At 62.7% G+C, this 56,519-nt stretch carries 53 protein-coding genes and 1 pseudogene (1 of these 54 running past the window's edge); 22 read left to right on the plus strand and 32 right to left on the minus strand.

Annotated elements, in window-relative coordinates:
• Positions 1-541 precede the first annotated feature (541 nt).
• From JQ611_RS08700 to JQ611_RS08710, 3 genes are all read right to left on the minus strand, one after another.
• Complete coding sequence (locus JQ611_RS08700) at positions 542-1,246, minus strand: GNAT family N-acetyltransferase (RefSeq protein WP_212465233.1); 705 nt, start codon at positions 1,244-1,246, stop codon at positions 542-544.
• Positions 1,247-1,309: 63 nt separating this feature from the next.
• The gene (locus tag JQ611_RS08705) at positions 1,310-1,633 is read right to left on the minus strand and encodes a sigma factor-like helix-turn-helix DNA-binding protein (protein ID WP_212262318.1); all 324 of its coding nucleotides are present in this window, start codon (positions 1,631-1,633) and stop codon (positions 1,310-1,312) included.
• A gap of 200 nt (positions 1,634-1,833) precedes the next feature.
• Positions 1,834-3,774: a cyclic nucleotide-binding and patatin-like phospholipase domain-containing protein gene (locus tag JQ611_RS08710; RefSeq protein ID WP_212465234.1), complete on the minus strand. Its 1,941-nt coding sequence runs from the start codon at positions 3,772-3,774 to the stop codon at positions 1,834-1,836.
• A 307-nt stretch (positions 3,775-4,081) separates the two neighbouring features.
• Here JQ611_RS08710 and JQ611_RS08715 point away from each other — a divergent pair, with 307 nt between their 5' ends.
• Complete coding sequence (locus tag JQ611_RS08715) at positions 4,082-4,561, plus strand: GNAT family N-acetyltransferase (protein ID WP_212388840.1); 480 nt, start codon at positions 4,082-4,084, stop codon at positions 4,559-4,561.
• Positions 4,562-4,660: 99 nt separating this feature from the next.
• Here the strand turns inward: JQ611_RS08715 and JQ611_RS08720 are convergent, their stop codons facing one another.
• Positions 4,661-5,833 (minus strand): NADH:flavin oxidoreductase/NADH oxidase, encoded by a 1,173-nt coding sequence (locus JQ611_RS08720; protein WP_212388842.1) that lies wholly within the window; start codon positions 5,831-5,833, stop codon positions 4,661-4,663.
• Between the two features lie 69 nt (positions 5,834-5,902).
• Complete coding sequence (locus JQ611_RS08725) at positions 5,903-6,205, minus strand: hypothetical protein (protein WP_212465235.1); 303 nt, start codon at positions 6,203-6,205, stop codon at positions 5,903-5,905.
• 153 nt (positions 6,206-6,358) lie between these two features.
• Between JQ611_RS08725 and JQ611_RS08730 the strand changes: the two genes are divergently transcribed.
• From JQ611_RS08730 to JQ611_RS08750, 5 genes are all read left to right on the plus strand, one after another.
• Positions 6,359-6,985, plus strand: a complete 627-nt coding sequence (locus JQ611_RS08730) for an HAD-IA family hydrolase (RefSeq protein ID WP_212465236.1) — start codon at positions 6,359-6,361, stop codon at positions 6,983-6,985.
• 12 nt (positions 6,986-6,997) lie between these two features.
• Positions 6,998-8,209 carry a gephyrin-like molybdotransferase Glp gene (glp, locus tag JQ611_RS08735; RefSeq protein ID WP_212262336.1) on the plus strand — a complete coding sequence of 404 codons (1,212 nt, stop codon included), beginning with the start codon at positions 6,998-7,000 and terminating at the stop codon, positions 8,207-8,209.
• A 214-nt stretch (positions 8,210-8,423) separates the two neighbouring features.
• On the plus strand, positions 8,424-9,131 hold the full coding sequence (gene lexA / locus JQ611_RS08740) for a transcriptional repressor LexA (RefSeq protein WP_192733386.1): 708 nt from the start codon (positions 8,424-8,426) through the stop codon (positions 9,129-9,131).
• A 250-nt stretch (positions 9,132-9,381) separates the two neighbouring features.
• A complete protein-coding gene (locus JQ611_RS08745; RefSeq protein WP_212389021.1) occupies positions 9,382-9,621 on the plus strand; it encodes a hypothetical protein in 240 nt (79 codons plus the stop codon).
• Positions 9,622-9,760: 139 nt separating this feature from the next.
• Positions 9,761-10,177: a hypothetical protein gene (locus JQ611_RS08750; RefSeq protein WP_212262341.1), complete on the plus strand. Its 417-nt coding sequence runs from the start codon at positions 9,761-9,763 to the stop codon at positions 10,175-10,177.
• Positions 10,178-10,219: 42 nt separating this feature from the next.
• Here JQ611_RS08750 and JQ611_RS08755 read toward each other — a convergent pair whose 3' ends face one another.
• Both JQ611_RS08755 and JQ611_RS08760 read right to left on the minus strand, forming a co-directional pair.
• Entirely contained in the window at positions 10,220-12,517 is a 2,298-nt protein-coding gene (locus JQ611_RS08755; protein ID WP_212465237.1) for a ComEC/Rec2 family competence protein, read from the minus strand.
• Positions 12,518-14,085: 1,568 nt separating this feature from the next.
• Positions 14,086-14,507: pseudogene (locus JQ611_RS08760) on the minus strand (GFA family protein).
• 277 nt (positions 14,508-14,784) lie between these two features.
• Here JQ611_RS08760 and JQ611_RS08765 point away from each other — a divergent pair.
• The 5 genes from JQ611_RS08765 (at position 14,785) to JQ611_RS08785 (ending at position 19,658) form a co-directional block, all read left to right on the plus strand.
• Positions 14,785-15,099: a hypothetical protein gene (locus JQ611_RS08765; protein ID WP_212262347.1), complete on the plus strand. Its 315-nt coding sequence runs from the start codon at positions 14,785-14,787 to the stop codon at positions 15,097-15,099.
• A gap of 54 nt (positions 15,100-15,153) precedes the next feature.
• Positions 15,154-15,546: a hypothetical protein gene (locus JQ611_RS08770; protein WP_212388848.1), complete on the plus strand. Its 393-nt coding sequence runs from the start codon at positions 15,154-15,156 to the stop codon at positions 15,544-15,546.
• A 707-nt stretch (positions 15,547-16,253) separates the two neighbouring features.
• The gene (locus JQ611_RS08775) at positions 16,254-17,252 is read left to right on the plus strand and encodes a tripartite tricarboxylate transporter substrate binding protein (RefSeq protein ID WP_212388850.1); all 999 of its coding nucleotides are present in this window, start codon (positions 16,254-16,256) and stop codon (positions 17,250-17,252) included.
• 432 nt (positions 17,253-17,684) lie between these two features.
• Positions 17,685-17,987, plus strand: a complete 303-nt coding sequence (locus tag JQ611_RS08780) for a hypothetical protein (RefSeq protein WP_212465331.1) — start codon at positions 17,685-17,687, stop codon at positions 17,985-17,987.
• A 600-nt stretch (positions 17,988-18,587) separates the two neighbouring features.
• Complete coding sequence (locus JQ611_RS08785) at positions 18,588-19,658, plus strand: dienelactone hydrolase family protein (RefSeq protein WP_212465238.1); 1,071 nt, start codon at positions 18,588-18,590, stop codon at positions 19,656-19,658.
• Between the two features lie 92 nt (positions 19,659-19,750).
• On the opposite strand, the gene JQ611_RS08790 is transcribed toward JQ611_RS08785, so the two are convergent.
• The 3 genes from JQ611_RS08790 to JQ611_RS08800 all read right to left on the minus strand — a co-directional run bounded on the left by JQ611_RS08790 (position 19,751) and on the right by JQ611_RS08800 (position 22,669).
• A complete protein-coding gene (locus JQ611_RS08790) occupies positions 19,751-20,446 on the minus strand; it encodes a DUF4336 domain-containing protein (protein ID WP_212262353.1) in 696 nt (231 codons plus the stop codon).
• A 123-nt stretch (positions 20,447-20,569) separates the two neighbouring features.
• Positions 20,570-20,950 (minus strand): nuclear transport factor 2 family protein, encoded by a 381-nt coding sequence (locus JQ611_RS08795; RefSeq protein ID WP_212262355.1) that lies wholly within the window; start codon positions 20,948-20,950, stop codon positions 20,570-20,572.
• A 39-nt stretch (positions 20,951-20,989) separates the two neighbouring features.
• On the minus strand, positions 20,990-22,669 hold the full coding sequence (locus tag JQ611_RS08800; protein ID WP_212465239.1) for a glutamine--tRNA ligase/YqeY domain fusion protein: 1,680 nt from the start codon (positions 22,667-22,669) through the stop codon (positions 20,990-20,992).
• A gap of 152 nt (positions 22,670-22,821) precedes the next feature.
• Between JQ611_RS08800 and gltX the strand changes: the two genes are divergently transcribed.
• The 3 genes from gltX to JQ611_RS08815 all read left to right on the plus strand — a co-directional run bounded on the left by gltX (position 22,822) and on the right by JQ611_RS08815 (position 26,370).
• The gene (gltX, locus tag JQ611_RS08805; protein ID WP_212262359.1) at positions 22,822-24,246 is read left to right on the plus strand and encodes a glutamate--tRNA ligase; all 1,425 of its coding nucleotides are present in this window, start codon (positions 22,822-22,824) and stop codon (positions 24,244-24,246) included.
• 223 nt (positions 24,247-24,469) lie between these two features.
• Entirely contained in the window at positions 24,470-25,774 is a 1,305-nt protein-coding gene (gene gltA / locus JQ611_RS08810; RefSeq protein WP_212262361.1) for a citrate synthase, read from the plus strand.
• A 209-nt stretch (positions 25,775-25,983) separates the two neighbouring features.
• Complete coding sequence (locus JQ611_RS08815) at positions 25,984-26,370, plus strand: GFA family protein (RefSeq protein ID WP_249133041.1); 387 nt, start codon at positions 25,984-25,986, stop codon at positions 26,368-26,370.
• Between the two features lie 104 nt (positions 26,371-26,474).
• Here JQ611_RS08815 and lpxB read toward each other — a convergent pair whose 3' ends face one another.
• From lpxB to JQ611_RS41650, 4 genes are all read right to left on the minus strand, one after another.
• The gene (gene lpxB / locus JQ611_RS08820) at positions 26,475-27,659 is read right to left on the minus strand and encodes a lipid-A-disaccharide synthase (protein ID WP_212465332.1); all 1,185 of its coding nucleotides are present in this window, start codon (positions 27,657-27,659) and stop codon (positions 26,475-26,477) included.
• Positions 27,659-28,516, minus strand: a complete 858-nt coding sequence (locus JQ611_RS08825) for an LpxI family protein (RefSeq protein ID WP_212465240.1) — start codon at positions 28,514-28,516, stop codon at positions 27,659-27,661. The genes lpxB and JQ611_RS08825 overlap by 1 nt, the downstream gene beginning before the upstream one ends.
• Positions 28,517-28,536: 20 nt before the next feature.
• A complete protein-coding gene (lpxA, locus tag JQ611_RS08830) occupies positions 28,537-29,340 on the minus strand; it encodes an acyl-ACP--UDP-N-acetylglucosamine O-acyltransferase (RefSeq protein ID WP_212465241.1) in 804 nt (267 codons plus the stop codon).
• 246 nt (positions 29,341-29,586) lie between these two features.
• Positions 29,587-29,949: a hypothetical protein gene (locus JQ611_RS41650; RefSeq protein ID WP_249133042.1), complete on the minus strand. Its 363-nt coding sequence runs from the start codon at positions 29,947-29,949 to the stop codon at positions 29,587-29,589.
• Positions 29,950-30,190: 241 nt separating this feature from the next.
• On the opposite strand from JQ611_RS41650, the gene JQ611_RS08835 reads away from it, so the two are divergent.
• Positions 30,191-30,508 carry a KTSC domain-containing protein gene (locus tag JQ611_RS08835; protein ID WP_212414006.1) on the plus strand — a complete coding sequence of 106 codons (318 nt, stop codon included), beginning with the start codon at positions 30,191-30,193 and terminating at the stop codon, positions 30,506-30,508.
• Here JQ611_RS08835 and fabZ read toward each other — a convergent pair.
• The 11 genes from fabZ to JQ611_RS08890 all read right to left on the minus strand — a co-directional run bounded on the left by fabZ (position 30,505) and on the right by JQ611_RS08890 (position 42,342).
• Complete coding sequence (gene fabZ / locus JQ611_RS08840; RefSeq protein WP_192733399.1) at positions 30,505-30,963, minus strand: 3-hydroxyacyl-ACP dehydratase FabZ; 459 nt, start codon at positions 30,961-30,963, stop codon at positions 30,505-30,507. The two genes, JQ611_RS08835 and fabZ, sit on opposite strands and share 4 nt — an antisense overlap.
• On the minus strand, positions 30,963-32,027 hold the full coding sequence (gene lpxD / locus JQ611_RS08845) for a UDP-3-O-(3-hydroxymyristoyl)glucosamine N-acyltransferase (protein WP_212262369.1): 1,065 nt from the start codon (positions 32,025-32,027) through the stop codon (positions 30,963-30,965). The genes fabZ and lpxD overlap by 1 nt, the downstream gene beginning before the upstream one ends.
• A 32-nt stretch (positions 32,028-32,059) precedes the next feature.
• Positions 32,060-34,612 carry an outer membrane protein assembly factor BamA gene (bamA, locus tag JQ611_RS08850; protein WP_212465242.1) on the minus strand — a complete coding sequence of 851 codons (2,553 nt, stop codon included), beginning with the start codon at positions 34,610-34,612 and terminating at the stop codon, positions 32,060-32,062.
• 173 nt (positions 34,613-34,785) lie between these two features.
• Positions 34,786-35,937: an RIP metalloprotease RseP gene (gene rseP / locus JQ611_RS08855; RefSeq protein ID WP_212262373.1), complete on the minus strand. Its 1,152-nt coding sequence runs from the start codon at positions 35,935-35,937 to the stop codon at positions 34,786-34,788.
• Between the two features lie 43 nt (positions 35,938-35,980).
• A complete protein-coding gene (gene dxr, locus JQ611_RS08860) occupies positions 35,981-37,204 on the minus strand; it encodes a 1-deoxy-D-xylulose-5-phosphate reductoisomerase (RefSeq protein WP_212262375.1) in 1,224 nt (407 codons plus the stop codon).
• Positions 37,205-37,208: 4 nt separating this feature from the next.
• Positions 37,209-38,057, minus strand: a complete 849-nt coding sequence (locus JQ611_RS08865; protein ID WP_212465243.1) for a phosphatidate cytidylyltransferase — start codon at positions 38,055-38,057, stop codon at positions 37,209-37,211.
• A complete protein-coding gene (locus JQ611_RS08870) occupies positions 38,054-38,809 on the minus strand; it encodes an isoprenyl transferase (RefSeq protein WP_192733405.1) in 756 nt (251 codons plus the stop codon). Before JQ611_RS08870 ends, JQ611_RS08865 begins: the two co-directional genes overlap by 4 nt.
• 57 nt (positions 38,810-38,866) lie before the next feature.
• A complete protein-coding gene (gene frr, locus JQ611_RS08875; RefSeq protein WP_212001459.1) occupies positions 38,867-39,430 on the minus strand; it encodes a ribosome recycling factor in 564 nt (187 codons plus the stop codon).
• A gap of 71 nt (positions 39,431-39,501) precedes the next feature.
• Positions 39,502-40,218: a UMP kinase gene (gene pyrH, locus JQ611_RS08880; RefSeq protein WP_212262379.1), complete on the minus strand. Its 717-nt coding sequence runs from the start codon at positions 40,216-40,218 to the stop codon at positions 39,502-39,504.
• Positions 40,219-40,288: 70 nt separating this feature from the next.
• Entirely contained in the window at positions 40,289-41,215 is a 927-nt protein-coding gene (gene tsf / locus JQ611_RS08885) for a translation elongation factor Ts (protein ID WP_212465244.1), read from the minus strand.
• Between the two features lie 128 nt (positions 41,216-41,343).
• Positions 41,344-42,342, minus strand: coding sequence for a 30S ribosomal protein S2 (locus JQ611_RS08890; protein ID WP_192733409.1), 999 nt, complete (start codon positions 42,340-42,342; stop codon positions 41,344-41,346).
• Between the two features lie 387 nt (positions 42,343-42,729).
• On the opposite strand from JQ611_RS08890, the gene JQ611_RS08895 reads away from it, so the two are divergent.
• Entirely contained in the window at positions 42,730-43,197 is a 468-nt protein-coding gene (locus JQ611_RS08895) for an aminoacyl-tRNA deacylase (RefSeq protein ID WP_212388880.1), read from the plus strand.
• Positions 43,198-43,286: 89 nt separating this feature from the next.
• Here JQ611_RS08895 and JQ611_RS08900 read toward each other — a convergent pair whose 3' ends face one another.
• The 3 genes from JQ611_RS08900 to JQ611_RS08910 form a co-directional block, all read right to left on the minus strand.
• Entirely contained in the window at positions 43,287-43,706 is a 420-nt protein-coding gene (locus JQ611_RS08900) for a CBS domain-containing protein (RefSeq protein ID WP_192733411.1), read from the minus strand.
• 207 nt (positions 43,707-43,913) lie between these two features.
• On the minus strand, positions 43,914-45,470 hold the full coding sequence (locus JQ611_RS08905; RefSeq protein WP_212465245.1) for a long-chain fatty acid--CoA ligase: 1,557 nt from the start codon (positions 45,468-45,470) through the stop codon (positions 43,914-43,916).
• On the minus strand, positions 45,467-46,162 hold the full coding sequence (locus JQ611_RS08910; protein WP_249133043.1) for a TetR/AcrR family transcriptional regulator: 696 nt from the start codon (positions 46,160-46,162) through the stop codon (positions 45,467-45,469). The genes JQ611_RS08905 and JQ611_RS08910 overlap by 4 nt, the downstream gene beginning before the upstream one ends.
• Before the next feature lie 95 nt (positions 46,163-46,257).
• Between JQ611_RS08910 and JQ611_RS08915 the strand changes: the two genes are divergently transcribed.
• Genes JQ611_RS08915 through JQ611_RS08935 form a run of 5 tightly spaced genes read left to right on the plus strand, consistent with a single transcriptional unit; the run spans position 46,258 to position 50,319 of the window.
• On the plus strand, positions 46,258-47,442 hold the full coding sequence (locus JQ611_RS08915) for a lipid-transfer protein (protein ID WP_212465246.1): 1,185 nt from the start codon (positions 46,258-46,260) through the stop codon (positions 47,440-47,442).
• A gap of 9 nt (positions 47,443-47,451) precedes the next feature.
• Entirely contained in the window at positions 47,452-47,907 is a 456-nt protein-coding gene (locus JQ611_RS08920; RefSeq protein ID WP_212465247.1) for a MaoC family dehydratase N-terminal domain-containing protein, read from the plus strand.
• Positions 47,908-47,915: 8 nt separating this feature from the next.
• A complete protein-coding gene (locus tag JQ611_RS08925) occupies positions 47,916-48,320 on the plus strand; it encodes a MaoC family dehydratase (RefSeq protein WP_409411262.1) in 405 nt (134 codons plus the stop codon).
• 13 nt (positions 48,321-48,333) lie between these two features.
• On the plus strand, positions 48,334-49,161 hold the full coding sequence (locus JQ611_RS08930; protein ID WP_212465249.1) for an SDR family NAD(P)-dependent oxidoreductase: 828 nt from the start codon (positions 48,334-48,336) through the stop codon (positions 49,159-49,161).
• Between the two features lie 12 nt (positions 49,162-49,173).
• On the plus strand, positions 49,174-50,319 hold the full coding sequence (locus tag JQ611_RS08935; protein WP_212465250.1) for an acyl-CoA dehydrogenase family protein: 1,146 nt from the start codon (positions 49,174-49,176) through the stop codon (positions 50,317-50,319).
• An 84-nt stretch (positions 50,320-50,403) separates the two neighbouring features.
• Here the strand turns inward: JQ611_RS08935 and JQ611_RS08940 are convergent, their stop codons facing one another.
• Complete coding sequence (locus tag JQ611_RS08940; protein WP_249133044.1) at positions 50,404-50,877, minus strand: DUF2846 domain-containing protein; 474 nt, start codon at positions 50,875-50,877, stop codon at positions 50,404-50,406.
• 199 nt (positions 50,878-51,076) lie between these two features.
• On the opposite strand from JQ611_RS08940, the gene JQ611_RS08945 reads away from it, so the two are divergent.
• Complete coding sequence (locus tag JQ611_RS08945) at positions 51,077-51,232, plus strand: hypothetical protein (RefSeq protein ID WP_212465251.1); 156 nt, start codon at positions 51,077-51,079, stop codon at positions 51,230-51,232.
• A 10-nt stretch (positions 51,233-51,242) separates the two neighbouring features.
• Here JQ611_RS08945 and dnaE read toward each other — a convergent pair whose 3' ends face one another.
• The 3 genes from dnaE to JQ611_RS08960 form a co-directional block, all read right to left on the minus strand.
• Positions 51,243-54,749: a DNA polymerase III subunit alpha gene (dnaE, locus tag JQ611_RS08950; RefSeq protein WP_212465252.1), complete on the minus strand. Its 3,507-nt coding sequence runs from the start codon at positions 54,747-54,749 to the stop codon at positions 51,243-51,245.
• Positions 54,750-55,571: 822 nt separating this feature from the next.
• Positions 55,572-55,826, minus strand: coding sequence for a hypothetical protein (locus JQ611_RS08955; protein WP_212388892.1), 255 nt, complete (start codon positions 55,824-55,826; stop codon positions 55,572-55,574).
• Positions 55,827-56,498: 672 nt separating this feature from the next.
• Positions 56,499-56,519, minus strand: partial view of an outer membrane protein gene (locus JQ611_RS08960; protein WP_212465253.1) — the final stretch only. Its footprint extends 726 nt past the window's final position; the window shows 21 of its 747 coding nt (coding positions 727-747); its start codon lies off the right edge, out of view; its stop codon occupies positions 56,499-56,501.

A 56,519-nucleotide genomic window follows, 5' to 3' on the forward strand; every position in this document is an offset into this window, starting at 1 on the left:
AGAGGGCGCAGGGAAGACCGGGTGCGCGCTGCACCCGCGGTCTCGCGTGCGGTTTGCACAAAACAAGGTGCACACGAGCATACAGGGCAGCGGAGAACACCCGGCCTTCCCTGCGCAATGGCTTTACGGCTTATGCCGTGATCTCCCCGGAGACGAGTTCTTGGTTGACTCCGTCGCTGCCGTTCCCGCTTGCGCTTCTCCGACAGCTTGACGCCTGCAACGGGCGCCAGGACCACACGGTTTTGCCGTACGCCCGTCCGCGCCGTCGTCTCAGCGCAAACCAGCGTCCACCGCAACCCGCCCAACGTCCGTGACGACGGCCGACGCCCTTCTGAGTAGGACGGGATGGGCAAAGATATGCACCTGATTTCCCTTCTGGTAAACAGAAATATTTTTATTTTGGGGCTTGACACGATTTCCGTAAATCAGAACTGATTTGCCGTCGGGTCGTTTTGTCGCGCCCAGGCGTCATTGCACGCAGGCCCGAACGGCCTTCGCGACCATCGCGGCGGCTGGCCTGCTTCAAGCCGATCGCATCGGATCAGGCGACAGACAGCTTTCCGGCCGCCCCGAACCCCGGCATGACGCCGCCAAGCATCGTGCCCAACGCCGCCAAACACGGCTTCACCATGCGGCGCTCGCACCAATTGCCCGGCGTATTGGAGAAGGAAAAGCCTGCCTTGCGCGCAAGCGCCTGCATCTCATTGTTGGTCCGCAGCGTATCACCAAAGATATGGCGGGCGCCGAATGCCGCCGCGAGGCGCTCGAGATTTGAAAGCAATGCAGAACCGATGCTGCAGCCCCGATGCTCATCGTGGACGGAAACGCCGAACTCCAGGCCGCCGGTTGCCCGATCGAACGCATAGCAGGCCTCGGCGACGATCGTTTCGACGCCATTCACCGTCATGACGGCGACCACAGCGAAGCGACTATCCGCGCTGGACCGAAACAACAAATCGAGATCCCGATCCGTGGGGCCATGGCTTGCGCCGGTGAACCGGTTACGCCGCGCGGCCGGCGACAGCGCCTCGAAGTAGGCCTGCAGCGCTTCGCGGTCATCTGGTTCAAGCAAGCGGATCACGACCGACTTACCGGTCCGCAACCGCACAATCTCGAAAACCGCCGCGCCTGCCGTGGCTACGAAGGCCGCGGCGACGTCGAGCGCTTCGCCCTGGAGCATTGGTGCGAGCGCGGGAGAGTCGCAATCCACAACCATCACTTCATGCCGCCATTCGATCGAATTCATGACCGGCTCCTCTGAACATACTGGTGAAGGGGTCGAGGAGGTCATGCCCTCCCCGGGAGCGCACTAGGCGGCAACGGGCTCGATATTCTGATATTTGACCACGTCGACCAACGCCTTGCGAGCGTAGAACAAGCGCGTCTTGATCGTCGCCTGTGGGAGGCCGATGATCTCGCTTGCTTCCTCGAGGGACTTGAGCGCGAAGTCGACGAGTTCAATCACCTCGCGATGAGCCGGCAGCAACCTCCTGAGATAGTGGTCGAGTTCCACGCTCGTCCTGGCGCATCCAAGCCGCAGCATCATCTGAGACAGATCGATGCCGGCCTCGTTCAGCCAGGAGATTCCGTTCTCTCGGGCCGATGCGCTGGTCTCGGCAGAAGTCGTTTGCATGATCGTCTCCTTATTGCGCTTCCATTCACGCGATGGAACGGACGAATAAGGAGGCCGCGTTTCTGCACGACTTCGTGAATTGCAGAGAATAGTTCTGTGGAACGGAAAATGGTTTCAGGTTCGCTTTCGCGGTGAAACCCTAAAACAGGATAAATTTTATTCAAATGATAGATATGCACGCGTCAAAGCGACGCCTGAACTCAGCTTGCGGCCAGCTCGGCGAACGTCCGGCCGGCAGCGGCGCGCAATGGCGAGCCCTTTGAGAGAATCGCGAGCAGTGCTGCGTGCTGATCGCCTTCCGCGCTTTCAAGCGTTGATTTTGCCCACAGATAGGACGCTTCGAAAACACGCTTGTGATTGTCGAACTCCATGACCTTGGCGCCAGGAATGGTCGGCGGACGCATCACAAAATCGGCGGGGCCCACCGGAATCGAATCCACGCGCTGATGCACGAGCAGGCTGCGCCAGAGCACGCTGACCGCTGATGGCGCCCTTGGCAGGCGCTTTTTGCCAAACGGCAGCAGCAGACTGGAAATCAGCTTGAGGCGTCCCGGAAGCGCATCGTAATCCACCTCGAAGCGTTCGATTTCCTGCTTGCCAAAATGGACCACCAGGTTGGGCCCGCGCTTCAGATTGTGCATCGGCGCAAGCGGGATGTTGTCGATCAGACAGCCGTCAACCAGCATCGAGCCATCCTTGGTGTAGAACGGCGGCAAGATGCCTGGAATCGAGGCTGACGCCCGCACGGCCTGCCACAGCGAACCGGTACGAATGACTTCGCCGGCCTGGGTGGAGAGATTGGTTGCCACGGCGGCAAACGGCTTCCAGCAATCCTCGATGTTGCAATCCGCCCCGAGCGCCTCCGCAAGCGCGCGGTCGAGGGCCTTGTGGTCAAGCAGGGAGTATCGCGGCCAGGTGGGGCGCTTGAAACTCCGGCTCTTGACGAAGATATCGTCCGTGCCTCGATCAAGATCTTCAGCTTCGAGGTTCTTGGCGAAGCCGGCGACCATGGCAGCCCCGACGCTGGTTCCGACGAAGATATCGAAGTCAACGCCGCGTTCGCGAAACGCCTTGTAGATTCCAAGGTGCGCCGGCCCCAATCCTCCCCCGCCAGCCGCCACAAACCCGATCGCCCGGCCGAGCAGGAAGCGCGCCAGGCTCCGTACATCGATGTCGTCCTGGAGCGATATGTGGTGATGCATGAAGACGGGCATGCGCCTCAACCAGGCGCCCGTGCCACGCACTTCACCGCTTCGCTCATCATGAACGAGCACGAGCCGCCGCTCGTTGGTTCGATGATAGGTCGACGCCGCAGCCTCTACTTCGGTCAGGGAATCGTCCGGCGCCCTGCCCCTGCATACGAACAGGACCTGATCGGATTGCCGGATGCATTTCTGGGTCCAGCGCGTCAGCTCCCGGTCGCCAAAATAGGCGACGAGATCGGATGCCTGCTCCAGTCGATGCAGCCAGCCGGTTATTTCTTCATCGTCCGGATCCCGTCCGGGGAACATTTGATTGATACGCTGGGAGGTTACGATCTCAACCACCGCGTTGCCGAGCGCCTGTGTCAGCAACGCGTAAAACTGCGGCGGCACCGGCTCCCTTCCCCCTTCCAGAACCACGATTGTTCGCGTGCGCGCAAGTTGTCGATTGGGAACGACGCGCGACGTCGTCTCGGCCACCCGAAGCGCCATCGCCTCAAGCAAGAAACCAACGATGCTGGGCGCTTCAGTTGCAATTTTGTTGTAAGCGGCACGCGACAATGAGAGAACACAGGAATCCCTGATCGCCGTTACGGTGGCCGTCCGCCGGATCTTCCCAAAAAAGCCGATTTCACCAATGAGATCGCCCGGCCCCAGTTCGGCAATCAGCCCTTCGTCGCCCGCGCGCTGCACCGTGAATGCGCCGCGCACGACTTCAAAGAAAGCGTCCGACGCATCGCCCTCGGCGACAAGCTCTTCGCCGCGCAGAATGACCAGCTCGCGCATGAAACCCCGGATCTCCTGACGCTGCTCTGCGGTCAGCATCCTGAAGATCGAGACGTCGGAGGGAACGAAGGCCTCGGGAGGCGTTGCGGTATCGGCGAGAAGGGGAGCGTCGGGGACGAAGGGTGGCTCAGATGCGGTGGCACCATCTACCATTATGTTTTCCTCGATCGAGACTGCGCTGCGCAAGTGACCTTGTTGCCGCCAACGTATTTCATAGCCGCGCCGACACATAGCAGCTCACGCGTTCAAATTGCCTTGCCATACGTCAGGACAACGGGATTAGTTGAGCCATGGTGGATGGGCGGTAATGTCAATTACTCGACATTTGATCGATCGCGTTAAGCCGCCTGCAATCTTCGGCATCTCGTTGCAATTATCCGGACGAATCTGAAAAAATCCTGATATCGCTTCGCTCGCCCGGGCCAAGCTCGCTAACGTACGGGTCCAAGAAGGAGCACCGATGAGCAACGGCGATGACGTGCAGATCGAAGTTGCGCTGGCCGCGACCGATGAGGTGCGCCTGCTGATCGGCGAGCTCGAGGCCGTGCTCGCGGTGGAGTATCCGCCGGAGCAGCGGCATGGCTTTTCCATCGATGCGATCTTCCAACCGCATGTCCGCTTCTTCCTCGCGCGACGTCACGGCGCGGCGGTGGGCTGCGGCGGCGTCGCCCTCTTCCCTGAATATGCCGAGGTCAAGCGGATGTATGTGCGCGGCACCGCGCGGGGCCAGGGCGTCGCCGACGCCATTCTCGCACGCATCGAAGACGAGGTGCGTGGCGCCGGACTTCCCATGTTGCGCCTGGAGACAGGAACGCGCCAGATCGCGGCGATGCGGCTCTATATACGGACGGGATTCCGGGAATGTTCCGCGTTTGGGGATTACGCGCTGAAAGCGCCGCAATCCATTGCGGCGAGTGTGTTCTTCGAGAAGCGGATGTGAAGCGGATTGTTATGTAGCCCGGATGAGCAAAGCGACATCCGGGACTCCGGCATCCCTCCGATACCCGCATATCGCTAGCGCTCATGCGGGCTACCAGCTTCAGGTCAGCTTCCCCGCCTCGTTCAGCCCGCTCTGCCAGGTCGACGGCTGCGTGCCAAAGCCGCGCTTGGCGCGCGTGCCCAGCCAATAGCCGAATTGCGGGGGCACGTTGCGGAACGGGCCTTCGACGCCGAGTTTGAGGGCGGCGTCCATCGGCCAGTTCGGGTTGTTGAGGATTTCGCGGCCCACCGCGATCAGATCGGCTTGCTTGTCCTGCAGGATCTGCTCGGCCTGGTCGCCATGGATGATGAGGCCGACCGCCATGGTCATGATATCGGCGTGGCGTTTGACATAGTCCGACAGCGGCACCTGGTAGCTGTATTTGATTTCCTTGCCCAGGATCGGCGCCATCTCGGTGATGCCGCCGGACGAACAGTCGATGACGTCGACGCCCTTGCTCTTGAGGATTTTCGCCAGCCGTGCGCTCTGCTCCGGTCCCCATCCGGCGTTGTCGTCCACCGACAGGCGGACGAACAGCGGCTTGTGGTCGGGCCAGTGCGTGCGCACCGCTTCGGTGATCTCGGTGATGAAGCGCATCCGGTTGGCCTCGGAGCCGCCATATTCGTCGGTGCGCTGGTTGGATCGCTCGGACAAAAATTGATGCACGAGATAGCCGTGCGCACCATGCAGCTCCAGCACGTCGAAGCCGGCCTCATGGGCGCGCCGCGCGGCCTGGCCCCAGGCCTGCACGAGGTCTTTCACTTCGCTCCGCTCCAGGGCCTTCGGCACCGGCCATTTCTCGCTATGGGCAATCGCGCTCGGCGCCACCGGCGACCAGGCGTCCCAATCCTCGATCTCGGGCGTCCGTTGCAGCGGCCGGTCGCCTTCCCACGGCCGGGTCGCGCGCGCCTTGCGCCCGGAATGGCCGAGCTGAATGCCCGCGACCGCATTCTGCTGATGGATGAATCTAACGAGGCGGCCAAGCGGCTCGACAAAGGCATCGTCCCAGATGCCGAGATCGCCGACCGTGCCGCAACCGCGGCGCTCGACCTTGGTCGACTCGACGACGACAAGCCCGGCCCCGCCGGCGGCGAATTTGCCTGAGTTCATCAGGTGCCAGTCGGTCGGAAACCCCTTCACGGCGGAATATTGGTGCATCGGCGGCACCACGATGCGGTTCTTCAGCTCGACGCCGCGGATCGTCACCGGCGAAAACAGCAGCGTGTTCGACATTCTAGCGTCCTCGCCGGTTTCCTGGAATCCTGGGCACCCCAGTCCCGGCAAGCTGCCGGCGGGCGGCTGTTATTGTTTTGCGGTGGTCTCGGTCTTGATATCCGTTTTGGCTGCCTTCGGCTTCGCGGGCGGCTTGGCTGCGGCTTTCGGGGCGGCATTGTCGCTGCGCACGGTTCCCCAGGGATCGGTGCTCTTTTGCTCCGGAATATTGCCCAGCGACCGCTTGTAGGCGCGCTCGGCCTCCTTCGCCGCCGCGATCTCCGACGGCGACTTTTCCTTGTCCGGCTCCCCGTATTGTTGAACGGGTGCCTGCTGGGCCAACGCCGGCCCGGCCAGCAAGACCATCACAGCCACGATGCCAATCATTCTCATGCGATCACTCCCGAAACGTTCCGGCCAAACGAATAGCACAGCTCCCGCGCCAGCCTAAATGCTGGATTGGGCGGAAATTGTTCGCGAAAACACGCATTTCGCCGGCTGCAGCCAGTCGTTGCCCAGAGCGGTCCAGTTTTGTAAACGTCTGGCATGAACGCCCCGCTTCTCCCCAACTCCGCCGACGCGCTGCTGTTCGATCTCGGACGCGTCGTACTCGATATCGACTTCGGCAAGGTGGTGGCCAATTGGGCCGGCCATGCCGGCTGCGAGCCGGCACAGCTGGTCGAGCGGTTCTTGCCCAATGACGCCTGGCATCGCCACGAGCGGGGCGAGATCAGCGACGCCGAATTCTTCGCAGGCCTGCGTGGCTCACTCGGCATCGGGATATCGGACGCCCAGTTCCTGGAAGGCTGGAACGCGATCTTCGCCGGCGAAATGCCCGACATATCAGCATCGCTGGCGCGCGCCGGACAACGCCTGCCGCTTTATGCCTTCTCCAACACCAATAACGCGCATGTCGTGCATTTCAGCCAGGCCTATGCCGGCGTGCTCGGCCATTTCCGTGAAATCTACCTGTCATCGACGATCGGGCTTCGAAAGCCTGATGCCGCGGCCTATGATCATGTCGTCAAGGCGATCGGTGTTCCCGCCTCCCGCATCGTGTTCTTCGACGATTCCGCCGCAAACATCGACGGCGCGCGGGCGCGCGGCCTGGCCGCGGTACATGTGACAGGGCCGGATGACGTCGCAAAGGCGCTTGCCGCGCTGGGAATTTGAGAGGGTGTTGCCGTGGCCCTGATGCCGGTCGTTGATGCGCTGGCCGCGATCCTTGCGGGCGCCGATCCCTTGGCGGAAGAAATGGCCGCACTCGACACCGCCTGGCATCGCGTGCTCGCGCGCGACCTTGCGGCAAAGCGCACCCAGCCGCCGCAGGCGATGTCCGCGATGGACGGCTATGCGGTGCGATCGGCCGACGCCGCCGACCTCTCCGCGCGGCTGAAGGTGATCGGCGAAGTCGCGGCAGGCCGCCCGTTCGAGCGCATGGTGGGCCCGGGCGAAGCGGTCCGGATTTTCACCGGCGGCGTGATCCCTGATGGCGCCGATGCCGTCATCATCCAGGAAGACACGGCTGCCAGCGGCGACCACGTCACGATCACGGAAACCGCCAAACCGGGACGGCATATCCGCGCCGCCGGCGCCGATTTCCGCGAGGGCGATGTGCTGCTCACCAGGGGCAGCCGCCTCACCGAACGCGACCTGTCGCTCGCCGCCGGCATGAACTATCCGGAACTCGCCGTGATCAGCCGCCCCAAGGTGGCGGTGCTCGCCACCGGCGACGAGCTGGTGATGCCGGGCTCGATCCCGGGCCCCGGCCAGATCGTCTACTCCAACGGCTATGCGCTGCGCGCGCTGGCGCGGGCCGAGGGCGCCGAGACCATCGATTTCGGCATCGCCGCCGACACGGTCGAGGCGACCACCGACGGCATCCGCCGCGCCCGCGCATCGGGCGCCGACATCCTGATCACGATGGGCGGCGCCTCGGTCGGCGACCACGACCTCGTCAAGCGCTCGCTGGAGGCCGAGGGCGTCGCCATGGCGTTCTGGCGCATCGCGATGCGGCCGGGCAAGCCGATGATGCACGGGCGCCTCGGGGCGATGCGGGTGATCGGCCTGCCCGGCAATCCGGTCTCGTCCTATGTCTGTGGTTTCCTGTTTCTGGTGCCGCTGATTCGCGCGCTGTCGGGCCGAAAAACCATCCATCACGCGCGTGAGACCGCCCTGCTCGGCCGCGATCTCCCCGCCAACGATCAGCGCGAAGACTATCTTCGCGCACGACTTGAAGAGCGCGAGGACGGTGCGTTGATCGCGGTGCCGGTGAGCCACCAGGACTCGTCGCTGCTTGGAAATCTCGCTGCGGCACGGGCGCTTTTGATACGTCCGCCGTTTGCGCCGGCGCTGCCGAAAGGCACGCCATGCGAGTTCCTGCGCCTGCCGGAATGACGCATCGCGGCGGCCTGTTCGGGCGAAGTCGGCGCGCGTTCACCTGAAATTAAGTGGTTGCGGAACATGTATCGAACATATAGTGTCCGTTCATGATTTGTTTCGAGAGCTAGTGTCTACAAATGGGAGTTTTGGACTTCCGAATTTGAGACCGCACTCGCAACTGAACTGAACGACCACGAATTACGACGCGCCAACCGGGGGATTGCTCGAGATGCTTACGCGCAAACAGTATGAACTTCTGCGTTTCATCAACGAACGGCTCAAGGAAGCCGGCGTGCCGCCCTCCTTCGACGAAATGAAGGATGCGCTCGACCTCCGCTCCAAGTCCGGCATCCACCGCCTCATCACCGCCCTGGAAGAGCGCGGCTTCATCCGCCGCCTGCCCAACCGTGCCCGCGCCATCGAAGTCATCAAGCTGCCCGAGCTTGCGGGCGCCGGTAACGGCAACGGCCGCCGCGGCTTCACTCCCAGCGTCATCGAAGGCACGCTCGGCAAGGTCCGCGCCGCCAGCGCGCCCGCCGAGGACGATGGCAACCGTCCGGTCGCCGTTCCCGTAATGGGCCGGATCGCCGCCGGCACCCCGATCGAGGCGCTGCAGACCCGCAGCCACACCATCAGCGTACCGCCTGACATGCTCGGCTCCGGCGAACATTACGCGCTCGAAGTCCGCGGCGATTCCATGGTGGACGCCGGCATTCTCGACGGCGACATGGCGCTGATCCAGCGCAACGAGACCGCCGACACCGGCGATATCGTGGTGGCGCTGATCGACGAGGAGGAAGCCACCCTGAAACGCTTCCGCCGCCGCGGCGCCTCGATCGCGCTGGAGCCTGCCAACACCTCCTATGAAGTCCGCATCCTGCCGCCGAACCGGGTCCGGATTCAGGGCAAGCTGATCGGGCTGTACCGGAAGTACTGAGGGCGGCCCGCTTTCGCGGGCGCTTCTGTTCGGTAACGACATCCGTAAGCTCGTCATGCCCGGCCTTGTGCCGGGCATCCACGTTGTTGGCTGCAAGATCAAGACCCGGCCCTGACGGAGAACGGTGGGGCCGCGCGTCGCACAATTGCCCAGAATGCGGCAAAAACTGTGCGGGCAAGGATGGTTGGTTTGACGCGTTTTCTTCGACTCGAAGACGCAAAAACCGGGGGGACGAGACGTGGTCAGCAGTATGATCACCAAGATCACCTGGCAGAGGGCTGGACTCGTGACCGAGCCGGGCCGCTACATGCTCCGGTTCGGCTGGCTGATGGTGACGGCGGAAGATCTCGCGATCTGGCAGCAATATCCGGAGGCTGCGTTCACGCTGGTCGCGCTGCCCGGGATTGCCGACGACGGAAGGGAGCAATTCCATCTCGGCGCCTTCGAACTGCCGCTGCCGCCGATGCCCGAAGATCCGCAGCCGCCGTAGCGCGTTTGTGATCGGGCACGCCGGCCTTTCCGTCGCACTATTGCCCAGAACAGGAATAGACTTTGCTCAAGTCCACTCTGATAGAGGCCAGCGCCTCGAGGGAGGCACGGGTCTCTATCTCTTACGAGGGAGCGATCCGATGTGTGACTATAGTTTGCACGCGATGGCAACGCGTCCTGCTGAGGTCGGCGAGACATTGATATCGACCACCTTCCGCGGCACCTCGACCCGCGGCTTTGCCAGCGAACGCGACCCCGCAGTCGCGGTCTGCATGCTGCCCGGGACCGAACTGGCCTTCGCGCAAGACGTCAAATACGACAATCGCTGGATCTGGACGCGGACGATCGGTTTTCGCGTCGGCAAGTTCAACACCATCGATCCGCATATCAAGGAACGTCACCACGACGCGATCGAATTTCCCGACGGCAGCCATGTGCTGGTGACGCAGCTTTGCGAGGGGCAGCGCGTCACCGTGCTGCAATTGCCGGTGGTGCATCCGATTCCCGAGCGCACAACAACGAAGGCGGACACGGCGACACCGCTTTCCACCGGTTGAATTCCGCGCCGCCGGTCGCGCCCCGCCGGGGAACGTGAATCCTTATTCCTCGGCCTGGAGATCCGCTTCCGACGGGGTCGCATCGACCGCACGCGGCGCCGTACGGCGCGGCGCGAGGATGGTTGTTTCCGCGTCCCCCTCGCCCGCGATCGCCGGCGACCATGGACGATCGACGCCCCGGAGCTTGACGGCATCGATGGTAAATCCGCTGCCGCTTCGCCGCAGCACCATGGCGCCCTGCCGCCGCAGACGCTCCGCAGAGATCACCGAGGCGCCGCACCCCGCAGGCGCCTGCCTTGCGGTGACCACCAGCGCCGCGCGCTCACAATCATCCGCCAGCGCTTCCGGCCGCAGCGCCAATGCCACGAACCCGCCACCGGCGCCTTGCATCACGCAGCCGCTCTCGTCGCATGAGACGCCCTCGGTGAGCGAGGCATCGGCAGGCTTTCGGGCGTCGGCATCCGCCGCCAGCCATTCCTTGACGAGGAAGCCATCCCTCGCGGCGCCCTTGGCCGCGCGCATCAAATGCAGTTTGCCGTCCTGGCCGCGGACACCGACATTGCGCCCGTCGGCGGAGATCAGGATGTCCGGCTGCGGCACCCTCGCCGCCCACACCGCCGCCACCAGCACCACGGCCGCGCCGGTATAGCGCAGCGGCGTCCGCAACAGGCCGAGCAGGATGATGCCAAGACTCGCCGCAATCAGCGGGCCGATGCCGAACGCCGGCACACGACCAACCGCGCCCGGCAAGGCCGCGACCCATTGCGTGACAACGATCATCCAGTCGATGCCGACGCCCATGATGGCCCAGAACACACCGTCAAAACCAAACGGCATCGCAACCAGGCCGAGCAGGCCCGCCGGCATCACCAGCGCCGAGACCACCGGCATCGCCGCGAGATTGGCGAGCACGCCATAGGGCGTCACCCGGTGGAAATGAAACGCCGCGTAAGGCGTGGTGGCAAGGCCCGCCACCAGCGAGGCCAGGAGCAGCATCGTGATCTCGCGGCCGCCCCACAGCGCCACCTGCGCCGTCGCGGAATGATCCGGCTGCGCGAACAGGCGCGGCATGCCGAGTTGCACCAGCGCCACCAGTCCGAGGGTCGCCGCAAACGACATCTGGAAGCTCGGATGCACCAGCGCCTCCGGTGCGATGGTCAAGACAATGAGGGCCGCGACCGCGAGCGTTCGAAACGTGATGGCGCGGCGGTCGACCATGACCGCGATCAGCACCACGGCCGTCATGAAGAACGAACGCTGGGTCGCGACTTCAGCGCCGGAGAGCAACAGATAAAACGCCGACGCGGCGAGTGCCGCCACCGCCGACCATTTCTTGATCGCAAAACCAACCGTGAGCGTCGGGAACAGCGCCAGCAGTGCCCGTACCGCAAAGAACACGACGCCCGCGACGACAGCCATGTGATAGCCTGATATCGACAGCACATGGCCAAGGCCGGAGATGAACATCGCGTCATTGACGGGCTCGGAGATCGCATCGCGCCGGCCGGTCAGAAGCGCGGTCGCGATCGCGCGCTTGTCGCCTTCCAGCGTGGTCCTGATCCGCGCATCGATCGCGTCCCGCATGCCTTGCATGAACGCCGAATAGCGCAGCTTCCACCCGCCGCCATCAGGCGCTTCCGCGGTCCTGATCGCGCCCATCACGAAGCCGGAGGCGCCGATGCCGGAGAAGAACATGTCGCGGCCGAAATCGTAGCTGCCGGGCCGCAGCGGCGACATCGGCGGCAACAGCCGCGCTTTCAATTCGACAAAGCTGCCCACGTCAGGCGCGGTACCCTTCTTGACCGACAGCCGCACCCGTTCGATTTTTGTCGCGTCGCGCGCGCTCTCCATGGTCACGACGCGCAGCACAAAACGATCGGTGCGCTCGCGGATGTCGCGGGTTTCGACAAATCCCGTCAGCGCCACCGAAAACATCGGCCGCGCCAGCACACCATGCGCGATCCGAGCCGTCTTCCAGGTCGCAATCGCAAAGCCGGCGGCGACGGCGGCGATCATCACGGCGACCGGAAACATTTTGTGCCGCCGCAGCAAGAACGCCGCCGCGCACAGCACGATGGCGGTGACAGCCGCGACCGACAGCACCGGCTCATGGTCGGCGGCAAAGTAGAAGGCGATGCCGGTGCCGAAGGCGACGGGCACCCAGGGCAGCAAACGCCCCGCCCCCGCCTCCGCGCGCGCCCATTGCCGCAAGGTCTCGATCAGCGGCGGCCACAGCGCAAGACGCTGGGGCGCGAGACCGCCGACCGGCGCCGCCCCACGCGGCGGCCACGTGCCGGCGTAGCCTCGCCTTTGGCCCGACGTGTTGCCCTGCTCCGACATCAAGCTACCCACACGATACGCTCGCGGGGACAAAGCTACCGGAAGGTGTGAGGTTCCGGCTAGCAGAACGGAAGTGGAATATAGGGGAAAGGCGCCGCGCGCGCGGGAGCGAAGCCCCGCGCTCTCAAGACTGCTGTGGGAAGAAAAACCCGCCGGTAACTACCCCGGCGGGTTTCCTTTACGCATCACTCTCGCGGGGGCTTTGGGGTCCGTTCCGCGATTGCCTTCAGGATGACTGGTGACCGTTAAAAGTTGATTTTCTGACGACATCGGCAGTCAATATGACTCTCGTCACAGCACGTCAGATCGCCACCCGGCATACTCGCTCCAGATCAACGGCGCACAGCGCCACAACATGGAGCGGGACAATGACCAACCAGACCTCGATTTACGAATTGACCGCCTCCGAACTCGATGCAGTCGCCGGTGGCTGGGCGGGACTAGTCCTTGCAGCTACGAAGTCCGCCCCAACTAGCGGCCGCACCCCAGTAGACCTAAACAGCAAATCGTCTTCGGGCGCAGTCTTCTCTGCCGTCGGCAGCCAGACTTGGTGAAGGCCGAGTCTGTTGCGATAGTCGCCTCAATTTGGCGGCCTCTTTCATTCCGAAATTTCAAACCGAGACACTACCGGCGCTAGGGCTGAAGGCGAAGACGGTGCCGATACGCCTGGTGTGAGCCGTGGGGACGTTCCAGCGCAAGAAACCGGCGGCATCGGCGTCAAGGCGCCCTCTCTAGACGAAAAACCCCGCCGGTTAGGGCGGGGCTAAGTCGGGTATCATTGCTTCTTTAGCCCGCGTGAGGGCTGCTGACAGCGTAACAAACCAGCCGGCATAGTCGATTCGCTTTTCTTGCATGCTTGCCTGCTTATCCCGCATGCGCGTACGCAGTGCGGTTCCGCAACAGAGCCGCACTCCCACTCTGGCTGCGCTGGTAGCGTCGCTAAGTGCCACGGGACCGCGGGTTCAATGAACTGTCGCCGCCTTGCAACATGCAGGTGACCTTGGCATGACCGCTGACCCAAACGGGTGATGGAAAGATGATGGGTTAAGGTGTTTAATCTTTGCCAACTTGGTGGCACGCATTAAGTGTCCGCTGGTACCTATTATTTTATTCCGCTTTAGCGAAATTTATTTTTGAAGATTTGCAATGGTTCGGGAAATCGACAGGATAGTTGTCGGGACTCGCTTCAAGACGAGTAAGCTAGGCGCTGCTCGATGCCCGGAACTGGCTAATCTGAATGGCATCGTTGTCGAGGTGAGTCATACCAACACGGGCATTACCGTGTTGTTCGATGGCGCCAAAAGACCAACTTGCCTGCACAGGCAGTTTATATCCCCCGTCTCGGGTATTGGATCGGGAAGCTATTTGGCTGGCTCTGAAAAAACGCGTCCCTGACCTCGACTTGTTTTGATCATCGGTTCGGTATTACGGCGCGGCATGATGTTCCCATCACCGCCCCGACTCGGCAGCTACCGGTGACTGAGAAGCTTTGCGCTCCCGCCTGATCAAGGCGTGCATCATTCGTAACTTCTGCCGGTGGCGAAAGAAGCACTATTCGCGGCGCGCGCCTACTCTGAAATTACCTCTCCGGAGCCACCAAACTCTTTCGGAACATCCTTCAACTTGGTCACACCGTCGCGCATGGGCAGAGCTGTTTCTGAGTAATTTATATGTACGCCCGGCGTAAACTTCAGCGTTGGCAATGTTGCTGCAAAGACGTCTACCAGTCCCAAGGGCGGGTGATTGGTCATTAGGTGCCCGCCACATTTTTTACGGTACTGCGGCTTACTGACCTCGGTCTTTTGGAACATTCCTACATGCCCGATGTTATTCGGACCGCCTCGGGCTTCCAGAGACTAAAAGCGTTGACGGGTCCGCCTGACCATGAACGGCACGAACTGCAATGGCAGTAGCCCATTGCTTCCGGCTCGCCTGATACCTCCACATGAACCGTGCCGCAGCAGCACTCGCCTTTATGTGTAGTTGCCATTGCACACTGCTATCTCCCAACCCTTCAACCATAAGCCGGAATGCGCGCAGGCCAGATTTAGTTCCAGACTCCCGACCGCCTGGAACGAATCCGCCGGGGCTAGCTTGAATCCCGGTCCTGTAAGCCGGATTCATGAATGTCCGGGATTACCCCCAAAGGCCCACGCACGGGATCGAATGTTTTTGTTAACGAATAGACCGATGGGTTTGCTTTCGACTGACGGCTTCGGTTCGTCCTTCTGGAGGCTGGCATTGTATTCTGGACCGGGAGTTCCGTTATGCGTCGCTCACCGTCGATCGTGCCGCGAGAAGCGGACCGGGACGTTTATCTGGTGCTGGACGATTTCGGCGCCCGTTTAGGCCGAGCATGGCGCGAGACCGACGAAGCGGGTACCGATCGCGAGACGCTGATCCAAGACCTTATGAACGACGAATGTGGGCATCCGGCGCGCATCGTAGCCTTCAATACCGTCGACGGCTGGTCGCGGGACGTGACCATGGATATCGCCGACGAACTGCGCCGACGATTTGTCGAATACGATCAAGTGCCGCGCTCTGTGCAGGAGTTCTTGGAGACGGCTGTCCGGCGCTAATTTGGATCTGCAATCGCGACAAATTCGGCTTGTCCGGGGGTTGAAGGCCAAAAAATGAGTACGGATAAACTTCAGGAGATGGACAAGGTTCTTGCGGAGATATTCCGCGAGCCTCCACTAATTTCGACCCAGATTGAGCCCGCGCCGGCAACATCCTTTGACCCACCAAACGAAGAGGAGCCTTCTGTTCAAGCCCCTGCAGTTGACGCTGCACCCGATGCCGAAGATGCGTTGAGACGGGCGGAGCAAGCAAAGTCATTGCTGTCCGGACTAAACCTTGACACCGCGATCCGCCTCCGCTGGGCGATGCGTGATATCAGAAGTAAGCGAACGAAATTGACGCCCGTCAGCGAAAATGACCTAGCGGCGCTCGTGGATCTGGGCTTCGTCGAGATGCAAGAAGGAATACCGAGGCTCACCGGTTTGGGCGTCCTCGCGCTCGATTGACCCGTCGAGATCGAGATGAAGGCGATGGGTAAGTGAATGCCTGAAGATGCGGCCCGCGGAACGTTTCCAATGAATCGACGTCAGAGCGACGACCCTCTACCAGAATTTCACGTGGGAGATCGCGTCCGGTTGAGTGAGCTAGGGAAATCGCGCACGCCCCGAACTAAGTCTCGTGGCACGGTAGTGCGTATTCCTGGGTGGACGGCCGCACAAGGTTCTGTTCAAGTCTTGTTTGATGGCAACAAAGAACCGACAAAAATGCACCGGTCCTACCTCGAGATCGACCTGTAATCTGTAATATTCACCAAAATGGAAACGGCCCCAGCGCGGGAGCGAGTACCGCTGGCCTGCCGTTGCCGACGCAATCAACCAGTGCACGGGCACGCTGTTTCTGTGGCGCCACGATCGACATAGCGACGGCCGACCGTCACATATACGAAGCACATATGATGGATTTGCATCCCGCATGAAACACGTCACCGCCCGCCCCTACGCCGATCCCGCCAAGGCCGCACAGCGCTGACACCGCCGCTGCCCCGCTTTACGTCCTACGCTTCTCCCACCCATCGTGGCGTTCCGCCGCGCCACGTGCCGGCACTTCCCCTTGACATGCCGGCGCTCCGCCGCCCGAATGGCGGGTAGCGCAAAAAGCGCGCGCCGCGGTGCAATGCCCGGCGCATCAAAAACAAAATCGGGAGGGTTTGCGAATGCTTCGCCAAGTAATCCGCGATGCCAAACGTCTGGCCAGAAATGTTGCCCTTGCTTCGCTTGCAGCGTTAAGCCTGCTCGGCGCCCGCAACGCGCAAGCGGCCTTCCCGGAGCGACCCATCACGCTGATCGTGCCATGGGCCGCCGGCGGCGGCACCGACGCGGTCGCGCGCCAGATCGCCAACATCATGGAGCGCGATCTCAAGCAGCCGGTGAACGTCGTGAACCGCACCGGCGGATCGGGCGTGGTCGGCCACCAGGCGATCGCGACTGCAGCGCCTGACGGTTACACGTTCGGCCTCATCACGCTGGAGATCACCCTGATGCACTGGGCGGGGCTTACCGATCTTACGTTCGAGAAGTTCACGCCGCTCGGGCTGGTCAACCAGGACTTCGCCGCGATCCACGTCAAGGCGGACTCGCCCTACAAGAACGTCAAGGAGCTGTTCGCGCATATCAAGGCGAACCCGAACAAGGTGGTGGCCTCGGGCACCGGCCAGGGCGGAAGCTGGCATGTCGCGCTCGCCGGCCTGATGCAGGCCGACGGCGTTTCGCCGACCTCGATCCGCTGGGTGCCGTCCACGGGCGCTGCGACCGCGCTGACGGATCTGGCCGCCGGCGGCGTCGACTTCGTCGCGTGCTCGATGCCGGAAGCCGAGGCGCTGATCAAGGCGGGGCGTATCCGCAGCCTCGCGTTCTTCTCGCCCAAGCGCGCGCCGAACTTCCCTGACGTGCCGACCACCGAGGAGGCGACCGGTCACAAGTTTCACAAGGGCGTGTGGCGCGGCTTTGCGGCGCCCAAGGGCCTGCCGCCGGAGATCGCCAAGACGTATGAGGCCGCGATCAAGAAGGCCTGGGACAGCGACGAGTTCAAGGATTTCATGACCCGGCGCGGCTTCGACATGATCTATCTGGATGCGGCAAGGTACGGCGAGTTCATGAAGGCCGACGACGAGGACAACGGCAAGGCGCTGAAGTCGCTCGGGCTGGCGAAGTGAAGCGCCCCGCAAGCCTCGTCGTCCTCCCGTTTCGCCATTGTGGCGTTGCCTTTCCCTTCTGCCGCTGACACGACTTCCTGAAGATCACCCCGGCCGGCGCCGAAATGTTCGCCTGCTGGCTCGGAGCAGGGGTAGAGGGGAATTGCTTTTGCCGCTATTGGCCCCGCCGATTAATGGCCGGAGCATTTTCTACCGCCATGTCCAGTAAGTAGCAGGCGAGAACGCCCAGCTTAGCACCACCGATCAGTGCAAGGAGCGCCATTGCCCATCGGAGGCTCATCTCCGCAAACATGTCGGACGTGAAAACGAACAAGAGCCCGACGCTGGCTCCCACCGCTGCACTGAAAAAATACCTGACGGGCATGCTGTTCAACAGCAAATGACGTCATATAGTTCCGGGGAACCTTTGGCCGGCGCGGAGATGTTTGCGTGATGCTTAAAGGATGGCTCCGCAAATTCGACGAGGCGATCGAGGCGCCGGACGGCACACAGCTCAACACGCTGCGCGAGGCGGTCGCCTACCTCGCCGAGACCGTTCCCAAATCAGAACGCGATATGCCGGCAGTCACGACCGCGGCGGAAATCCTTACCTACGCCGCGGAGCGCGGTATTGCCTGGATGTTCTTGGCGCGCATGGCTGTGCTCAAGGCACTGCACCGCCACGAAGTCCTGCAGTTCAATCCCGATGCCAAAGAGCATCATTGGGGAAAGCGGAAGCTCAAAAGAGATCAGTAAGGCGCGCGCTCCCGCAACCGTGAACCGCACGGCCCCAAGCCGCACTATTTCCACGACCTGTAAGCGTCCAGCGCGTGAGCGACAAGGATGCCGACGCTGAGAATTATCAGAAATGCTGCAACGGCCTCGAACATTGGCGATCCTCGCAGGGTCGCTCAAGTAAGCAACTCGCCGCGCTGCACAGTCAAAATGATTCGCCTTGTCGCCACAGATCGCGGTGCGACTGGTGACTTTGAGCAACGGTTGACCTGGTTTTCACCCGAATCTCTAAGCTTGACTGCCCATTTTTTGCCTGTTTTTGGGCGGAAACAGCGATCCTAGCCTTAACCTAGCGGCCAACGCAGGCGGTGGCTGAAATGGCGGACCTATCCCACGAAGTTGCGCAAGACCACGACCTCCGTATCCTTGTCCGCGTGGTCTCATTTTGTACTCTGGGCCTCTGGTCATTTGCAGCCGGTTTGCTGATAGGCACCTTTCTGTTTTCGTGATCGATGCCCGCTGCTGCGTAAAGGCCTCTCGGCCATCAAGTTGGTCGCGGGTGAGTAAACTCTGCCTTCTAACATTCAGCGCCGTTCACCCCTGACTTCGGCGAGGTGCTTGATGCAACGGGCGATCATCGGACTCTTGCGCAAGATTTTGGCCACCGGGCTCTTCGCTTCACGCGCGCAGCGATATCGGCGCCCTATGATCGGCGCTTCAAGACGCATGTCGTCCGTGCTGGTTGGCATGGCAGCGTTCGCACTCCTGGCCCCGCAAGCCGCTGTTTCTCAAGGCCGCATCGAAATAGTGAACTTCCAAAGCCTGACCTTCCCCGGCAGCCTGTTTACGCCCCCCTTCATGGCTGCCCCACAGGAGGGGTCGCCGGCAACTATCTTTGGTATTCTGAGGCTTCCGGAGACCACGGACCGGGTTCCTGCCGTCGTCATAACGCATGGTTGTTCGGGCATCACAGGGGCGGAGACGTATTGGGCGGAAAGTCTCATTCAACTCGGCGTCGCTACGTTCGTCGTCAACAGTTTTGTCGGGAGGAATATTCCGCGTGTCTGCTCAGGTCCTCACACAATAAGCACAGCCAGTGTGCTCACGGATGTCTATCGCGCACGGGATCTTCTGGCAGTCCATCCGCGCATCGACCCTTCACGAATTGCAGTATTGGGATTTTCCTTCGGTGGCCGCAACGCGCTCTGGGCTGCGTCCCCGCGGTTCCAGCAACGCTACGGTCCCGGGCTGTCACCCTTTGCAGCCTATCTCGCGTTTTACCCCACAGGCTGTCATATCAAGCTCATCGATGAAGATCGCGTGGCGAATGTCCCGATACGAATCTTTCATGGCGCAGCGGATGACGCGACGATCATCGGCCGCTGCAGGGAGTACGTCGCAAGGCTCCGCAACGCCGGCAATGACGCCGCCTTATTCGAATACGTTGGCGCCAAGCACTGGTTTGACAACGCCGATCTCGCCAACCGTCAAACGCCGACCGGCTTCCTGAATTACAACAACTGTACGTTCCTCGAGCAAGACGACAAGATCATCGACGTGATGACCGGCGGCCTGGCAGGAACGGGGGCGCCATGCGTCGTGTCGGAGGGGTCGTTTGGTTATAATCCCGCGGCACGCGAGCAAGCGACAGCGGATGTGCAGAATTTTCTGCGATCGTTGTTCAAGCTTTGACCGCTGCACCTTGCGCGCGCCCATGTGCGCAGAGTCTTGATGAACGGCGGCCAGATCGCAAGACGCGAAGCGAAATCTCGGGGAAAGCGCCGTCAGGAATGCGTGGCCAGCCATCCAAACGCGCGGCGCAGGAATACCCGGGCATCCGTCTCTACCGGCGGTCCGTGGGCCATCAGCACCTTCTCGGCCGGCCATGCGAAAATGCGTTCCAGAGAGAGCCGCGCGGCGCGGCGGTTGGTAAAGGCGAGTCGAAACTTGCGCGGCACCGACGGCTCGGGGCCTACCATGAGGTCCAGTTTCGCCACGACAGCCCGCCAGCCGGAGAACGAACTGGCAGGAAGCTGCTGAATCAAATCGGTGAAGAGCACGGTGCCGCTGCTGGCGTGGAAGAATACCACCTCTGTCGTGATGACATTGCCCTGCATCAAGACCTGGTCGATCTCCTGATCCCATTCCGGACTCGGCGCGTCACCGAGATCGGCGTCAAAGACAATGTCCTCACGCTTCTTGCGCAACCCCGGAGGGGCGTAGACCTTGGCTCCGGGATAGGCCTGCTTCCACGCTAGAAGAAACAAGTGGTGAAGTGAATTGGGCGCAACGATGTGCCGCACTGGACCGAGGGCATCGACCTCTGCCCGCAAGCCATCCGTGAGCTGGATCGGCGACCAGATGAAGAGGCCGCCGCCGGACAGTTTTATGACAGCCATCCGAGTGGGATAATGAAATCCGACGATGACGATTTCGGTTCCATCCGCGGTCCAGATATCGTGAGCGAAGTGCTTCAACATTCCCGATCCAATGCAACTGGCATCGGCCGATCGTTAGCCATTGCAGGCTGCCCTCGCAAGCGCCGACAAAATCGTATCGCGCGAGCGTCAAGTCGAACACCGAACGATCCTGTGAGACGTCGCCTAAATCAGCGGCGCCTTCGACGACACGTGATGGCTGACGATTTTCCAGTCGCCGTCTTCGCGGACAATGACCCAGGTGATCTTCACGGTCAGTGTTGCATCGTCGAAGGCGAAGTTAGCCGTGCCTGCCGTGTTGACCACCTCAGTGCCGGCGGCTTCGGTCGACACGTCGGTGAAGCGGACGGATTGCGCCTTCCAGCGCGGCAGGCCTGCGAAATAAGACCTCACGCCTTCCCGTCCGCGATAGAGCGTCGGATTCGAGCCGAAGAACAGCGCGTGCCTTGAATAGAGCGAGGCGAGCGCATCGGCGTCCAGCCTGCTGAACGCCGCGGCCCATTTCGCCATGGTGCCGGATGCGATGTCGTCGGCCGCGCTTGGCATCGGAATATCCAATCGTTGTGAGGCCGACGTCAGCCGTTCTCAGCCCTTGGCGACTTCCTTGGCAAAGGTATCGCGCAGGCCGATGGTGCGGTTGAAGACCAGTCTGTCCGGCGTCGAGTCCTGGTCGCGCACGAAATAGCCCTGCCGCTCGAACTGCATCACCTCGTTCGAATTGCTTTCGGCAACGCCGACCTCGATCCGCGCGTCGGACAGCACTTCCAGTGACTGCGGGTTGATGTCGGCGGCGAAATTGCCGGCGTCGGGGCTCGGTTTTGCGAACAGCTGGTTGTAGACGCGGATTTCCGCGGGCCGCGACTGCGCCGCCGGCAGCCAGTGCATGGTGGCCTTGACCTTGCGTCCGTCAGGCGCGTTACCGCCCTTGGTGGCGGGATCATAGGTACAGCGCAGCTCGACCACCTCGCCGGCGTCGTTCTTGATGACGCCGGTGCACTTGATGAAATAGGCGTAGCGCAACCGCACTTCATTGCCCGGAGAAAGCCGGAAGAATTTCTTCGGCGGGTTCTCCATGAAATCGTCCTGCTCGATATAGAGCTCGCGGCCGAACGCGATGCGGCGGGTGCCGGCGTCGGGATTATCAGGGTGATTGATGGCTTCGAGCTCCTCGACCTGGCCTTCCGGATAATTCTCGATCACGACCTTGAGCGGCCGCAGCACCGCCATGCGGCGCTCGGCCGTCTTGTTGAGCAGTTCACGGATGCAGAATTCCAGCATGCCGACATCGACCACGCTGTTGGATTTCGCCACCCCGATGCGCTTGACGAATTCGCGCACCGCCGCCGGCGGCACGCCGCGCCGCTTCAGGCCGGCGACGGTCGGCATCCGCGGATCGTCCCAGCCGGCGACATGGCCCTCGCGCACGAGCTGCGTCAGCACCCGCTTCGAGAGCAGCGTGTAGGTGATGTTGAGCCTTGCGAATTCATACTGCCGCGGCTTTGACGGCACCGGCAGCTTGTGGAGCAGCCATTCGTAGAGCGGCCGGTGATCCTCGAATTCCAGCGTGCAGATCGAATGGGTGATGCCTTCGATGGCGTCCGACTGGCCGTGCGCGTAGTCGTAGCTCGGATAGATCGACCATTTGTCGCCGGTGCGCGGATGATGGGCGTGCAGGATCCGGTACAGGACGGGATCGCGCATGTTGATGTTGCCGGAGGCCATGTCGATCTTGGCGCGCAGCACGCGGGTGCCGTTCGGGAATTCGCCGGCCTTCATGCGGCGAAACAGATCGAGGTTTTCGTCCACCGGGCGGTCGCGGAACGGGCTGTTCTTGCCGGGTTCCGTCAGCGTGCCGCGCGAGAGGCGGATTTCCTCCTGCGACTGGTCGTCGACATAGGCGTGGCCGGCCTTGATCAGGCCTTCCGCCCAGTCGTAGAGCCGCTCGAAATAATCGGAGGCGTAATAAAGATCGGTTCCCCAATCGTAGCCGAGCCAGCGCACGTCGGCCTGGATGGAATCGATATATTCCTGCTCTTCCTTGGTCGGGTTGGTGTCGTCGAAGCGCAGATGGCACTTGCCGCCAAACTCCTGCGCGATGCCGAAATTAAGGGCAATCGACTTGGCGTGGCCGATATGCAGGTAGCCGTTCGGCTCCGGCGGAAATCGGGTCACGATCCGGCTGTGCTTCTGGGTGTCAAGGTCGGCCTGGACGATGTCGCGAATGAAATCGCGCCCTGCTTCTGCCGCTGCCGGTTCTGTGGTCATTACGTGTTCCCGCTCGGTAAGCGGCCCTTCTGCCAAATTCGCCCCGGCCCGCCAAGCCTGCTTTGTCCAGGACCGGACATTAATGGCGAGACTTTAGTTATGCACCGTCCTGCTATACACCACGGCCGTTCAAGCATAGGCCTGCCCAAATCATGACCGATTCCGTCGTCACCCGCTTTGCCCCCTCGCCGACCGGCTTCCTCCACATCGGAGGCGCCCGCACCGCGCTGTTCAACTGGCTCTACGCCAAGAAGCATGGCGGCAAGATGCTCCTGCGGATCGAGGATACCGACCGCGAGCGGTCGACCGAGCCGGCGATTGCCGCGATCCTCGACGGATTGAAGTGGCTGGAGCTCGATTGGGACGGCGACGTCATCTACCAGTTCAGCCGAGCCGCCCGCCACCGCGAGGCCGCCGAGTCCCTGCTCGCCAGTGGCCGCGCCTATCGCTGCTACGCCACGCCTGAGGAACTGACGGCGATGCGCGAGAAGGCCCGCGCCGAGGGCCGCACCCGCCTCTATGACGGCCTGTGGCGCGACCGTGACCCGTCCGAAGCGCCCGCGGGCATGAAGCCCACCATCCGTCTCAAGGCACCGCAGACCGGCGAGACCGTGATCGAGGATCAGGTCCAGGGCCGCGTGGTCTGGCAGAACGAGAACCTCGACGATCTCGTGCTGCTGCGCGGCGACGGCAACCCGACCTACATGCTGGCGGTCGTGGTCGACGACCACGACATGGGCGTCACCCATGTGATCCGGGGTGACGATCATTTGATCAACGCCGCGCGCCAGAAGCAGATCTACGACGCGCTGGAATGGGACATTCCGAACATGTCCCATATCCCGCTGATCCATGGCGCCGATGGCGCAAAACTGTCGAAGCGCCATGGCGCGCTCGGGGTCGAGGCCTACCGCGCACTCGGCTATCTGCCGGCGGCGCTGCGCAATTACCTGGTCCGGCTCGGCTGGGGCCACGGCGACCAGGAGATATTCTCGACGGAGGAGATGATCGACGCGTTCGACCTGCCCGCCATCGGGCGTTCGGCGGCGCGCTTCGATTTCGCCAAGCTGGAAAACCTCAACGGCCACTACATCCGCCAGGCCGACGATCAAGCGCTCGTGACCATGTTCGAACAGTTGCTGGATTACGTCCCTGATGGCGCCGAGCTGAAGGCCAAGCTCAACGACACCACGCGGGCGCAATTGCTGCGGGCGATGCCGAGCCTGAAGGAGCGCGCCAAGACGCTGCTCGAACTGATCGCCGGCTCCTACTTCATCTTTGCCGACCGTCCGCTCGAGCTCGAGCCGAAAGCGGCCGCCCTGCTGACGCCGGAAACCCGTGAACTGATCGGCAAGCTGCGCAATGCGCTGCAAGCCGTGACCGACTGGAATTCTGAGAGCACCGAGGGGGCGATGCGGAATTTCGCGGAGCAGAATAACCTCAAGCTGGGCGCGGTCGCCCAGCCGCTCCGGGTGGCGCTGACGGGGCGGACGACCTCACCCGGGATTTTCGACGTCCTGGCCGTGCTGGGGCGCGACCAGTGCCTGGCCCGGCTCGGCGATCAGGCCGCCGCTTAATTTCTGTTTTGACGCGTTTCTTTACGCGAACCGGTACCCACTTCGCTGGAAAACGCTAATGGAGCCCCTGCTATGTGCTAGCGGCGGCCATCTTGCAGTGCACAGGGCAATAAGCTACGCATTTTGAAGCCGCCTTCTAGACAATCCGGCTTGCCCTGTCATCTGCCAGAAAACGGCATCAGGTCAGCCCGGTTTTCGCAACGATTTCATCGGGGACTTCGCGATGGACGCAAAATCCAGCAATAAAACTGCAACGCTAACGGTAGGTAACAAGACCTACGATTTCCCGATCCTGAGCGGCACGGTGGGGCCGGATGTCATCGACATCGCCAAGCTCTACGGCCAGGCCGGGATGTTCACCTATGACCCCGGCTTTACCTCCACCGGCAGCTGCCAGTCGAAGATCACCTATATCGACGGCGACGCCGGCATCCTGGAATACCGCGGCTATCCGATCGAGCAGCTCGCCGAAAAGGGCGATTTCCTCGAGACCTGCTATCTCCTGCTGTACGGGGAACTTCCCACCAAGGCGCAGAAGGAAGATTTCGACCACCGCGTGATCCATCACACCATGGTTCACGAGCAGATGGCCCGCTTCTTCCAGGGCTTCCGCCGCGACGCCCACCCGATGGCCATCATGGTCGCGGCCGTCGGCGCGCTGGCCGCGTTCTATCACGACTCTACCGACATCAACGATCCGAAGCAGCGCATGATCGCCTCGATGCGCATGATCGCCAAGGTTCCGACGCTGGCCGCTATGGCCTTCAAATATACCGTCGGCCAGCCCTTCGTGTACCCGAAGAACTCGCTCACCTTTGCCGAGAACTTCCTCAACATGTGCTTCGCGGTGCCCTGCGAGGACTACAAGATCAATCCGGTGCTGGCTGACGCGCTGGACAAGATCTTCATCCTGCACGCCGACCACGAGCAGAACGCCTCGACCTCGACGGTGCGTATCGCCGGCTCCTCCGGCGCCAACCCGTTCGCCTGTATCGCCGCCGGCATCGCCTGCCTGTGGGGACCGGCGCATGGCGGCGCCAATGAAGCTGCGCTGGCGATGCTGGCCGACATCGGCACCGTCGACAAGATTCCCGAGTTCATCGCCAAGGTGAAGGACAAGAACAGCGAAGTCCGCCTGATGGGCTTCGGCCATCGCGTCTACAAGAACTACGATCCGCGCGCCAAGATCATGCAGAAGATGTGTCACGCGGTGCTGGCCGAGACCGGTCACGGCGACGACCCGATGCTGAAGGTCGCGCTGGAGCTGGAAAAGATCGCGCTCAGCGATCCCTACTTCATCGACCGCAAGCTCTACCCGAACGTCGACTTCTATTCGGGCATCACGCTGAAGGCGATGGGCTTCCCGACCTCGATGTTCACCGTGCTGTTCGCAGTCGCCCGCACCGTCGGCTGGATCAGCCAGTGGAGCGAGATGATCGAGGACCCGCAGCAGAAGATCGGCCGTCCGCGCCAGCTCTACACCGGCGTCGCCCGCCGCGACTACGTCGACATGGGCAAGCGCAAGTAAGGCCTGACGGATACGAGACCCAAGAAAGCCGGATGCGGTCACCGCCTCCGGCTTTTTCTTGTAGGGTGGGTGGAGCCAACGGGTCGCGCGAACGCGCGCCCGATGACAGGCTTCGCGATACCCACCGCCACGGCAAAGAAAGTTGGTGGGTATCGCTTCGCTCCACCCACCCTACGATTCCAGGAGGAACCATGCTCACCGGAAGCTGCATGTGCAAAAGCGTGGCCTATGAGGTGGACGCCGAACCCGGCGCCATCGTGCACTGCCACTGCGCCACCTGCCGCAAGGCGCACGGCTCGGCGTTCTCGACAGTGACCAATGTGCCGCGCGACCGCTTTCGCTGGACCAGGGGCGAAAGCCTGCTCAGGGGTTTTGAATCCTCGCCCGGCAAGCAACGCTATTTCTGCACGCAATGCGGCTCGCATATCGTCGCCGAGCGCGCCGGCAGCCGCAGCGTCCTGCTGCGGATGGGGTGCCTGGACACGCCGATCACCAACCGGCCCGCCGCGCACATCTGGCGATCGGATTGCGCGACGTGGTTCGATCCGAAAGACCAGTTGCCGGAGTGGCCGGAAGGTTCGGCGCCGAAGGGTTAGCGCTAGAGCCTTTTCCGTTCCGATTGAATCGGAACGGGGCTCTAGATTCTTGGTTTGACGCGTTTTCTTAACGCGAACCGGCGTCCACTTCGCTGGAAAACGCTCTACCGCCGCGCTTTTCGCATCGTCGCGAGCACGATGTCGGCGGCGCGGGCGCTCGGCGGCGTGTTGCCGGTCGACATGATCCGGTCGATTTTCGCGAAGGCTTCGAGCTGCCTTCGACGCAGCCCGGACTCGCCAAGCAACTCGCGCAGTACCTGCGACAGTTTTTCCGGCGTGCAGTCCTGCTGCAGGAATTCGGGAACGACATTTTCGCCGATCACGAGATTGGCCAGGATCACCGAACTCACATTGATGACCCGCAGCAATATCCAGGCTTCCATCGCGCCGGTCCGGTAGGCCGTCACCATCGGCACGCCTGATAGTGCAAGCTCGAGCGTCACGGTGCCGGATTTTGCCAGCGCCGCATGCGCGATCCGGAACGCGGCCCGCTTCTCCTGCTCGCCGATCACGACGCGGGGCTGCACCGTCCAGGTCTTCAGCGCTTCCGCGACCGCCTCCTGCAGATGCGGCATGGTCGGCAGGATCAGTTCGAACGCCACGCCCTCGGCATTGAGCCGGGCCAGCGCCTGGCCGAACACCGCCATGTGGTGGCGGATCTCGCTGCGGCGGCTTCCCGGCAGCACCAGCAGCACCGGCGGCGCCGCTTCCCGCCGCTGCCGTTCCTCAGGGTTGGGCCGCAATGAAGCGAGTTGCTCGGTCAGGGGATGGCCGACATAGCTGCAAGGCGGCCCGCGCAGCCGGAGATAGGCCTCCGGTTCGAACGGCAGCAGGGCCAGCACATGATCGACGTAAGTCAGCATCGCGCGGGCCCGGCCGGGCCGCCACGCCCAGACCGAGGGCGAGACATAGTCGACGATCGGAATCTTGGGATCGCTGGCGCGGACGCGCTTCGCCACGCGGTGGGTGAAATCGGGGCTGTCGATGATGACGAGAATGTCGGGCGCGGCCTCGGTGACCGCAGCGGCGGTTTGCTTGATCAGCCGCAGGATTTTCGGCAGTTGCTTGACCACGGCGGCAAGGCCGATGATCGAGAGTTCCTCGATCGGAAACCACGAATTCATGCCTTCGCGCGCCATCGCGCGGCCGCCGACGCCTTCGAACTGCACCGCGTCGCCCAGGCGCTGGCGCAACACTTTCATGAGATTGGCGCCGAGGCGATCGCCGGATTCCTCCGTCGCAATCAGGACGATCTTGCGCACCGTGTCGGTGGTCGGACGCGGCGGCATCACGCCGGCAGCCCCTGGATGAACAGGCCGGCGCTGTCGGCGGCCTCGATCATGGCCTGTGCGTCGGCCGCGATGGTTTGTCCGGCAATGATGGCAATGCCGGCCAGCCCTGCCTTGGCCGCGCCTTCGACCGTCGTTGCCCCCACCGTCGGGAGGTCGAAGCGCAAATCCTGGCTGGTCTTGGGCGCCTTGACCAGCACGCCACGGCCCGTGCCGGCGCGGATGCGGCCCTCGCTGCGCAGGCGCGCCACGCGCGCCAGCAGCCCGTCGGTGCCCTCGATGTCCTCCACCGCCACCACGTGACCGTCGATCACCACGACGGCCTGGCCGATGTCGAACGGACTTAGCGCGCGCAACACGTCCCGCCCCTTCTCGATGTCGGCGGTGCCGGCGGGATCGGGCGTTGCGCGGGCAATGCGCCCCTCGGGCATCAGAATATCAGGGGCGACATCCCTGATGCCGACCATGCGGAAACCGTCCTGCTCAAAAATCCGGCCGATCCCCGACAGCAGATGGTCGTCGCCGCCGCGAAACGCCGCCAGGATAGGGCCGATGACGCGGATCGTCCCCCAGTCCAGCCTGATTTCCGACAGCGCCGGCCGCAGCAGCGTGCCGATGAAGATCAGGTCGCGGCAGCCTTCGCTGCGCAACAGTTTTTTCGCCCGACCGATTTGTCCGACCGAAATCCAGTGATGGCGGAAGCGTTCGGCCCGAACCGGGTCGCAGGAGCCCCTCAGCGCGAACAGCACCGGCGCGACGCCGCGCGCGGCAAGTGAATCCGCGACCGCGAACGGCATGGCGCCGCCGCCCGCGATCACGCCGACCGGCGAAGAGATTTCTGAAGCCGCTGGACTCATGGGCTGCGGCGATCCCGTCATCAGGATTTATGAGCGCCGTCGGCCGGCAGGCACAGCGCGCGATGCTTGCCCGCATCGATGAAGGCGAGGATTTCCGCGATCGCCGGATCGTTTGCCGCCAGCGGCTGAACCTCGCTCAGCCGTTCGGCAAAGATGCCTGGGCCATGGAACAGCTTTTGATAGAACGCGCGCACCGTGACGAGCCTGTCCTTGGTGAATTTGCGCCGCTTCATGCCGATGATGTTCAGGCCTTCGAGGCTCGCATACTGGCCGTTGACGAGGCCGAACGGAATGACGTCACCGCGCACGCCGCAGACGCCGCCGACCATCACCTGCGGCCCGATCCGCGTGAACTGATGCACGGCGGAAAGCCCGCCGATGAAGACGAAATCGCCGATCTCGCAATGGCCGCCGAGCGTGGCCGACGTGGCGAAGATCACGTCATTGCCGACTTGGCAATCATGGCCGACATGGCTGCAGTTCATGAAATAGCCGCGCCCCCCGACCCGCGTGACGCCGCCGCCGGCAACCGTGCCGGCGTTCATGGTGACGGATTCGCGGATGGTGCAGCCGGCCCCGATTTCAAGCCTGGTCAGTTCGCCGCGATAGCTCAGCGATTGCGGCGGGGTGCCGAGCGAGACGAACGGATAGATCGTGCAGCCGTCGCCGATGGATGTCTGCGCCGTGACGTGCACATGGCCGATCAGCTTGCAATTGGCGCCGATCACGACGTGAGGCCCGATGATGCAATAGGGACCGATCGAGGTGCCCTCGCCGATCACAGCGCCATCTTCAATCCGCGCGGTGAGATCGATCGTCGTCATCAAATGCGTCCAGGTTGGGCTGATATCGCCGGGCCGATATTATCTCGGGTTTTCCGGTGGTTACCGCGACAGGACAGCGCTTGTCCAGTGACGTATGGTTACGGCCGATGTCGTCACGTTTGGATCAATGGCCTTTGCCCGAACCTCCGGTCTTCCGGAGTTGGGTGGTCGATGGAAATCAATACAGGAATCGCCGGCGCTGAGGCCGGAAGCCGCAAGACCGGTAGACGCGAGACCGGCAGACGCTCAGATCATGCTACCCGGCAGGAAACAGCGGATAGAAATCCCGAGCGCGCTTTTGACCGGCCAGACCATCGTTCGACCGGCGCGATTGGGCTCCGTGATAACGGCATCATCGGGAACGACGACCCAAATGCCCTCGAGGCGGACACGGTAATGTCCATTCTGGGATTCCCAGTCCGGATCGGAGACGACAAAACCATCCGCATCCGAGCAGCACAGGCCCTGGCCGCTCCTCAGCCTATCGAACCATGGCTTCAACGGAGACCCGGCGTACCGGCCGTCGTCGCGCGCGCTACTCGTGTTTCCTGCCCAAAGAATCGCCAAAAGCACGGCGATGCAAATCTTCGAGAAATTCGTGCAATGCATGTTCGCCCCCAGTGTTGAGGACCAGGTTTCACGCCGGCATAACAAAGCGCTTGTTTGGCTGAAGTTCCAATGCCGCGGGCGATCGAACTACCCGGCTATGAGCCAAGTACGCGATCCACGGGGCCGTGCGGGATCGAATTCAATCCACGTGGTAAGCGACTGCACGTTGCGTGCTGCGGGGTTACGGCACGCTTCGGGGCGTTTTCCAAAATCGAAGCATCTGCGCTATCCTGTGCGCGCCATGGTCAGAATTGCGACGCTGCTTCTGCATCTGTTCGCCGCCGGGATCGGCTCCGAAACCGTTGATGTGAGGGATCGCGGCCCGGTCGATCTCGGGACGTTCGAGTGCCGCGACATCACCCGCAGCAGCATCGTGCAACGTGTCTGCTACGACGGCGCGCAACGCCACCTGATCGTCGCGGTCAAGGGATCCTACGACCAGTATTGCGATCTGCCGGCCGAGACGTTCGACGCCCTGATGGGCGCGCCGTCGATGGGCGGGTTCTTCAACCGCCATATCAGGGGAGCGTCGGGCGCTCGCTTTGCTTGCCCGAATTAATCCGTGAGCATTGCGCCGACATCGGCCTCGGCGACCACGGTGCCATTGACCTTGGCGTCGCCGTGAAACCACCACATCGCCTTGCGGCGGCCGATCGAGCGCATGTGGTATTCGATGGTGTCGCCGGGCATCACGGGTTTGCGGAACTTGCACTTGTCGATGGTCAGGAAGTACACCGCGCGCGGCTTCTCGGTGCCTTCGACCGACTTGATGCCGATCACGCCGGCGGTCTGCGCCATGGCCTCGATCATCATCACGCCGGGATAAACCGGGCGTTCCGGGAAATGTCCCTGAAAAGCCGGCTCGTTGAAGGTTACATTCTTGACGCCGATGCCTGAGTAATCGGTGCGGATGTTGATCACCCGGTCGATCAGCAGCATCGGAAAACGATGCGGAAGCGTCTTGAGGATCTCGTTGATATCAACGAGTTCAAACCTGACCGGCACCTCCTCCATCACTCCCGTCCCTCGTTCTTCGGATCGGCGGCGCCCTGCACCAGTCGCTCCACTGCAATAATCTCCCTAAACCACTGTTTGGTCGGTTTTGCAAAATAACCGCCCCAGCGGCCATTGGGCGGGATGTCGTCCTTGACCCCGCTCATGGCGGTGACCTGGGCACCGTCGCCGATCTTGAGATGGTTATTGATGCCTACCTTGGCGCCCAGCGCGACATTGTCCCCGATCGTCAGGCTGCCCGCGAGCCCGATCTGGGCCGCGAGCAGGCAGTGCCTGCCGATGGTCACATTGTGGCCGATCTGGACTTGATTGTCGATTTTAGTGCCCTCGCCGATGACGGTATCGCGCAGGCTGCCTCGATCGATGGTGGTGTTGGCGCCGATCTCGACATTGTTTTGGATCAGGACGCGGCCGGTCTGCGGCACCTTCAGATGGCCCTCGGGACCGAAGAAAATGAAGCCGTAGCCGTCCTGGCCGATGCTGCAGCCGGGGTGGATCAAAACGTTGTTGCCGATCAGGGCGAACTGGATCGCGGTACGCGCGCCGACATTGCAGTCCCGGCCGATCCGCACCTCGGCCCCGATCACGGCCCCTGCGCCGATCACCGTTCCCGCCCCGATCTCGACCCGAGGGCCGATCACCGCCAGCGGATCGACGATGACGCCGTCTTCCAGATGGGCTGACGGGTCGATGATCGCCGACGGGGCAATTCCGTCATTGTCGAACCAGGACTGCGGACGCAACGCGTCTTCATGCCACTGGCGCGCGATCTGCACGAACGCGCGGAACGGCTGAGCGGCCCGCAGCACCGCGACATGAGGCGGTACCTGCGCCTCAAAACGCGGGCTGACCAGACAGGCACCGGCCTTTGTCGAGGCGAGCTGGTCGGCGTATTTGAGGTTGTCGAAGAACGCCAGGTGCATCGGGCCGGCCTCGTCGAGCGACGCGAGGCCCCGGACGACATGGCCGCCTTGTGCGGGGTCGACCAATACCGACTTCGTCAACGCGGCGATATCAGCCAGCGTCGACGAAGGCGGTTGCTTGAAGAACATCGGCTGCGCCATTCCACCCGTCGCAGTCCGGCCGGTTGCTGGATTTAGAACGATGTACCGCCGCCGAACCTGAATTCCTGCACGCGGTCATTCTTACCCTTGGTGATCGGAATCGCATAGTCGAAGCGCAGCGGACCGAACGGCGACGCCCAGATCAAGCCGACACCGACCGAGCTGCGGACGACATTGCCTTCGTCATACTGCAGGCCGAGGCAGGTGCCCGGCGTTGCCGGGTTGGTCGTCGGCCTCACGCAACCAGGAACGTTGACTTCACCGGTCTGTGCCCACGCGGTCGACCCCTTATAGTCAAACAGGCCGCCGGCGTCGGCATAGATCGCGCCTTTTAGCCCGACTTCCTTCGGCAGGAACCAGAACGGCATCTGCAGTTCCGCCGACGCGCCCCAATATTTGGTGCCGCCGAGCGCATCACCCGTACCGTAGGGGTTGATGTCACGCGGTCCGATACCGTTCGGCGCAAATCCGCGGACCAGGTTCGGACCCATCTGGAAGTGATCGAGCATGCGCAGCTGGTCGTTGCCGACCTGGTTGAGCATGCCGCCCTGGAAGCGGAGCAGGCCGACGATGTCGGCGACCAGCGGGGCGTAGTATTTCGCATCGATCGCAGACTTGATGTAGGAGACGTCGCCACCGATGCCGGCGAAGTCCTGCTTCCAGTCGATCAGCAAGCCCGTGGTCGGGTTCTTGTTGTTGTCCAGCGTGTTGTAGTTCAGCGAATAGCCGACCGACGAGGTCAGGGTCCTGCCGCTCTGCAGCTCCTTGCGGACCGGCAGCGAAGCTTCGCCGTCGCTGTAGCACCACAGACCGACGCCCGAGGCGTCGGTAGCGCCCAGTGCGGTCGCGGCCGGCGCGCCGTTCAGATTCACCCAGGCCGGCGACGGATTGAACGCCAGCAATCCGTTGTTCGGGTTGTTGTTACAGTTCGACAGCGCGCTCGGCAGCGAGATTTGCTGCTGATAGATCGAATAGCGCAGCTGCAAGGCCAGATCTTCACGCAGGGTGAAGCCGAGCCGCGGGCTGAAGCCCAGCGTCTTGGTCCCGTACGAGATGTAGCTGTTGGCCAGTTGCTCGCGCTGGAACAGGTCGAGGCCGAGCGCGACGCGATAGTCCAGCAGATAGGGCTCGACGAACGACAGCGAGTAACCGCGTGCGTATTGGCCATAGGTGACCGACGCCTTCGCGTACAGACCGCGGCCGAGGAAATTGCGTTCCGAAATACTGACCTCGGCGAGCGCGCCGTCGGTGGTCGAATAGCCGCCCGACACCGAGAAGTCGCCGGTCGACTTCTCTTCCAGATCGACGATCAGGATCACACGGTCGCTCGATGAGCCGGGCTCGGTGACAACCTTCACGCTCTTGAAGAAGTCGAGATTCTTCAGCCGGCGCTCGGCACGATCGACCAGCGCACGGTTGTAGGCGTCGCCTTCCGAAAGGTCGAATTCGCGGCGAATCACGTAGTCGCGGGTCCTGGTGTTGCCGCGGACATTGATGCGCTCGATATAGGTTCGCGGGCCTTCATCGATCGAGAACACGATCGAGACGGTGTGCTGTTCGAAATTGCGATCGCCGCGCGGACGCACGATGGCGAAGGCATAGCCGCGCCGCGAGGCTTCGATCTGCATTTCCTCGACGGACTTTTCGAGCGCCTCGGCGTTGTAGAGCGACCCGACGCCGACACGCGAGTAGCTGCGCATCGAGTTCACATCGAAGGTCGCGATGCTGGTCTGGAAGTCGACGGTGGCGACGCGGTATTGCTGCCCTTCCTCGATCTTGAAGGTGACGAGGAAGCCTTTGCGCTCCGGATCGTATTCGGACAGCGCGGCCACCACTTGCACGTCGGCAAAGCCGTTCTTGAGATAGAAGCGGCGGATCAGGTCACGGTCGGCCTCGACCCGGTCCGGATCGTAGACGTCGGCGCCGCCGAGGAAGCTCAAGAGGTTGGATTCGCGCGTCTTGATGACATCCTTCAACCGGTAGGACGAATAGAACCGGTTGCCGATGAATTCGATGTTCTTGACGCCGGTCTTGCCGCCTTCGTTGATCGTGAAGATCAGGTCGACGCGGTTGTTCGGCTGGTCAATGATTTCCGGGGTGACGCTCACGTCATAGCGGCCCGAGCGGCGGTAGATTTCAGCGATACGCTGGGCGTCCGACTGAACCATCGGGCGGGAGAAAGTGCCGCGCGGCTTGGACTGGATTTCGGACGAGAGCTGGTCGTCCTTGACCTTCTTGTTGCCCTCGAAGGCAATGCGCCCGATCACCGCGTTTTCGACCACGACCACGATGATCCGGCCGCCGGCCTGATTGATTCGCACGTCCTGGAACAGGCCGGTTTCGATCAACGCCTTCAGGCCGTCATCGATTTGGGCCTGCCCGAGGCGGCCGCCGGGTCCCGGCTTGAAATAGGAGCGAATGGTCTCGATTTCGACGCGCCGATTCCCCTCCACGGCGATCGAAGCCACCGTCTGGGCAGCAGCCGGCGCCGAAACAAGCACCGCCGCTAGCGCGGCAGCAACTGGCACGGCGAACATGATCGAGGCGGCCAACAAGCCCCCCCGCACTCGCATTCCAAACATCATGCGCCAAGCGCCCTTGTCATTCTTGTGCTGGTCCGCACCCCTACGAACCGGCAGATTCCCATTTTCTGCATGTCTTGTAGCCAATTTCCCCAAGGCGGCAAACGGAACATCGCCCCGCGATTCCATTTTCATTCCAAGACGTTGCCGATGGGCAACGCCACAAAAAAGCCGCTTCACGATGCCGCCAGATGCAGGATGTCGTTATAGGTCGCAAACACCATCAGCATCAGCACCAAACCCAATCCGATTCGGAACCCCATCTCCTGAGCCCGGTTCGACAGCGGGCGTCCTCGGACCGCCTCCACGGCATAGAACAAAAGATGACCGCCATCGAGCAGCGGAACCGGGAACAGGTTCAGCAGGCCGATCGAGATCGACAGCACGGCTGCCAGGTGCACCAGCGCGGTAAGGCCGATGGTGGCCACCTGCCCCGAAATCTGGGCAATCCGAATCGGGCCACCGACCTGGTCGGCGGCTTCCCGGCCGGTAAAGACGCCGCCGATATAGGCCAGCGTGCGATCGATCACGAACCAGGTTTCCTTGACGCCCAGCCACATCGCGGTTGCCGGATCGACGCGTTCGGTCACGACATCGCCCGGCGCGGTCGCGCGGGTAATGCCCAAAACGCCGAGCCGGTGGGCGTTGCCGAACGGATCCTTTACTTCGCGCTGCTCCGGCGTGCCCTTCACTTGCAGCGTGGCATCGCCGCGCTTGATGGTGAAGTTCAGCTGAACGCCGGCATTGACGCCAACGACGCGCTGCATGTCGGAGAAGCTGCCGATGGTCTTGCCGTCGATCGCGGTGACGATGTCGCCGACCTGAAAGCCCGCTTTCGCAGCGGCGCTGTTGGCTTCGATCTTGTCGACGCGCGCGGTCGTGCTCGGCTTGCCGAAGAAGGTGAACAGGCAGGTGAAGATCACGATCGCCAGAATGAAATTCGCGATCGGTCCGGCGGCAACGATGGCCGCGCGCGGACCGACTTTCTTGTGGTGGAAGCTGCCCGCCTGCTCTTCCGCGCTCATGCTGGCGAGCGCCTCGGTCGAGGGCGTGGAGGCTTCGCTGTCGTCACCGAAGAACTTGACGTAACCGCCGAGCGGGATCGCCGAGATCTTCCAGCGGGTGCCGTGGCGGTCATTGAACCCTGCAAGCTCCGGCCCGAAACCGAGCGAGAACGTCAGCACCTTCACGCCGCACCAGCGGGCGACCAGGAAGTGGCCGAGTTCGTGGAAGAAAACAACGATGGTCAGGACGAACAGGAAGGGAATGATGTAGCCGATGAGCCCACTGCTCAACGTATTGAAACTATGTAGAAAAAACTCAGTCATTCGATTCCCCTCGACGCGAGCCTAAGGCTGCGCCCCCAACCCTCTAGGATGCCTTTAAGGCAATTTGAGGCAATAGGGAGGCAGCTTTATTTCGCGCATTATGGTCAACGGAAATCGCATCATCCGCCGAGCTCAAAGGCGCCAGGTTTCCGGAGCGGACCCAGTCGTTCATGGTCGCCTCGACCAGTCTTGCGATTGCGCCGAATCGGATCTTGCCGGCGATGAAGGCCGCTACCGCCACCTCATTGGCGGCGTTGAACACCGTGGTCAAACCGCCGCTGGCGCGCAGCGCATCGTAGGCCAGCCGCAAGCCGGGAAATCGCTCGAAATCCGGTGCCTCGAAGGTCAGCTGACCGATTTTGGCAAGATCCAGCCGGGCCGAGGGACCGACGATTCGATCGGGCCAGCCGAGGCAATGGGCGATCGGGATGCGCATGTCAGGCGCGCCGAGTTGGGCAACCACCGAACGGTCGGAGAATTCGACCATGCCGTGGATGATCGACTGCGGATGTACGAGCACATCGATTTCGTCGGGCTTCAGCGCGAACAGATACGACGCCTCGATCACTTCGAGCCCCTTGTTCATCATCGACGCCGAATCGATGGTGATCTTCTGGCCCATGCTCCAGTTCGGATGCTTCAGCGCCTGCGCCAGCGTCGCCTGCTCGATGTCGGTAGAGGTCCAGGTGCGGAACGGCCCGCCCGACGCGGTGATGATCACGCGCACCAGCTCCTCGCGGTTGCCGGAGCTGAGCGCCTGAAACAGCGCGTTATGCTCGGAATCCGCAGGCAGAATACAGGCGCCTGCCTTGGCGGCGCGCTGCATGAAGAAATCGCCGGCGCAGACCAGGCATTCCTTGTTGGCGAGCGCGACCGACGCCCCGCGGTCGACCGCGGCGAGCGCCGGCTTCAGCCCAGCGGCGCCGCTGACGGCGGCCATCACCCAGTCGGCCGGGCGCGCCGCTGCCTCGATGATCGCGCTTTCGCCGGCGCCGCATTCGGTCCGCGTGCCGGCCAGCGCTTCCTTCAATGCGCCGAGCTTGGTGGGGTCGGCGACCGCCGCAAAGCGCGCGCCGAATTCTCGTGCGAGTTTGGCGAGCCCCTCGACATTGCCATTGGCGGTCAGCGCCTCAACCTGGTAGCGGGCGCGGTCGCCGCGCAGCAAATCCATGGTGCTGTCGCCGATGGAACCGGTGGCGCCCAACACTGTGACGGTGCGCGCGGCGGATGCCGCGGCCTTGTTATTACGCAATGGAACCGCGCTCATTTTTTCACCAAACCATAAGACCGCGGCCGACGCCATCGGCGCCGCCCCGGAGGAAACCGATTAGCGCCGCCACCGCGACAGCTGCAACAAATCCGTCCAGGCGATCCAACAGCCCGCCATGGCCGGGAATGATCTGGCTGGAATCCTTGACGCCAAAGCGCCGTTTGACCGCGGATTCGAAGAGATCGCCGAGTTGAGAAACCACCGAAAGAACGCCTGATATCATCAACAGCGGTCCGATTTTCCCTAGATCCAGCACCGCGAATATACAGGCCACCGCAAGACTTGCGACAAAGCCGCCAACGGCGCCGGCCCAGGTCTTTTTGGGGCTGACGCGCGGCCAGAGTTTTGGGCCGCCGATGCCGCGGCCGGCGAAGTAGCCGCCGCTATCGGTTACCCAAACGATGACCAGCACGAAGATCAGCGCGATAAAGCCCTTCACGGGATCAAGCCGCAGCAGGACAGACGCGACCTCCGCCACCGCCGCATAGCAAAATCCCGCAGCGCTCCAGTTTCGCTGCGCCGGCGTGATCAGGGCGACCGCCACCAGGCCGACAGCCAGCACCGCGAGCGCAGCATCGATCGGCCCGATGGCGAGACAAAGCCCGGCCAATGCGAGCGCGGCAACGCCCGACACGACCACGCGTTTGTCAGCCGCGCGGCCCACCACCATCAGCCATTCGACATAGAGGCCGATCGCCGCCAACGTCACCAGCACGGCCCAAAACCAGCCGCCGGCATAGGCGATGGCGACGGCGAGCGGGATCAGCACGGCGGCTGCAACGATGCGCGTCGAGAGGTTGCGCGTATCCTGTTCGGCAGCGGCCGCCGGCGCGGCCTTGCCCTCGGTCACGATCCGGTTTTCGCGGCCAGACCGCCGAAACGGCGCTCCCGTCTGGCATATTCTGCGATCGCGCTTTCAAGCGCCGCCTTGTCGAAATCCGGCCAGTGGATCGGCACGAAGACGAGTTCGCTGTAGGCCGCCTGCCACATCAGGAAGTTCGACAACCGCTGCTCGCCGCTGGTGCGGATGATCAGGTCGGGATCGGGAATATCGGGCGCGTCGAGATATTGGCCGAGCGTGTCGGTGTCGATCGATGCGGGATCGCGCTTGCCTTCGGCCACTTCGCGCGCCAGCCGTTGCACCGCGTTGGCGATTTCCTGGCGCGACCCGTAATTGAACGCGACGACGAGATTGAGCTTGGTGTTGGCGCGCGTCAGTTCCTCGGCCTCGTTCAGGAGCGCGCAGATGTCCGGCTCCAGTCCCTCGCGCTCGCCGATCACGCGCACCCTCACCCCGTCGCGGTGCAGCGTCGCCAGATCGTTGCGGATGAAGCGGCGCAGCAATCCGAACAGGTCGCCGATTTCGGTCGCCGGTCGCGACCAGTTCTCGGAGCTGAAAGAGAAGATCGTCAGGTAGACCACACCGAGTTCATGGGCCGCACGAACCACGCGGCGCAGCGCCTCGACGCCGCGGCGATGGCCCTCCGCGCGCGGCAATCCCCGCGCGGCCGCCCAGCGCCCGTTGCCGTCCATGATGATCGCCACGTGCAAGGGACCGGTTCGATCCGGTCCTTCGGTTGCGGGGGCGGCGGCATTCGGCATCGTTAAAGTTCCAGGACCAGTCGCAAAGTCGCGGTCTCAAGTTTCGATCTTAAGGCCTTAAACGGTAAGGATTTCCTTTTCCTTCGCCGCCAGCAATTGATCGATCTCGGAAATCATCCCGTCGGTCGCCTTTTGCACGTCATTGGCCAGGCGCTCCTGGTCGTCCTCGGAGATTTCGTGGTTCTTCTCCAGCTTCTTGACCGTATCGAGCCCGTCGCGGCGGACGTGCCGGACCGCAACCTTGGCCGCTTCGGCGTATTTATGCGCGACTTTGACCAATTCCTTGCGGCGTTCCTCGTTGAGTTCCGGAATCCGCAGGCGCAGCACCTGCCCTTCGGTCGCGGGGCTCAGGCCGAGGTTGGAGTCGACGATCGCCTTCTCCACGGCCTTGACCATCGATTTGTCCCAAACCTGGACGGAAAGCAGCCGCGGCTCAGGCACGCTGACGGTTGCGAGCTGATTGAGCGGCATGTGCGTGCCGTAGGCATCGACCTGCACCGGCTCCAGCATGGACGCGGCCGCACGACCGGTGCGCAAACCGCCCAGTTCATGCTTGAGCGCCTGGGTGGCGCCCTGCATGCGGCGCTTCAATTCGTTGATGTCAAAACCAGGTGTGGGCATAACGCTCTCCCCTCCTCAGAAAACCATCCGCCGGCATCATCATTCCAGCGGTTCGACGTGGCGCGGGCCGGTCAGCCGGCGACAACCGTGCCGTGGCCGGTACCGCGCAGGATCGCACCTATCGAACCGGGCTCGGCAACCGAGAATACGATGATAGGCAGCGCAGTCTCGCGGGCAAGCGCGAATGCGGTCGCGTCCATCACCTTGTAGCCACCTTCGATGGCCTGCGAATGCGTCAGGCGGTCGAAACGCTTGGCCGACGGGTCCTTTTTGGGATCGGCGCTATAGACACCATCGACATTGGTGGCCTTCAGCACCGCCTGCGCCCCGATCTCGGCCGCCCGCAACACCGCCGTGGTGTCGGTGGTGAAAAACGGATTGCCGGTTCCGCCGCCGAGCAGGACGATACGGCCCTCGGCGAGATATTTGTGCGTCGCACTGCGGGTGAACAGTTCGGAAATCTCGGGCATCACGAACGCCGACAGGGTTCGTGCCGGCGTCCCCTTGCGTTCGATGGCCGCCTCGAGCGCAAGGCAGTTCATCATGGTGGCGAGCATGCCCATGGTGTCGCCGGTCGGGCGTGACACGCCACGCGAGGATACTTCGACGCCGCGAACGATGTTGCCGCCGCCGACCACCACCGCCACCTCAACCCCGAGCTGGCGCGCGGCGATCAAATCGTCGGCGATACGGTCCACGGTAGGCTGGTCGATGCCGAAGGACTGGCTGCCGGCGAGATATTCGCCCGAGATCTTGATCACGACGCGACGATAGACCGGCTCTGCCATAGCGAATCGCTTCCTTCATTCCGCGCAGGCGTCCTCCGGCGCAACGGCGCCGGAAGATTGTCGACCGCGGTTACTTCTTGCCGCTGGCCGCCGCGACTTCGGCTGCGAAGTCGGATTCCTGCTTTTCGATTCCCTCGCCGAGAGCATAGCGCACAAATCCGGCGATCTTAACGGGCGCTCCGATCTTGCCTTCGGCTTCCTTCACCGCCTGCGCGACCGATTTGCCCTTTTCGTCGTGGATGAACGCCTGCTCCAGCAGACAGACTTCCTTGTAGTAGGTCTTCAGACCGGACTCGACGATCTTCTCGATCACGTTCTCCGGCTTGCCCTGCTGGCGATACTTGTCGGCCAGCACGTCCTTTTCCCGCTTCACGGTTTCAGGGTCGAGGCCGGACGGATCGAGCGCCTGCGGATTGGTCGCGGCAACGTGCATCGCGAGCTGGCGGCCGAGCGCCGCGAGCTCATCGGTCTTGCCGGTCGATTCGAGCGCCACCAGCACGCCCATCTTGCCGGCGTTGTCGATGACAGCGCCGTGGATGTAGCTCGCCACCACGCCATTGGCGACCTCGAGCAAAGCCGCACGGCGCAGCGTCATGTTCTCGCCGATGGTGGCGATCGCGTCCGAAATCGCGGTCTCGACAGTGAAGTCGCCGATCTTCGCAGCCTTGATCGTTTCGACGTCGGCGCCGACGCGAAGCGCGACCTGCGCGACCATCTTGACGAGGCCCTGGAACTGCTCGTTGCGGGCGACGAAATCGGTCTCCGAATTGACTTCGACGACGACGCCCTTATTGCCCGAAATCATCGCGCCGATCAGGCCTTCCGCAGCGACACGGCCGGCCTTCTTCGCGGCCTTGGACAAGCCCTTCTTGCGCAGCCAATCCTGCGCTTCCTGCATATTGCCCGCGGTTTCGGTGAGCGCAGTCTTGCAGTCCATCATGCCTGCGCCGGTCGACTCGCGCAGTTCCTTGACCATCGCCGCAGTGATCGTTGCCATCGTTGAATGTCCTTCTGCCTGTTAGCCACGAGCGCGGCGCGCCTTGCGCCGTGCCGCCATCAGCTACAGGAATGCCGTAACAGGGAAATCAAACCGGTGGCCGGAAGGCCGGCCACGCGGCGTTACAATTATTCCGCTTCCGCGGTCATCGCCTTTGCCTGGGCAACCCAGCCATCGGCGCGGCTCGGAAGTCCGACCTCTTCGCCGATCTTGTGCGCGGTATCGTGATCCAATTCGGCCAGCTGCCAATAGTGGAAGATACCGAGATCGTTGAACTTCTTCTCGATCGCACCCGACACGCCGGTGAGCTTCTTGAGGTTGTCGGCGGTGCCACGGGGGCCCGCCAGACCCTGGAAGCCGGCCGGCTGCGGAGCAGCCGGGATTTCCTCACGGACCGGCTGCGCGGAAGCGCCGATGTCGATGCCGTGGTCGCCCTGGGCGCGCGAGATGCCGTCGATGGCGGCGCGGGCCACCAGATCGCAATACAGCGAAATGGCGCGGCCGGCGTCGTCATTGCCCGGCACCACATAGGTGATGCCCTTGGGATCGGAATTGGTGTCGACGATTGCGGCGACGGGAATGTTGAGCCGCTGCGCTTCCTGGATCGCGATGTCTTCCTTGTTGGTGTCGATCACGAAGATCATGTCGGGAAGCCCGCCCATGTCCTTGATGCCGCCGAGCGAACGGTCGAGCTTGTCGCGCTCGCGCTGCAGCGTCAGCCGTTCCTTCTTGGTGTAGGCGTTGGCATCGCCGGAATTGAGCACTTCATCGAGATGACGCAGCCGCTTGATCGAACCGGAAATGGTCTTCCAGTTGGTCAGCGTACCGCCGAGCCAGCGCGAGTTGACGAAATACTGCGCCGACCGCTTGGCGGCCTCGGCAACGCCGTCCTGCGCCTGCCGCTTGGTGCCGACGAACAGGATACGGCCGCCCTTGGCGACGGTGTCGCTGACCGCCTTCAACGCGGTGTGCAGCAACGGCACGGTCTGCGCGAGGTCGATGATGTGGATGTTGTTGCGGGCACCGAAGATGAAATCCGCCATCTTGGGATTCCAGCGGTGCGATTGGTGACCAAAGTGAACGCCAGCTTCAAGCAGCTGACGCATAGAAAAATCGGGTAGCGCCATGGTAATACTTCTCCGGTTGGTTCCTCCGGAAGCGTGTGAGCAGACGAGCCTTATGGCCCGGCTGCCACCGGACGGCCTTTGAGAGCCATGCTTCCGTGTGAGATGGCGCGGTATATAGCCGGATTCCAGCCAGAAGCAAGGAAATACGGCCGGTTTTTGTCGCCTGCTGGCCCGGTCCGGACCCCTAAATGCGGGCATTCAGGGCCCAAATCCGCCGAAAACCCCCGCGGAGACCCCTATCCCGGCCGGGATGGTGAGAACGATTCGCATTGTCGCCGGCTTCCGGCAGGCGTAACCTTCACCCAATTCGCAAGCGCCCGCATCGTGAGGCGACGACGCGAGTTTCCTCCCGATGCCCGGATTGCCCGTTGCAATGGAGGAACCGTTATGACCGTCTCCCCGACCCTGCAGAACTACCTGGACCAGACCGTCACCTACGAATTGATCCCTCATGCCCGCACCATGTCGTCGACGCGCACGGCCGAGGCCTGCCATGTGCCGGGCGACGCTCTGGCCAAAGGCGTCGTCCTTCGCCGTGAGGACGGCTACATGATGGCGATCCTTCCGGCGTCCCGCCATCTCCATTTGCCGGCCTTGAAAATGCAGCTCGGCCACAAGGTTGATCTGGCGAGCGAAGAGGAAGTCGCGAAGCTGTTTGGCGACTGCGAGCGCGGGGCCGTACCGCCGGTTGGCGAATGCTTTGGGCTCGATGTCATCGTCGACGACAGCATCGATGCGCAGAGCGAGATCTACATGGAGGGTGGCGACCACGCCACACTCATCCGTCTGGACCGCGAGCAGTTCGCACGATTGACCGCGAAGGCCTGGCATGGCCACTTCACCACGCACGATTGAGGCCGCTCGAGCGCCGGTCGAGCGACCTCAAGCAACGCCATCGCGCGCGTTCGCCGTTGAACAGTCGCGTCGCGAGGCGTCGCCGTGCTTCAGTGATGGGCTGAAACGCTCTTGACGTACCCGGACACCACGTCGCCGGACGTTGAATGGCTGATGTCACCAAGGCTGATCATGCCGACCATCCGCTTGCTTTTGTTGATCACCGGCAACCTGCGGACTTTCAGCGTCTCCATGTGATGCACCGCCTTGGCGAGGTCATCGTCCTCCCGGCAGCAGTGGATACCTTCGGTCATCACGTCGCGCGCCTTGGCCCGGCTGGCATCGAAGCCGTTGCCAGCAAGTCCTTTGCAGACGATGTCGCGATCGGTCACCATTCCGATCAGCTGATCGTCCTCCCCGATCGGAATGCAGCCGATATCATGCGCTCGCATCAGCTTTGCGATTTCGGTGACAGGCGTGTCGGGGCTGACCCAGTCGACGCCCTTGTGCATCGCGTCTTTGACTTTCATGGCGGACCTCCGTTGCTGCGATTTCGGGTGGTATCCCCGTGATGCAGAACAGTTCCCCCTGGCTCGACTATACGACGGATCGGACGGCATCGCAAAAAAATGCGATGACGACTCCGCAATGCAGGGAAAGCCCTCGCCGGCAGCACGTCCATCAATCCAGGATGCCTCGCCAGCGTCGAATGGCGGGCCGGCGCACACGCGGCGGCCTCAGCTCACCATGCGCTGGCGGTTTTCCCAATACGGCTTGCGCAACTCACGCTTCAGGATCTTGCCGGCGCCGGACAATGGCAGCGGGGTCTGCGTGACCTCGACACTGCGCGGGCATTTGTAACCTGCGATCAGCGTCTTGCAGAAATCCATCAACTCGTCGGGGGTTACCCTCGCGCCAGGCTTGGGAACGACAATGGCGTGAACCTGCTCGCCCCAGCGCTCACTCGGAATACCGATCACGGCGCATTGCGCCACCGACGGATGCTGCGCCAGCGCGTTCTCGACCTCGGCCGAATAGACGTTCTCGCCGCCGGAGATGATCATATCCTTGACGCGGTCGACCACGTAGACGAAGCCGTCCTCATCCATGTAGCCGCCGTCGCCGGTGTGCATCCAGCCGTCGATGATGGCCTTGGCGGTTTCCTCGGGCCGCTCCCAATAGCCCATCATCACATTGTCACCGCGCACGGCGATCTCGCCGACGGTGCCTGATGGCACCACCTTGTCATCGGCATCGACGATCTTGACCTCGCAGCCCAGCGTGGGACGGCCGGCGCCGCGATGCCGCCCCTTGGCGCGACCATCGCCGATATGCTCCTTCCAGTGCAGTATCGTCGCGATCGGCGACAATTCCGTCATGCCATAGGCTTGCGTGAACTGCACGTTCGGCAATGCCTTCATGGCGCGGCTGAGCACGGCATCGCTGATGACGGAGGCGCCGTAGGCGATACCCGTCAGCGACGACAGGTCGTACTCGCCGAGTTTGGGATGATCGACGAACATCTGGATCATGGTCGGCACCAGCAGCACGTCGGTCACGCGATCGCGTTGCATCGCGCCGGCGACGCCGTCGGGCGTAAAACCCTGGATGATGACGTTGGAGCCGCCGCTGAGCAGCACCGAATACATAGCCGCCCCATTGGCAAGGTGGAACATCGGCGCAGCGTGCAGGTAGACCGTGCTGCTCGGCCACAGGCCTTCGCCGAGCGCGTTCAGCGCATTGACCATCAGATTGCCGTGGCTGAGCATCACGCCCTTGGAGCGTCCGGTGGTGCCGCCGGTATAGAAGATGCCGGCGATATCCTCGCTTTTGCGCATCGCATCCTGCATCGGCGCGCTGCGCGCGATCAACGCCTCATACCCCTCCATGCCGGCGGGGGCGTCCCCATCATCGGCATAGATCAGCTTGAGGCCCGGGATCGCCTGAGCGAGCGTCGCGCCGACCGCAGCAAAGGCCTTGTCGACGAACAGGATGCCGGCGCGGCAGTCGCGCATGGCGTCCTCGTTCTCCAGCGGGCTCCAGCGGATGTTGAGCGGCACGATCACAGTGCCGGACCAGCCGGCCGCAAGATAAAGCTCGAGATAGCGGTCGGAATTGAGCGACAGGATCGCGATCCGGTCGCCGGCTTGCGCGCCGAGGGCCCGGATGCCGGCGGCAAGCCGCGCCACGCGGTCGCCGACCTCGCGCCAGCTTTTCTTGCGGTCGCCACAGACGATGGCAAGGCCGTTCGGATTGATCTGCAGCGCGCGCCGCAGGCCGTGCGTGATGTTCATTTCCGTCCTCCCTTTGCCGGCCGGCTTTTCTTCGGCGTTGCCGGGCCGCGTTTCCCTGGCTGGTCGTTTGCCAGCCCTTCGGTGAGTTGAGCCGCGAACCGGCTGGCGACGGCTTCCGCCGACCACGCGCCGTCGCGCTGATACCAATGACCGATCCAGTTCAGTGAACCTGCGATGGCAAAAGCCGTGAGCTTCGGGTCGCACGGCTTGATCGAACCGTCGGCGACGCCGTCGGCGAGGTATTTGCGGAACGTCCGGTCGATGCGTTTCTTTGCGGCGCGGACGATCTTCTGGTTTTCCGTGGTCAGGTCGCGCGCATCGAACCGCACCAAACTGGCGCCGGAATCAGTCGTCATCTGCTCGGCATAAGCCTGGATCAGCTTGCGCAGTTTGGCGAGCGCATTGCCGCCGCCATTGTCGATTTCAGCAATGAACCCGTCGACGATCTCCTGCCCCGACGCCCAGCATTCGAACAGGATCTCGTCCTTGCTGCGGAAATAATTGTACAGCGCCGGCTTGGTGATGTTCAGCCGCTCGGCGACATCGTTCAGCGTGACACGGTGATAGCCCTGCTCGAGAAACAGCCGCACCGCGGTGCGCAGCACGGCTTCGCGCTTCTCGTCGCGCGCGCGGCGGCGGCTCTCGAACGGCATCCATGGCGATGGATTGGTTTCGGGTGACTGCGCATCCATCCTGATTATTGCCTGCTCTGCATTGACGGGCTCCGTCGGCCCGTATATTACCCATGGGTAAGTAAAAGTCCAATGGGTAATAAAGGGAGCGCACCATGACATCCAGCGTCTATGTTGCCGGCGTCGGCATGATCCCCTTCGTCAAACCGGGCGCGAACGCGCCCTACCCGGTGATGGGCGCGGAAGCGACCAGGCTCGCGCTGGCTGACGCCGGCGTCGGCTACGAGATGATCCAGCAGGCCTATGCCGGCTATGTCTACGGCGATTCAACCTGCGGGCAGCGCGCGCTTTACCAGGTCGGCATGACCGGCATCCCCATCATCAACGTCAACAACAACTGCTCGACCGGTTCGACCGCGCTGTTCATGGCGCGGCAGGCGATTGAATCAGGCGCGCTCGATTGCGTGCTGGCGCTCGGTTTCGAGCAGATGAAGCCCGGCGCGCTCGGCGCCGTCTTCACCGACCGGCCGAGCGCGTTCGACGAGTTCGACGCCGCGGCCGACAAATTGGTCGACGCGCAAGGCGTTCCGCTGGCGCTGCGTTATTTCGGCGGCGCCGGTCTCAGCCACATGAAGAAATACGGCACGCCGCTGACCTCGTTCGCAAAGGTGCGGGCCAAGTCGAGCCGGCATGCCAAGCACAATCCGCTGGCGCTGTTCCGCAAGGAAGTCAGCGCCGAAGACGTCATGAACGACCAGGTGATCTGGCCGGGCGTGATGACGCGGCTGATGGCCTGCCCGCCAACCTGCGGCGGTGCCGCGGCAGTATTGGTCTCGGAGAAATTCGCCAGCAAGCACGGCCTGCGCAAGGACGTCCGGATCGCGGCGCAGGCGATGACCACAGACACTCCCTCCACCTTCAAGGCCGGCGACATGATGCAGGTGGTGGGCTTCGACATGACGCGCGCCGCGGCGAACAAGGTCTACGAGGCCGCCGGCATCGGCCCTGGCGATCTCGACGTCGTCGAGCTGCACGACTGCTTCGCGCATAATGAGCTGATCACCTATGAGGCCCTCGGCTTGTGCCCTGACGGCGGCGCGGAGCGCTTCATCGACGACGGCAACAACACTTATGGCGGCAAGACCGTGACCAATCCGTCCGGCGGCCTGCTGTCCAAGGGGCACCCGCTCGGCGCCACCGGTCTGGCGCAATGCTACGAGCTCACGCATCAGTTGCGCGGCTCGGCGGAGGCGCGACAGGTGGACGGTGCAACGCGCGCTTTGCAGCACAATCTTGGCCTTGGCGGCGCCTGCGTCGTCACCCTCTATGAACGCGCCTGAGGCCCTGACATGATCGATCCATCCGTCATCGGGCGCAGCCTGTCGCCTGTCACCGCGCATGTCGAACCCGGACGCCTGCGTTATTTCCGCGAGACGCTCGGCGAGACCAATCCGGTCTATGGCGATGCCAAGGCCGCGCTGGCTTCCGGCTACACCGCGACGCCGGTACCGCCGACCTATCTGTTCTGCCTTGAGATGATGGACGCCGAACAGGCCTTCGAATTCATCACCGTGATCGGCGTCGACATCGGGCGCCTGCTGCATGGCGAACAGCGCTTTACCTACCGGGCCCCCGTGGTGGTCGGCGACACGCTGCTGTTCGAGCCGCGCATCGTCAGCGCCGCCGACAAAAAGGGGGGCGCGATGACGCTGGTCGGCATCGAAACCAAAGTCACCAACCAGAACGGCACCCACGTCGCGGACGTCTCGCGCACCGTGGTGGTGCTCAATCCGGCAACCGCATGAGCACGCCCGTGAAAGCTCAACCCGCGATAGGCGACCGCATCGTCCACAAGGTGTTTCCGCCGATCAGCCGCCACACGCTGGCGCTCTATTGCGGCGCGTCGGGCGACCACAACCCGATCCATGTCGACCTAGATTTCGCCAAGGCCGCCGGATATCCTGATGTCTTTACCCACGGCATGCTGGTCATGGGCTATCTCGGCCAGGCGCTGACCGATGCGGTCCCTCCCCCGCGGCTTCGCATGTTCTCGACGCGCTTCGTCGCGATCACGCAGCTCGGCGCACGCCTGACCTGCGAGGGACATGTTTCCGAATTCGTCGAACATGATGGCGAGCGATGCGCGAAGCTGGCGCTGACGACCAAGGACGAGAGCGGCGATCTCAAACTCGCCGGCGAAGCCGTCATCGCACTCTGATCAGGGAAAACAAATGACCAAGCTCAAGGGAAAAGTCGCGCTGATTACGGGATCGGGGCGAGGCATCGGCCGCGCGATCGCGCTGAAACTCGTCAGCGAGGGCGCGAAGGTCGTGGTCAACGATCTCGATGCGGCGCCGGGCGACGCCGTCGCCGCGGAAATCCGCGAGGGCGGCGGCGAAGCCATCGCGATCAACGGTAGTGTTTCCGAATCCGGCTTCTCCGACCGTTTCGTCGGCGCAGCCATGGAAACATTCGGCGGCCTCGACATCATCGTCAACAACGCCGGTTATACCTGGGACTCGACGATCCAGAAGATGACCGACGAGCAGTTCCAGGCCATGCTTGACGTCCACCTGGTCGCACCGTTCCGTCTGCTGCGCGCCGCCTCCGAGCCAATCCGGATCATGGCAAAGAAAGAGGCCGAAGCCGGCCGCGAAGTGTTTCGCAAGGTGGTCAACATCTCCTCAATCGCCGGCCTTTACGGTAACGCAGGCCAGGCCAGCTATTCGTCGGCCAAGGCGTCGCTGATCGGGCTGACGCGCACGCTTTGCAAGGAATGGGGACGCTACAAGGTGAACGTCAATTGCGTGGCCTTCGGCCTGATCAATACGCGCCTGACCCAGCCGATCGAAACCCAGCAGAAGACCATCGACGTCGCCGGCCGTGACATCAAGGTGGGGGTCCAGCCCCAGATGCTTGACGCGATGGCGAAAATGATTCCACTCGGACGCGGCGGCACGCCGGAAGAAGCCGCCGATGCGGTCTATCTGTTCTGCAGCCCGGAATCGAACTACATCAGTGGGCAAGTCGTCGTCTGCGGTGGCGGCCTCATCATCTAGCGCGGGGATCCAATGCAATATCGATCATCCTGGATGACGGAGGAGCTGGACGCTTTTCGCGATCAGTTTCGCAAGTTCCTCGCCAAGGACCTGGCGCCGCATGCGGAGACCTGGCGCGATCAGAAGATGGTCGATCGCTCGGCCTGGCGGGCGCTGGGCGAGATGGGCGCCCTGCTCCCGAGTATCCCGGAAGCCTATGGCGGGTTGGGTGCCAGCTTCGCCTATGAAGCTGCCGTGATCGAGGATCTCGAAACCGTGGTACCGGAAGTAACGACCGGGTACTCGGTGCATAGCGCCATCGTCGCGCATTACATTTTGAACTACGGGTCCGAGGAACAGAAACAACGCTGGTTGCCGAAAATGGCCAGCGGCGAGTTCGTCGGCGCTATCGCCATGACCGAACCGGGCACGGGCTCCGATTTGCAGGCCGTACGGACGACGGCCAAAAAGCAGGGCAACAATTACGTCATCAACGGCCAGAAGACTTTCATTACGAACGGCCAGGCTGCGGACCTGATCATCGTGGTCGCGCGCACCGGCGAGCCCGGCGCCAAGGGAATCTCGTTGATCGTCCTGGAAGCCGAAGGCAATGAAGGTTTCCGCCGCGGCCGCAACCTCGACAAGATCGGCCTGCACGCCTCCGACACGTCGGAATTATTCTTCGACAATGCGGTGGCGCCGCCGGAAAACCTGCTGGGCAGCGAGGAAGGCAACGGCTTCGTGCAGCTGATGCAGCAATTGCCGCAGGAGCGCCTCTCGCTTGCCGTCGGCGCCGTGGCGTCGATGGAGCGCGCGATCAAGTTGACCGCCGACTACACCAGGGAACGCAAGGCCTTCGGCAAGCCGATCATCGAATTCCAGAACACCGCTTTCAAGCTGGCCGAGCGCAAGACCGAAGCTGTCATCGCGCGCGTCTTCGTCGACTGGTGCGTCGAACGCCTGGTCGCCGGCGATCTCGACACGGTCACCGCCTCGATGGCGAAATGGTGGTGCTCCCAGAAGCAGGTGGAGACCGCGGATGAATGCCTGCAACTCCACGGCGGCTACGGCTACATGGAGGAATATCCGATCTCGCGGATGTTCGTCGACGCGCGGATCCAAAAGATCTACGGCGGCACCAACGAGATCATGAAGCTGCTGATCGCGCGGTCGCTGTAACAGGAGAGCCCCCGACGATGCAGGACCGCCACGGCTTCCGCGGCTCATGGCCCGGCTCCGAGCCGCTGCGGGCCTCAGCTGCGGTTAGTCCACCAATTGTAGTTCGGCGAGCGTCGTTCTCGCCGTCGGTTCGTCCAGCGCAATAAGGTCGGCCGGTCCTGTATTGTCGCTGCCGGACGTTGCAACGGACGCAACCAAAGCCCCCGCCAATCCCGCAACCATGGTCGTGCCGGTTACCGCGTCATGCCTCGCGCTCGACTTGACCAGAAAGAAGTAAGTGCGGCCGGCCGCCGTGGTGAAATCTCGCCTGGACTCGCCGGGAAACATCACTTCGGTCGCAGAGAGATGGTGCGGACCTGCCGGGAGATCGGCATAGGCGTAGGTTCCGACCACCACCTTGCCCATTGGTCTACCGTCCAGCTTCACATCGCAGGCACAAAGGGACATGGACAGGCCATCGCGCTTTTGTTGAAGCACCACTACCCGGGACTGTCCTGGTTTTGGCGGACCGATCTTTTGCGACATCGCCGCATAGTCTGTTCCGACTTTGGCGGTCATACAGCCCGACAACAGCAACGCGCCCAAAAGCAGCGCAATTCCACGCCCCAACATAACGTCCCCAGCACTTGTCCCGGAAAAGGGCATAGCCGAAAACATCGTGAGGTTGCAATAGCTGTTGCTATGTCCTCCACGTAATCGGTAAACAGCGCAGCGACATCGAGATTTTGGCGATCGTGGCTAAATTGGAGGCCGACTCATGGCTCGCACAATTCGCAAGGTCGGTATGATGGAGGTTCCCTTCTCCGACTATCGGCTCGAGAATGATCCGCGATTTCTGCAGCGAATCGAGCGGGCCCGTAGCAGCCTGCAATCAGGGCGCGGCGTCCGCCTCGAAGATATCGAGCAGGAATAGCGCCCAGCACCTAAAGCGTCTGCACATCCACCACGCCCGACACCGCCTTGATCGCGCCGGCGATCTGCGGCGAGACCTTGAAGCGGCCGGGAAGCTTCATCTCGACCTCGGTTTCGAGGTCAAGCATGATCACCAGCGAGACGTCGCCGTCGGCGCCCCCCACCGGCGCGGGCGCCGGTTTCGCCGGCAGACCCTTTGGCGCGCCGGGCACGACCGGCTCCGGCATGTTCAGCCGTCGTGCGATGGAATCCAGCGGCTTGGTGTCGCGGACGAAAATCCGCAAACCCTTCTGGGTTTTGGCCGCCGCGTCATCCAGCGGCTCGGCATGCAGCACCCTCGCCCGCACGTCCTCGCCCTGCAGTTCGGCGCCGAGCTGCAGCAACACGGCAGCCCCCGGCTCCAGCACGTCGCGATATTGCGCGAGGCCTTCGGAGAACAGCACCGCTTCGAAATGGCCGGTCGGGTCGGACAGGCCCATGATGCCCATCTTGTTGCCGGTCTTGGTCCGCCGCTCCATGCGCGAGACGACAGTGGCCGCGACCTTGCCGGCGGTCGCGCCGGTTTTGACCGCGCGCGAGAATTCCGCCCAGGACTGCACGCGCAGCCGCTTCAACACCATGGCATAGTCGTCGAGCGGATGGCCCGACAGGAAGAAGCCGATGGCGTCGTATTCGCGCCGCAGCCGATCGGCCGGCAACCACGGTTCGATCTGCGGCAGCATGATGGTCGGAGCATCCGCGGCGCCGCCGAACATGTCGTTCTGCCCGATCGTCGACGCCTCGTGGCTGCGCTGGCAGGCGGCCAGAATAGCCTCCGCGCCGCCAAATACCCGCGCGCGGTTTGAATCGATCGTGTCGAAAGCGCCGGCGGCCGCCAGGCTTTCGATGACGCGCTTGTTGATGGCGCGCGGATTAACGCGCGCGGCGAAATCGGCGAGCGAGGTGAACAGCCCATTGCGCCTTTCCTCCACGATCAGTTCGACCGCCTGCGGGCCGACGCCCTTCAGCGCTGCCAGCGCATAATAGATGGTGTTTTCGCCAACCTCGAAGGTCGCACCCGAGCGGTTGATATTGGGCGCCTCGACCTTGATGCCGAGCCGCTGCGCCTCGGCGCGAAACTCGCTGAGCTTGTCGGTGTTGTTGAGTTCGAGCGTCATCGACGCGGCCAGGAACTCGACCGGATAGTGCGCCTTCATATAGGCGGTGTGATACGACACCAGCGCGTAAGCCGCGGCGTGGCTCTTGTTGAAGCCGTAGTCGGCGAACTTTGCCAAGAGTTCGAAGATCGTATCGGCCTGCCCCTTCGGCACGCCGTTCTTGACCGCCCCGGCGACGAAGATCGCGCGCTGCTTCTCCATCTCGGCGCGGATCTTCTTGCCCATCGCGCGGCGCAGCAGGTCGGCGTCGCCGAGCGAATAGCCGGCCATCACCTGGGCGATCTGCATCACCTGTTCCTGGTAGATGATGACGCCGAAGGTTTCCTTCAGGATCGGCTCCAGGATCGGATGCAGATATTCCGGCTCCTCGTCACCGTGCTTGCGCGCGCAATAGGTCGGAATGTTAGCCATCGGGCCGGGCCGATAGAGCGCCACCAGCGCGATGATGTCCTCAAAGCGGTCGGGCCGCATGTCGACCAGCGCGCGCCGCATGCCCTGGCTTTCCACCTGGAACACGCCGACCACATCGCCCCTGGCCAGCATCTGGTAGCTCGGGGCATCTTCGATCGGCAGCGTTGCCAGATCGACATGGATATTGCGTTGCCTGAGCAATTTGACCGCGACGTCGAGCACGGTCAGCGTCTTCAGGCCGAGAAAGTCGAACTTCACGAGGCCGGCCGGCTCGACCCATTTCATGTTGAACTGGGTCACCGGCATGTCGGATTTGGGATCGCGATAGAGCGGCACCAGTTCGCTCAAGGGGCGATCGCCGATCACGATGCCGGCGGCGTGCGTCGAAGCGTGCCGGGTCAGTCCTTCTAGGCGCTGCGCGATGTCGAAGGCACGCGCCACAACGGGGTCTTCGTCGCGGAACGCCTGCAGTTTTGGTTCACTCTCGATCGCCGCAGCCAGCGTTACCGGGGCTGCGGGATTCTGCGGCACCAATTTGGTCAGTTTGTCGACCTGCCCGTAAGGCATCTGCAGCACACGGCCGACGTCGCGCAGCACGCCCCTCGCCTGCAGCGTTCCGAAGGTGATGATCTGCGCCACCTGATCGCGGCCGTAGCGCTGCTGCACGTAGTCGATGACCTCGCCGCGGCGATCCTGACAGAAGTCGATGTCGAAGTCCGGCATCGAGACGCGTTCCGGATTGAGGAAGCGCTCAAACAGCAGGCCAAACCGAAGCGGATCGAGGTCGGTGATGGTCAGCGCATAGGCCACCAGCGATCCCGCGCCCGAGCCGCGACCCGGCCCGACCGGAATGTCGTTGTCCTTGGCCCATTTGATGAAGTCGGAAACGATGAGGAAGTAGCCCGCATAGTTCATGCGGTTGATGACGTCGATCTCGAACGCCAGCCGCTTCTGGTAATCCTCCTCCGAGGTGCCCTGCGACAGGCCATGCACCGAAAGGCGCCTGGCAAGCCCCTCCTCGGCCTGACGCTTCAGTTCGGCAGCCTCTTCGCCTACCGCATCGGATCCCGATCCCGCGCCGACCGTGAAGCGCGGCAGGATCGGCTTGCGCGTCATCGGCCGGAACGAACAGCGTTCGGCGATCTCGACGGTGGAAGCCAGCGCTTCCGGAATGTCGGCGAACAGGACCGCCATTTCGGCGCGGGTCTTGAAGCGGTGATCCGGCGTCAGCTGTTCGCGGTCGGTCTCGGCGATCAGGCGGCCGCCGGCGATGCATAGCAGCGCGTCGTGGGCTTCGTAATCGTCAGTGCTTGCGAAATACGGCTCGTTGGTCGCGACCAGCGGAAGGCCCTTGGCATAGGCGAGATCGATCAGGCCCGATTCGACACGGCGCTCCTTGTCGATGCCGTGGCGCTGCAATTCGACATAGAGGCGGTCGCCGAACAGGCTGGTCAGCCGGTCGCAGCGCGTCGCCGCCAGCGCTGAATGATCGCCGTGCAGCGCCAGCGAGATCGGCCCCTCGGGGCCGCCGGTCAACGCGATCAGGTCCTCCGAGTAGCCTTCAAGCCATTCGAGCTTGATATGCGGGGATTGGTGAACCGGCGTCTCCTGGAACGCCCGCGAGTTCAGGTGCATCAGGCTGCGATAGCCGCGCTCGCGCGCCGCCAGCAGCACGATTCGCGCAGGTGCGGTGGCAAGCGCATTGCGCGCGTTGGGATCCTGGTCGCCGAAATCGATCGCGAGTTCCAACCCGACGATCGGCTGGATGCCATAGCCCGCCATCTTGTCGGAGAATTCCAGCGCCCCGAACATGTTGTCGGTATCGGTCAGCGCCAGCGCCGGCTGGCGGTCGGCTTTGGCAAGCTCGCCGAGCTTGGCGATCTTGATCGAACCCTTCAGCAGCGAATAGGCCGAATGAACGTGGAGATGAACGAATCCGGCGTTGGACATGTCGCTTTGAGGGCTCTTGCATCGTGGATGGGAGCGATCGTCAGGCTCTCCGAGAAACTTCCCCGGGCGCCGACTCGCCAACTCCAATGGTGATGCGTTGGGCTAGCGGAGTCCACGCGGAACGCTCAGCTTGCGCCCGCCATCCGGCTTTTCCCCAAGGGGCTGTCGAAGCCTGCTTTGCAGGTACGCCGGCCCCGATCCTGCCCCACCTCAGAGCTGGGGAATGAGCTGCGCCCACACCGCGATCATCCCGACAAACAGCGTAATCGACGCCAGAGCGGCGGCTTCTTCCACAAACATCCTCAACATCGCAGGCACTCCCGATCCAAGAACATATGAGGAACATTGTTCCTTTTTTGTTCTAAGAGTCAAGCGCGCCTGGCGGGTCAGTTTGAAGAATGATCCCTGTGGTTAATCCTTGGGGGCCCGTCCCCCCGTCGCAATGTCTGTGATCGCTTGGCGAGCTGGTTGGGGTCGCTAGGGCGTTTCGGGTGGCTTGCCATTCCCGCCTTCTGTCCGAGGCCGTTCAATAAGCTCGTATGTGGGAACGTGGCCGCTATTCCACCACGACTCCAGCGCAGCCCCGCAGACCGTGCAGACCGCGTCACCTGTTTGCGGTACCAAGAACTTCTCTTCAGTACGTCTGTACTCGGCGCCGCAATTGCATTGGACAATTGTCGCCATCCCCGGAATATGCGCCTGGAACCGCCCTTTTTCCAGCCCGGAACTCTGCCACAATCAAACTGACCCACTCCGGGCCGCCTCCCGTCGCGGGGTCTATCATCGACTTGGCGTTGGTTGGGGTCGCGGGGCGCTCGGGGATCATATGAGCGCTCTCATCAGCTTTTCGATGTAGTCATTCACGGCATCTGCAAAGTCGCACTGAGAGCCGGGCCCGGCCGCGTCTCCGTGAGCTTTCACCACCGACCGAACGCTTTCCAAGGCGTCCCTTTGCTGAGGTGCGGGCGTCACGGCGACCATCTCGTTGATGGCATTTTCTGCCAGAGGAATGGCGCCCGTCTTGGCCTCCGCAATCAGCGGGCTCAGCACGGATGTGCATTTGTGTACGTTTTCCATGCCCCATATATGCGCCCGGCCCGGTCTGTTTTCCAGCCCTCCGGGAAGCTGTCATTGGCACGACATCCCCGCTTCCATCGGCCCCCAGAAGCCACATTCCGTGGTGGGGTGATGGGGACCGCGCGCGTGAAGGCGGCCGTTGAAAACCAAGAGGGCTGCGGCGGCGAGTAGGACGGCTGAAACGACGATGGGGAATCTTATTTTCATGCCCGTATATGCCTTCGCAAGCCGACCAATTCCAGCCCGCGCGGCTACGCCGTTTTTCGTCCAAAGACCGGCTGCGTCCGCCTGATCGGCTTCCAGCCGAAATAATCATGGGTACCGGACCAGGCGTGGACTTCGGTCTGGCAAACCATGCATTCGAATTTGCCCGCATGCTTGTGCTGATGCTGCTCCCTCGTCGCGGAGTAATCCATCCCGCAACCGGGGCAGGTAAATTCTTCGGATGTCCAGATGCTGCTTGCCATTGCGCAACTATGCGCCGGCCGTGAGCTAATTCAAGTCCGCGACAGCCCTGTAGTTAAGGACGCGATAAGTGGACTGGCGCTCTCGCGTTAACAAACACTTCCGCGATGTCTGACCATCCCCACCGGGCCCAACAAAAAAGCCCCGGGCAATGCCCGGGGCTTTGATGGTCTCGCTAGAGGATAGCGAAATCAGTACTCAGTTAGATCAGTACTTGGCGATGATCGG

The organism is Bradyrhizobium sp. AUGA SZCCT0182, assembly GCF_018130185.1.
GTDB lineage: Bacteria > Pseudomonadota > Alphaproteobacteria > Rhizobiales > Xanthobacteraceae > Bradyrhizobium.

Bases quoted from the DNA above. Each gene is read 5' to 3' on its own strand.
- JQ611_RS08700 (WP_212465233.1), bottom strand. From the start codon at position 1,246: ATGAATTCGATCGAATGGCGGCATGAAGTGATGGTTGTGGATTGCGAC.
- JQ611_RS08705 (WP_212262318.1), bottom strand. From the start codon at position 1,633: ATGCAAACGACTTCTGCCGAGACCAGCGCATCGGCCCGAGAGAACGGA.
- JQ611_RS08710 (WP_212465234.1), bottom strand. From the start codon at position 3,774: ATGGTAGATGGTGCCACCGCATCTGAGCCACCCTTCGTCCCCGACGCT.
- JQ611_RS08715 (WP_212388840.1), top strand. From the start codon at position 4,082: ATGAGCAACGGCGATGACGTGCAGATCGAAGTTGCGCTGGCCGCGACC.
- JQ611_RS08720 (WP_212388842.1), bottom strand. From the start codon at position 5,833: ATGTCGAACACGCTGCTGTTTTCGCCGGTGACGATCCGCGGCGTCGAG.
- JQ611_RS08725 (WP_212465235.1), bottom strand. From the start codon at position 6,205: ATGAGAATGATTGGCATCGTGGCTGTGATGGTCTTGCTGGCCGGGCCG.
- JQ611_RS08730 (WP_212465236.1), top strand. From the start codon at position 6,359: ATGAACGCCCCGCTTCTCCCCAACTCCGCCGACGCGCTGCTGTTCGAT.
- lexA (WP_192733386.1), top strand. From the start codon at position 8,424: ATGCTTACGCGCAAACAGTATGAACTTCTGCGTTTCATCAACGAACGG.
- JQ611_RS08745 (WP_212389021.1), top strand. From the start codon at position 9,382: ATGATCACCAAGATCACCTGGCAGAGGGCTGGACTCGTGACCGAGCCG.
- JQ611_RS08750 (WP_212262341.1), top strand. From the start codon at position 9,761: ATGTGTGACTATAGTTTGCACGCGATGGCAACGCGTCCTGCTGAGGTC.
- JQ611_RS08755 (WP_212465237.1), bottom strand. From the start codon at position 12,517: ATGTCGGAGCAGGGCAACACGTCGGGCCAAAGGCGAGGCTACGCCGGC.
- JQ611_RS08765 (WP_212262347.1), top strand. From the start codon at position 14,785: ATGCGTCGCTCACCGTCGATCGTGCCGCGAGAAGCGGACCGGGACGTT.
- JQ611_RS08770 (WP_212388848.1), top strand. From the start codon at position 15,154: ATGAGTACGGATAAACTTCAGGAGATGGACAAGGTTCTTGCGGAGATA.
- JQ611_RS08775 (WP_212388850.1), top strand. From the start codon at position 16,254: ATGCTTCGCCAAGTAATCCGCGATGCCAAACGTCTGGCCAGAAATGTT.
- JQ611_RS08780 (WP_212465331.1), top strand. From the start codon at position 17,685: ATGCTTAAAGGATGGCTCCGCAAATTCGACGAGGCGATCGAGGCGCCG.
- JQ611_RS08785 (WP_212465238.1), top strand. From the start codon at position 18,588: ATGCAACGGGCGATCATCGGACTCTTGCGCAAGATTTTGGCCACCGGG.
- JQ611_RS08790 (WP_212262353.1), bottom strand. From the start codon at position 20,446: ATGTTGAAGCACTTCGCTCACGATATCTGGACCGCGGATGGAACCGAA.
- JQ611_RS08795 (WP_212262355.1), bottom strand. From the start codon at position 20,950: ATGCCAAGCGCGGCCGACGACATCGCATCCGGCACCATGGCGAAATGG.
- JQ611_RS08800 (WP_212465239.1), bottom strand. From the start codon at position 22,669: ATGACCACAGAACCGGCAGCGGCAGAAGCAGGGCGCGATTTCATTCGC.
- gltX (WP_212262359.1), top strand. From the start codon at position 22,822: ATGACCGATTCCGTCGTCACCCGCTTTGCCCCCTCGCCGACCGGCTTC.
- gltA (WP_212262361.1), top strand. From the start codon at position 24,470: ATGGACGCAAAATCCAGCAATAAAACTGCAACGCTAACGGTAGGTAAC.
- JQ611_RS08815 (WP_249133041.1), top strand. From the start codon at position 25,984: ATGTGCAAAAGCGTGGCCTATGAGGTGGACGCCGAACCCGGCGCCATC.
- lpxB (WP_212465332.1), bottom strand. From the start codon at position 27,659: ATGCCGCCGCGTCCGACCACCGACACGGTGCGCAAGATCGTCCTGATT.
- JQ611_RS08825 (WP_212465240.1), bottom strand. From the start codon at position 28,516: ATGAGTCCAGCGGCTTCAGAAATCTCTTCGCCGGTCGGCGTGATCGCG.
- lpxA (WP_212465241.1), bottom strand. From the start codon at position 29,340: ATGACGACGATCGATCTCACCGCGCGGATTGAAGATGGCGCTGTGATC.
- JQ611_RS41650 (WP_249133042.1), bottom strand. From the start codon at position 29,949: ATGCATTGCACGAATTTCTCGAAGATTTGCATCGCCGTGCTTTTGGCG.
- JQ611_RS08835 (WP_212414006.1), top strand. From the start codon at position 30,191: ATGGTCAGAATTGCGACGCTGCTTCTGCATCTGTTCGCCGCCGGGATC.
- fabZ (WP_192733399.1), bottom strand. From the start codon at position 30,963: ATGGAGGAGGTGCCGGTCAGGTTTGAACTCGTTGATATCAACGAGATC.
- lpxD (WP_212262369.1), bottom strand. From the start codon at position 32,027: ATGGCGCAGCCGATGTTCTTCAAGCAACCGCCTTCGTCGACGCTGGCT.
- bamA (WP_212465242.1), bottom strand. From the start codon at position 34,612: ATGATGTTTGGAATGCGAGTGCGGGGGGGCTTGTTGGCCGCCTCGATC.
- rseP (WP_212262373.1), bottom strand. From the start codon at position 35,937: ATGACTGAGTTTTTTCTACATAGTTTCAATACGTTGAGCAGTGGGCTC.
- dxr (WP_212262375.1), bottom strand. From the start codon at position 37,204: ATGAGCGCGGTTCCATTGCGTAATAACAAGGCCGCGGCATCCGCCGCG.
- JQ611_RS08870 (WP_192733405.1), bottom strand. From the start codon at position 38,809: ATGCCGAATGCCGCCGCCCCCGCAACCGAAGGACCGGATCGAACCGGT.
- frr (WP_212001459.1), bottom strand. From the start codon at position 39,430: ATGCCCACACCTGGTTTTGACATCAACGAATTGAAGCGCCGCATGCAG.
- pyrH (WP_212262379.1), bottom strand. From the start codon at position 40,218: ATGGCAGAGCCGGTCTATCGTCGCGTCGTGATCAAGATCTCGGGCGAA.
- tsf (WP_212465244.1), bottom strand. From the start codon at position 41,215: ATGGCAACGATCACTGCGGCGATGGTCAAGGAACTGCGCGAGTCGACC.
- JQ611_RS08890 (WP_192733409.1), bottom strand. From the start codon at position 42,342: ATGGCGCTACCCGATTTTTCTATGCGTCAGCTGCTTGAAGCTGGCGTT.
- JQ611_RS08895 (WP_212388880.1), top strand. From the start codon at position 42,730: ATGACCGTCTCCCCGACCCTGCAGAACTACCTGGACCAGACCGTCACC.
- JQ611_RS08900 (WP_192733411.1), bottom strand. From the start codon at position 43,706: ATGAAAGTCAAAGACGCGATGCACAAGGGCGTCGACTGGGTCAGCCCC.
- JQ611_RS08905 (WP_212465245.1), bottom strand. From the start codon at position 45,470: ATGAACATCACGCACGGCCTGCGGCGCGCGCTGCAGATCAATCCGAAC.
- JQ611_RS08910 (WP_249133043.1), bottom strand. From the start codon at position 46,162: ATGGATGCGCAGTCACCCGAAACCAATCCATCGCCATGGATGCCGTTC.
- JQ611_RS08915 (WP_212465246.1), top strand. From the start codon at position 46,258: ATGACATCCAGCGTCTATGTTGCCGGCGTCGGCATGATCCCCTTCGTC.
- JQ611_RS08920 (WP_212465247.1), top strand. From the start codon at position 47,452: ATGATCGATCCATCCGTCATCGGGCGCAGCCTGTCGCCTGTCACCGCG.
- JQ611_RS08930 (WP_212465249.1), top strand. From the start codon at position 48,334: ATGACCAAGCTCAAGGGAAAAGTCGCGCTGATTACGGGATCGGGGCGA.
- JQ611_RS08935 (WP_212465250.1), top strand. From the start codon at position 49,174: ATGCAATATCGATCATCCTGGATGACGGAGGAGCTGGACGCTTTTCGC.
- JQ611_RS08940 (WP_249133044.1), bottom strand. From the start codon at position 50,877: ATGACCGCCAAAGTCGGAACAGACTATGCGGCGATGTCGCAAAAGATC.
- JQ611_RS08945 (WP_212465251.1), top strand. From the start codon at position 51,077: ATGGCTCGCACAATTCGCAAGGTCGGTATGATGGAGGTTCCCTTCTCC.
- dnaE (WP_212465252.1), bottom strand. From the start codon at position 54,749: ATGTCCAACGCCGGATTCGTTCATCTCCACGTTCATTCGGCCTATTCG.
- JQ611_RS08955 (WP_212388892.1), bottom strand. From the start codon at position 55,826: ATGGAAAACGTACACAAATGCACATCCGTGCTGAGCCCGCTGATTGCG.